Origin of the sequence: Novosphingobium album (ex Hu et al. 2023), from assembly GCF_022832385.1 — a bacterium.
GTDB lineage: Bacteria > Pseudomonadota > Alphaproteobacteria > Sphingomonadales > Sphingomonadaceae > Novosphingobium > Novosphingobium album.
On record NZ_JALHLE010000033.1, the window covers coordinates 1 to 56731 of the forward strand.

At 65.0% G+C, this 56731-nt stretch carries 52 protein-coding genes (1 of these 52 cut by a window edge); 23 read left to right on the forward strand and 29 right to left on the reverse strand.

Features of this window, described 5'->3' with window-relative positions:
• Positions 1–813: GAF domain-containing protein (locus tag MTR64_RS17525; protein ID WP_243995799.1), on the reverse strand; the 813-nt coding region annotated here is incomplete at its 3' end.
• 236 nt (positions 814–1049) lie between these two features.
• Here MTR64_RS17525 and bioF point away from each other — a divergent pair.
• The 5 genes from bioF to MTR64_RS17550 are packed head-to-tail and all read left to right on the forward strand — an operon-like array spanning position 1050 to position 5474.
• Positions 1050–2213, forward strand: a complete 1164-nt coding sequence (gene bioF / locus MTR64_RS17530) for an 8-amino-7-oxononanoate synthase (protein ID WP_243995800.1) — start codon at positions 1050–1052, stop codon at positions 2211–2213.
• Positions 2210–2830 carry an alpha/beta fold hydrolase gene (locus MTR64_RS17535; protein WP_243995801.1) on the forward strand — a complete coding sequence of 207 codons (621 nt, stop codon included), beginning with the start codon at positions 2210–2212 and terminating at the stop codon, positions 2828–2830. Before bioF ends, MTR64_RS17535 begins: the two co-directional genes overlap by 4 nt.
• Positions 2827–3582 carry a methyltransferase gene (locus MTR64_RS17540; protein WP_243995802.1) on the forward strand — a complete coding sequence of 252 codons (756 nt, stop codon included), beginning with the start codon at positions 2827–2829 and terminating at the stop codon, positions 3580–3582. Before MTR64_RS17535 ends, MTR64_RS17540 begins: the two co-directional genes overlap by 4 nt.
• A gap of 6 nt (positions 3583–3588) precedes the next feature.
• Positions 3589–4224, forward strand: a complete 636-nt coding sequence (gene bioD, locus MTR64_RS17545; RefSeq protein ID WP_243995803.1) for a dethiobiotin synthase — start codon at positions 3589–3591, stop codon at positions 4222–4224.
• Positions 4221–5474 carry an adenosylmethionine--8-amino-7-oxononanoate transaminase gene (locus MTR64_RS17550; protein ID WP_243995804.1) on the forward strand — a complete coding sequence of 418 codons (1254 nt, stop codon included), beginning with the start codon at positions 4221–4223 and terminating at the stop codon, positions 5472–5474. The genes bioD and MTR64_RS17550 overlap by 4 nt, the downstream gene beginning before the upstream one ends.
• A gap of 100 nt (positions 5475–5574) precedes the next feature.
• Here MTR64_RS17550 and MTR64_RS17555 read toward each other — a convergent pair whose 3' ends face one another.
• Positions 5575–6507 carry a homocysteine S-methyltransferase family protein gene (locus MTR64_RS17555; protein WP_243995805.1) on the reverse strand — a complete coding sequence of 311 codons (933 nt, stop codon included), beginning with the start codon at positions 6505–6507 and terminating at the stop codon, positions 5575–5577.
• Positions 6508–7036: 529 nt separating this feature from the next.
• Here MTR64_RS17555 and ahpC point away from each other — a divergent pair.
• The 3 genes from ahpC (at position 7037) to MTR64_RS17570 (ending at position 10239) form a co-directional block, all read left to right on the forward strand.
• Entirely contained in the window at positions 7037–7603 is a 567-nt protein-coding gene (gene ahpC / locus MTR64_RS17560) for an alkyl hydroperoxide reductase subunit C (RefSeq protein ID WP_243995806.1), read from the forward strand.
• 121 nt (positions 7604–7724) lie between these two features.
• A complete protein-coding gene (gene ahpF / locus MTR64_RS17565; RefSeq protein ID WP_243995807.1) occupies positions 7725–9314 on the forward strand; it encodes an alkyl hydroperoxide reductase subunit F in 1590 nt (529 codons plus the stop codon).
• Positions 9315–9792: 478 nt separating this feature from the next.
• Positions 9793–10239, forward strand: a complete 447-nt coding sequence (locus MTR64_RS17570) for a hypothetical protein (RefSeq protein ID WP_243995808.1) — start codon at positions 9793–9795, stop codon at positions 10237–10239.
• Here the strand turns inward: MTR64_RS17570 and MTR64_RS17575 are convergent.
• The 3 genes from MTR64_RS17575 to MTR64_RS17585 form a co-directional block, all read right to left on the reverse strand.
• A complete protein-coding gene (locus MTR64_RS17575) occupies positions 10126–10704 on the reverse strand; it encodes a Smr/MutS family protein (RefSeq protein WP_243995809.1) in 579 nt (192 codons plus the stop codon). The genes MTR64_RS17570 and MTR64_RS17575 overlap by 114 nt on opposite strands.
• Positions 10701–11837: a murein transglycosylase A gene (locus tag MTR64_RS17580; RefSeq protein ID WP_243995871.1), complete on the reverse strand. Its 1137-nt coding sequence runs from the start codon at positions 11835–11837 to the stop codon at positions 10701–10703. Before MTR64_RS17580 ends, MTR64_RS17575 begins: the two co-directional genes overlap by 4 nt.
• 121 nt (positions 11838–11958) lie before the next feature.
• A complete protein-coding gene (locus MTR64_RS17585) occupies positions 11959–12648 on the reverse strand; it encodes a Tim44/TimA family putative adaptor protein (protein ID WP_243995810.1) in 690 nt (229 codons plus the stop codon).
• 268 nt (positions 12649–12916) lie between these two features.
• On the opposite strand from MTR64_RS17585, the gene secB reads away from it, so the two are divergent.
• The 3 genes from secB to trpS all read left to right on the forward strand — a co-directional run bounded on the left by secB (position 12917) and on the right by trpS (position 16277).
• On the forward strand, positions 12917–13435 hold the full coding sequence (gene secB, locus MTR64_RS17590) for a protein-export chaperone SecB (protein WP_243995811.1): 519 nt from the start codon (positions 12917–12919) through the stop codon (positions 13433–13435).
• Positions 13436–13482: 47 nt separating this feature from the next.
• Positions 13483–15063 carry a murein biosynthesis integral membrane protein MurJ gene (gene murJ, locus MTR64_RS17595; RefSeq protein WP_243995812.1) on the forward strand — a complete coding sequence of 527 codons (1581 nt, stop codon included), beginning with the start codon at positions 13483–13485 and terminating at the stop codon, positions 15061–15063.
• Positions 15064–15257: 194 nt separating this feature from the next.
• Positions 15258–16277, forward strand: coding sequence for a tryptophan--tRNA ligase (gene trpS / locus MTR64_RS17600; RefSeq protein ID WP_243995872.1), 1020 nt, complete (start codon positions 15258–15260; stop codon positions 16275–16277).
• 154 nt (positions 16278–16431) lie between these two features.
• On the opposite strand, the gene MTR64_RS17605 is transcribed toward trpS, so the two are convergent.
• Positions 16432–17088: an MOSC domain-containing protein gene (locus tag MTR64_RS17605; protein WP_243995813.1), complete on the reverse strand. Its 657-nt coding sequence runs from the start codon at positions 17086–17088 to the stop codon at positions 16432–16434.
• Positions 17089–17290: 202 nt separating this feature from the next.
• Between MTR64_RS17605 and MTR64_RS17610 the strand changes: the two genes are divergently transcribed.
• Together MTR64_RS17610 and MTR64_RS17615 are read left to right on the forward strand one after the other, a co-directional pair.
• On the forward strand, positions 17291–17965 hold the full coding sequence (locus MTR64_RS17610) for a DUF4136 domain-containing protein (protein WP_419144959.1): 675 nt from the start codon (positions 17291–17293) through the stop codon (positions 17963–17965).
• 136 nt (positions 17966–18101) lie between these two features.
• Positions 18102–18263: a hypothetical protein gene (locus tag MTR64_RS17615; protein WP_243995814.1), complete on the forward strand. Its 162-nt coding sequence runs from the start codon at positions 18102–18104 to the stop codon at positions 18261–18263.
• A 9-nt stretch (positions 18264–18272) separates the two neighbouring features.
• Here MTR64_RS17615 and dut read toward each other — a convergent pair whose 3' ends face one another.
• From dut to MTR64_RS17640, 5 genes are read right to left on the reverse strand one after another with little or no spacing between them, the layout of a single operon-like run.
• Positions 18273–18743 carry a dUTP diphosphatase gene (dut, locus tag MTR64_RS17620; RefSeq protein ID WP_243995815.1) on the reverse strand — a complete coding sequence of 157 codons (471 nt, stop codon included), beginning with the start codon at positions 18741–18743 and terminating at the stop codon, positions 18273–18275.
• Positions 18727–20343: a phosphopantothenoylcysteine decarboxylase gene (locus tag MTR64_RS17625; RefSeq protein ID WP_243995816.1), complete on the reverse strand. Its 1617-nt coding sequence runs from the start codon at positions 20341–20343 to the stop codon at positions 18727–18729. The genes dut and MTR64_RS17625 overlap by 17 nt, the downstream gene beginning before the upstream one ends.
• A gap of 37 nt (positions 20344–20380) precedes the next feature.
• On the reverse strand, positions 20381–21592 hold the full coding sequence (locus tag MTR64_RS17630; protein WP_243995817.1) for a hypothetical protein: 1212 nt from the start codon (positions 21590–21592) through the stop codon (positions 20381–20383).
• Positions 21559–23124, reverse strand: a complete 1566-nt coding sequence (gene ubiB / locus MTR64_RS17635; protein ID WP_243995818.1) for a 2-polyprenylphenol 6-hydroxylase — start codon at positions 23122–23124, stop codon at positions 21559–21561. The genes MTR64_RS17630 and ubiB overlap by 34 nt, the downstream gene beginning before the upstream one ends.
• A gap of 10 nt (positions 23125–23134) precedes the next feature.
• On the reverse strand, positions 23135–23866 hold the full coding sequence (locus MTR64_RS17640; RefSeq protein ID WP_243995819.1) for a class I SAM-dependent methyltransferase: 732 nt from the start codon (positions 23864–23866) through the stop codon (positions 23135–23137).
• 107 nt (positions 23867–23973) lie between these two features.
• On the opposite strand from MTR64_RS17640, the gene MTR64_RS17645 reads away from it, so the two are divergent.
• The 3 genes from MTR64_RS17645 to MTR64_RS17655 all read left to right on the forward strand — a co-directional run bounded on the left by MTR64_RS17645 (position 23974) and on the right by MTR64_RS17655 (position 29122).
• Positions 23974–24537, forward strand: a complete 564-nt coding sequence (locus MTR64_RS17645; RefSeq protein ID WP_243995820.1) for a TetR/AcrR family transcriptional regulator — start codon at positions 23974–23976, stop codon at positions 24535–24537.
• A gap of 101 nt (positions 24538–24638) precedes the next feature.
• Positions 24639–26738 (forward strand): molybdopterin-containing oxidoreductase family protein, encoded by a 2100-nt coding sequence (locus MTR64_RS17650; RefSeq protein ID WP_243995821.1) that lies wholly within the window; start codon positions 24639–24641, stop codon positions 26736–26738.
• Between the two features lie 185 nt (positions 26739–26923).
• Positions 26924–29122: an EAL domain-containing protein gene (locus tag MTR64_RS17655; RefSeq protein WP_243995822.1), complete on the forward strand. Its 2199-nt coding sequence runs from the start codon at positions 26924–26926 to the stop codon at positions 29120–29122.
• Positions 29123–29137: 15 nt separating this feature from the next.
• Here the strand turns inward: MTR64_RS17655 and MTR64_RS17660 are convergent, their stop codons facing one another.
• The 4 genes from MTR64_RS17660 to rplJ all read right to left on the reverse strand — a co-directional run bounded on the left by MTR64_RS17660 (position 29138) and on the right by rplJ (position 31655).
• Positions 29138–29608, reverse strand: coding sequence for a CYTH domain-containing protein (locus MTR64_RS17660; protein ID WP_243995823.1), 471 nt, complete (start codon positions 29606–29608; stop codon positions 29138–29140).
• On the reverse strand, positions 29605–30513 hold the full coding sequence (locus tag MTR64_RS17665; RefSeq protein ID WP_243995824.1) for a CHAD domain-containing protein: 909 nt from the start codon (positions 30511–30513) through the stop codon (positions 29605–29607). Before MTR64_RS17665 ends, MTR64_RS17660 begins: the two co-directional genes overlap by 4 nt.
• A gap of 161 nt (positions 30514–30674) precedes the next feature.
• On the reverse strand, positions 30675–31052 hold the full coding sequence (rplL, locus tag MTR64_RS17670) for a 50S ribosomal protein L7/L12 (protein WP_243995825.1): 378 nt from the start codon (positions 31050–31052) through the stop codon (positions 30675–30677).
• Between the two features lie 87 nt (positions 31053–31139).
• Entirely contained in the window at positions 31140–31655 is a 516-nt protein-coding gene (gene rplJ, locus MTR64_RS17675) for a 50S ribosomal protein L10 (RefSeq protein WP_243995826.1), read from the reverse strand.
• A 521-nt stretch (positions 31656–32176) separates the two neighbouring features.
• Between rplJ and MTR64_RS17680 the strand changes: the two genes are divergently transcribed.
• Positions 32177–32461, forward strand: a complete 285-nt coding sequence (locus tag MTR64_RS17680; protein WP_243995827.1) for a hypothetical protein — start codon at positions 32177–32179, stop codon at positions 32459–32461.
• Between the two features lie 35 nt (positions 32462–32496).
• Here MTR64_RS17680 and MTR64_RS17685 read toward each other — a convergent pair whose 3' ends face one another.
• The 4 genes from MTR64_RS17685 to MTR64_RS17700 all read right to left on the reverse strand — a co-directional run bounded on the left by MTR64_RS17685 (position 32497) and on the right by MTR64_RS17700 (position 34997).
• On the reverse strand, positions 32497–32739 hold the full coding sequence (locus tag MTR64_RS17685; protein WP_243995828.1) for a helix-turn-helix domain-containing protein: 243 nt from the start codon (positions 32737–32739) through the stop codon (positions 32497–32499).
• Positions 32739–33296: a DUF2975 domain-containing protein gene (locus tag MTR64_RS17690; protein ID WP_243995829.1), complete on the reverse strand. Its 558-nt coding sequence runs from the start codon at positions 33294–33296 to the stop codon at positions 32739–32741. Before MTR64_RS17690 ends, MTR64_RS17685 begins: the two co-directional genes overlap by 1 nt.
• Before the next feature lie 14 nt (positions 33297–33310).
• Positions 33311–33487, reverse strand: coding sequence for a hypothetical protein (locus tag MTR64_RS17695; protein WP_243995830.1), 177 nt, complete (start codon positions 33485–33487; stop codon positions 33311–33313).
• 184 nt (positions 33488–33671) lie between these two features.
• A complete protein-coding gene (locus tag MTR64_RS17700) occupies positions 33672–34997 on the reverse strand; it encodes a hypothetical protein (RefSeq protein WP_243995831.1) in 1326 nt (441 codons plus the stop codon).
• A gap of 319 nt (positions 34998–35316) precedes the next feature.
• On the opposite strand from MTR64_RS17700, the gene rpoB reads away from it, so the two are divergent.
• The 3 genes from rpoB to MTR64_RS21405 all read left to right on the forward strand — a co-directional run bounded on the left by rpoB (position 35317) and on the right by MTR64_RS21405 (position 44180).
• Entirely contained in the window at positions 35317–39474 is a 4158-nt protein-coding gene (gene rpoB, locus MTR64_RS17705; protein ID WP_243995832.1) for a DNA-directed RNA polymerase subunit beta, read from the forward strand.
• An 80-nt stretch (positions 39475–39554) separates the two neighbouring features.
• Positions 39555–43841, forward strand: coding sequence for a DNA-directed RNA polymerase subunit beta' (gene rpoC / locus MTR64_RS17710; protein WP_243995833.1), 4287 nt, complete (start codon positions 39555–39557; stop codon positions 43839–43841).
• A gap of 213 nt (positions 43842–44054) precedes the next feature.
• Entirely contained in the window at positions 44055–44180 is a 126-nt protein-coding gene (locus MTR64_RS21405) for a hypothetical protein (protein WP_268740993.1), read from the forward strand.
• Between the two features lie 7 nt (positions 44181–44187).
• On the opposite strand, the gene MTR64_RS17715 is transcribed toward MTR64_RS21405, so the two are convergent.
• Positions 44188–44721, reverse strand: coding sequence for a retropepsin-like aspartic protease family protein (locus MTR64_RS17715; RefSeq protein WP_243995834.1), 534 nt, complete (start codon positions 44719–44721; stop codon positions 44188–44190).
• 47 nt (positions 44722–44768) lie between these two features.
• The gene (gene ispG, locus MTR64_RS17720; protein ID WP_243995835.1) at positions 44769–45899 is read right to left on the reverse strand and encodes a flavodoxin-dependent (E)-4-hydroxy-3-methylbut-2-enyl-diphosphate synthase; all 1131 of its coding nucleotides are present in this window, start codon (positions 45897–45899) and stop codon (positions 44769–44771) included.
• Between the two features lie 158 nt (positions 45900–46057).
• Between ispG and MTR64_RS17725 the strand changes: the two genes are divergently transcribed.
• The 3 genes from MTR64_RS17725 to MTR64_RS17735 all read left to right on the forward strand — a co-directional run bounded on the left by MTR64_RS17725 (position 46058) and on the right by MTR64_RS17735 (position 49605).
• Positions 46058–47176, forward strand: a complete 1119-nt coding sequence (locus tag MTR64_RS17725; protein ID WP_243995836.1) for a S41 family peptidase — start codon at positions 46058–46060, stop codon at positions 47174–47176.
• Positions 47177–47217: 41 nt separating this feature from the next.
• A complete protein-coding gene (locus MTR64_RS17730) occupies positions 47218–48240 on the forward strand; it encodes a zinc transporter ZntB (RefSeq protein WP_243995837.1) in 1023 nt (340 codons plus the stop codon).
• A gap of 75 nt (positions 48241–48315) precedes the next feature.
• The gene (locus MTR64_RS17735) at positions 48316–49605 is read left to right on the forward strand and encodes a cytochrome P450 (protein ID WP_243995838.1); all 1290 of its coding nucleotides are present in this window, start codon (positions 48316–48318) and stop codon (positions 49603–49605) included.
• A 63-nt stretch (positions 49606–49668) separates the two neighbouring features.
• Here MTR64_RS17735 and MTR64_RS17740 read toward each other — a convergent pair whose 3' ends face one another.
• The 8 genes from MTR64_RS17740 to MTR64_RS17775 form a co-directional block, all read right to left on the reverse strand.
• Complete coding sequence (locus tag MTR64_RS17740) at positions 49669–50097, reverse strand: Hsp20/alpha crystallin family protein (RefSeq protein ID WP_243995839.1); 429 nt, start codon at positions 50095–50097, stop codon at positions 49669–49671.
• A gap of 95 nt (positions 50098–50192) precedes the next feature.
• Complete coding sequence (locus tag MTR64_RS17745; protein ID WP_243995840.1) at positions 50193–50705, reverse strand: GNAT family N-acetyltransferase; 513 nt, start codon at positions 50703–50705, stop codon at positions 50193–50195.
• Positions 50705–51172, reverse strand: coding sequence for a GNAT family N-acetyltransferase (locus MTR64_RS17750; RefSeq protein ID WP_243995841.1), 468 nt, complete (start codon positions 51170–51172; stop codon positions 50705–50707). The genes MTR64_RS17745 and MTR64_RS17750 overlap by 1 nt, the downstream gene beginning before the upstream one ends.
• 5 nt (positions 51173–51177) lie before the next feature.
• Entirely contained in the window at positions 51178–52095 is a 918-nt protein-coding gene (locus MTR64_RS17755) for an RDD family protein (protein ID WP_243995842.1), read from the reverse strand.
• Positions 52092–53147, reverse strand: a complete 1056-nt coding sequence (locus tag MTR64_RS17760; protein ID WP_243995843.1) for a stage II sporulation protein M — start codon at positions 53145–53147, stop codon at positions 52092–52094. Before MTR64_RS17760 ends, MTR64_RS17755 begins: the two co-directional genes overlap by 4 nt.
• On the reverse strand, positions 53144–54472 hold the full coding sequence (locus MTR64_RS17765; RefSeq protein ID WP_243995844.1) for a DUF58 domain-containing protein: 1329 nt from the start codon (positions 54470–54472) through the stop codon (positions 53144–53146). The genes MTR64_RS17760 and MTR64_RS17765 overlap by 4 nt, the downstream gene beginning before the upstream one ends.
• A gap of 6 nt (positions 54473–54478) precedes the next feature.
• On the reverse strand, positions 54479–55435 hold the full coding sequence (locus MTR64_RS17770) for an AAA family ATPase (RefSeq protein WP_419144961.1): 957 nt from the start codon (positions 55433–55435) through the stop codon (positions 54479–54481).
• Positions 55436–55464: 29 nt separating this feature from the next.
• Positions 55465–56731 carry the 3' portion of a DUF4350 domain-containing protein gene (locus MTR64_RS17775; RefSeq protein ID WP_243995846.1) on the reverse strand. The gene runs 59 nt beyond the window's last position, so 1267 of the gene's 1326 nt are visible here — the last part of the coding sequence; the start codon falls outside the window, past its right edge; its stop codon occupies positions 55465–55467.

Sequence of the window (56731 nt, forward strand, 5' to 3'; positions counted from 1 at the left end):
AGCGCAGTCCTGCCCCAGCACATCGGCCAGCGGGCGCGGGGTGAGTGCGGCCTCGGCGCCGAGGCCGAGCTGTCGCCGGGCCGTACGGGTCGCGCCGATAACGAGATCGTCGCGGTCGACCGCCAGCAGCGAGGGGCCACCACCGTGCGCATCACCCGCCAGCACGATCCGCGCCTGCGCGAAGCGGCGGCAGAAGTAGTCGCGCTCGATCGCCCGCGCCGCGTCCTGCACCAGCGCGGCAATCATCGCCGCCATGGCATCGCCATGTTCTGGCCGCGCGCTGGATACATCGAGCGCGGCGACAAGCCGCCCGTCAGGATCGAAGACCGGCGCGTCCAGGCAGGAGACGCCGATGTTGCGGCTGGCGAAGTGCTCGCCGCGCAGGATCGCCACCGGGCGCTGCTCGACAAGGCAGGTGCCGATGCCGTTGGTGCCTTCGGCCGCCTCGCTCCAGACCGCGCCGCGCGCCAGCCCGACAGCATCGTAGAGCCCGGAGTCAGCGGCGGGCGAGCGCGCTTCGAGCACCACGCCGTCGACATCGGAGAGGATTACGCAAGCGCCAGTGCGGCCCACCGAACCGAACAAGCTGTCGAGCGCGGGGGCAGCAGCCGCGAGCAGTTCGCCATTGGCATTGCGCAGCGCGGCGATCTCGCCTTCGCTCAGCCGTTCGTTGCGCTGCGCGCCCGAGGGATCGAGGCCATGGCGCAGCGCCGAGCGGCACCACGATGCCGCCACCGACGACACGGCCGCCGCATTGCCGGACTGCACCGTATCGAGAACCCTGTCGCTGTGACTGGACCGTTTGTCCGTCATCGTCCATCTCCTCACCGCCCGGCTATCGCAAATGCGCCAGACCCCGTTTTCTTATGAACCCGACCATGCCGCCGCCTTGACACGGCACAAGCGAGGCTTGCATTAGCGCGTGGGCCGGTGTCCCGAAACTGAGACAATTGCGTGGGCGCTCCTTAGCACAGGCTGCACCGCGAAGCGACCAGGCAAAGCCGATCAACCATTGTGCCCGGGCCTGCCATGCCATACCGGCAGCGGCAATGAGCAGGCTCGATTCCCCCCTTGCCGCCGCACTGGCCCGGATAGACGGCGCCGGGCAGCGGCGGACCCTGCGCGCCAGCACCCTCGCGCCGGGCGGGCGGGTGCTGCGCGAGGGGCGCGAACTCATCGACTTTTCCAGCAACGACTACCTCGGCCTCGCGCGCCATCCGCTGCTGATCGAGCGCGCCTGCGCATGGACCGCCGCGCAAGGCACCGGCTCGGGCGCCTCGCGGCTGGTGACCGGCACCAGCGAGGCGCATCTGGCGCTCGAAGCAAAGATCGCCGCGTTCAAGGGCACCGAGGCGGCTTTGATCTTTGCCAGCGGCTGGCAGGCCAATGCCGCGGTGATCCCTGCGCTGCTCGCCGCGATGCCGGGCGCGGCGGTGTTCACCGACCGGCTGATCCACGCCAGCATGCACGCCGGGATCACCATGGCAGGCGTGCGCCAGCACCGCTTCCGCCACAACGATCTCGATCACCTCGAAACGCTGCTGGCGGAGAAGGGCAGGGACGCCCCGGCGCGCCTGATCCTGACCGAGAGCGTCTTCTCGATGGACGGCGACCGCGCCGACATGGCCCGCCTTGCCGCGCTGGCCGAGACCCATGACGCCGCGCTGTTTGTCGATGAAGCGCACGCCACCGGCGTGCTCGGGCCCGAAGGCCGGGGGCTGAGCGCCACGGTGCCAGGCCGGATCGACCTCATCATGGGCACCTTCAGCAAGGCGCTGGGCGGCTTTGGCGCCTATATCGCCGGGTCGCAGGTGCTGATCGACTATCTCGTCAATGCCGCCAGCGGCTTCGTCTTCACCACCGCGCCGCCGCCGGGCGTGCTGGGCGCGATCGACGTCGCGCTCGACCTCGTGCCCGGCATGGACGCCGAACGCGCGCATCTGGCCGCGCTGGGCGACCGCCTGCGCAAGGGCCTTGCCGCGCTGGGGCTGGACCATGGCGATTCCTCCACCCAGATCGTCCCTGCCATGATCGGCGCCGAAGCCGATGCCATGGCGCTTTCCGCACGGCTGGAAGAGGCCGGATTCCTCGCCTCGGCGATCCGCCCGCCGACAGTCCCGCCGGGCACCAGCCGGTTGCGCATCGCCCTGCGCGCAAGCCATAGCGAAGGCGACATCGACGCGCTGCTCGGCGCGATTGGGGAGGCGCTGTGAAGCTGCTCTTCGCGCATGGCTGGGGCTTCGACCGGCGTTTCTGGGACTCGCTCACCGCCCTGCTGCCGGATTGGGAATATGTGGCCGACGACCGTGGCTATTTCGGCGCGACGCTCACTCCCGAAATCGGCGGCCCCTGCCTCGCCGTGACGCACAGTTTCGGCACCATGCGCGTGCTCGCCGATCCGCCGCCGGGTCTCGCGGGACTGGTGGCGATCAACGGCTTCGAGCGCTTCACCGCGCTGCCCGGCAAGCCCGGTGCGGCAGTCCGGGTGGTCGACCGGATGCTGCGCCGCTTCGAGGCGGACCCGCGTGCGGTGCTGGCGGAATTCCGCAGGACCTGCGGGGCCGAGGAATCCTTTGGCGAGATCGACCCCGTCCCCCTGCAGGCCGACCTGCTGCGCCTGCGCGACGCCCGCCCGCCGCTGCCGCGCGTGCCGGTGGTCGTGCTGCAAGGCGGACGCGATCCCCTGCTGCCAGCGGATATGCGCGCGGCCACCTTTACAGGCTGCGATGTGCACCGGCTCGATCACCAGACGGCAGGCCACCTCCTCCCGCTCGAAAACCCCGGGCTTTGCGCGCAAGCCGTGCGCGGGGCCATGGCCGCACTCGTATGAATGGTCAGCGCGAACGGATCGCCCGGGCCTTCGCCGGGGCGCAGGACTATGACCGCAACGCCCGCGTCCAGCGCGATGCCGCGCGGGCGTTGGCCGAACGGATCGCCACGCTCGACCTGCCCGAGAACCCCCACGTGCTGGAGATCGGCTGCGGCACCGGCTTCCTGACGCAGGCGCTCGGCGAAGCGGGCGTGGGCGGCGAATGGCTGGTGACCGACCTCGCCCCGGACATGCTCGACCGCTGCCGCGCGCGGCTGGGCGGCACGCCGCGCCACCGCTTCGCCGTGCTCGACGGCGAGCATGGCACGCCCGAAGGCGGCCCGTTCGACCTCATCTGCTCCAGCCTCGCGCTGCAGTGGTTTGAGAACGCTCCTGCGGCCCTCGCCCGCATGGCCGGGTGGCTCGCGCCCGGCGGGCATTGCGTGGTCACCACGCTCGGCCCCGGCAGTTTCGCCGAATGGCGCGCCGCGCACGAGGCGCTGGGACTGGAACCCGGCACACCCGCCTTCGCCCCGGTCGAGGCCTTTGCCACGCTCGGTCCGGAAAGCCTCACCGTCGAAAACCGCATCGAGCATCACGAAAGCGCGCGCGCCTTCCTGCTCGCGGTCAAGGCGATCGGCGCGGGCACGGCACAGCCGGGACACAGGCCGCTGTCGCCACGGGAACTGCGCAATGTCATGGCCACTTTCGAACGCGGCGGCTGCAAAGTCACATACGAGGTCGTGACCTGTCACCTCCACCGCGCTAGGTGACGCGCCATGCAAGGTCCCACGATCATCGTTACCGGCACCGATACCGGCATCGGCAAGACCGTCTTCGCCGCCGCGCTCGCGGGCGCGCTGGGCGGCTGGTACTGGAAGCCGGTGCAGGCCGGAATCGAGGAGGACGGCACCGATGCGGACCGCGCCGCCCGCCTCTCGGGCCTGCCGCGCGAACGGGTGCTGCCCGAAGCCTACTGCCTCGAAACGCCCTGTTCCCCCCACCTCGCCGCCGAGATCGACGGCGTTGTGATCGACCCGGCCCGCCTTGCCCTGCCCCAAGTGGACGGCCCGCTCGTGGTCGAAGGCGCAGGCGGCGTGCTGGTCCCGATCAGCCGCAGCGAGACTTATGCCGACCAGTTCGCCCGCTGGGGCGAGCCGGTGGTGCTGGCCGCACGCACCAGCCTCGGCACCATCAACCACACGCTGCTCTCGATCGAGGCGCTGCGCGCGCGCGGCGTGCCGCTGCTCGGCGTGGCCTTCATCGGCGATCCGGTGGAGGACAGCGAAGCGACGATCTGCGCCATGGGGCAGGTGAAGCGCCTTGGCCGCCTGCCGCTGATCGATCCCCTGACGCCGGAAGCGCTGCGCAGCGCCTTTGCCGCGAATTTCCATCTGGAGGACTTCACCGCATGACCTCATCCGTCTGGCACCCCTTCACCCAGCACGGGCTCGGCGAGCCGGTCCCGCTGGTCGAGCGCGCCGGGGGCGCCCTGCTGCACATGGCGGACGGGCAGGCGGTGATCGATGCGATCTCGTCGTGGTGGGTGACGACGCACGGGCACTGCCACCCCCGGATCATGGCCGCGATTGCCGATCAGGCGCAGAAGCTCGACCAGATGATCTTCGCGGGCTGGACCCACCAGCCGGCCGAGGACGTCGCGGCCGGCCTGCGCGCGATCATGCCGGAGAGCCTGACGCGGGTGTTCTTCTCCGATTCCGGCTCCACTGCCGTCGAAGTCGCGCTGAAGATGGCGCTCGGCTACTGGCACGCGCGTGGAGAAACCCGCCACCGCATCGTGGTGATGGAGCACAGCTATCACGGCGACACCATCGGCGCGATGTCGGTGGGCGCGCGCGGTGTGTTCAACCAGCCCTACGAACCGCTGCTGTTCGACGTGGCGCGCATTCCCTTCCCGGCGGCAGGTGCGGAACAGGACACGCTCGACGCGCTGGAGGCCTTCTGCGGGGCGCCCGGCACCGCCGCGCTGATCGTCGAGCCGCTGGTGCTCGGCGCGGGCGGGATGCTGGTCTATGCCCCCGAAACGCTGGCCGCCATGCACGCGATCTGCGCACGGCACGGCGTGCTGTTCCTGGCCGACGAAGTGATGACCGGCTGGGGCCGCACCGGCACCCTGCTCGCCTGCGAACAGGCGGGCGTCACGCCCGACGTGCTGTGCCTCTCAAAGGGCCTGACCGGCGGCGCGGTGCCGCTCGCGGTCACCATGGCGAGCGAGCCCATTTTCGAGGCGCACTGGTCCACCGACCGCGCGAAGATGTTCTTCCACTCCTCCAGCTACACCGCCAACCCGATCGCCTGCGCTGCGGCCAACGCCAACCTCGCGATCTGGCGCGAGGAACCGGTGCGGGACCGCGTGGCCGCATTGGCAGGCAAGCAAGCCGCATGGCTGGAGAAGCTCGGCCAGTTCTGCCACTTCGACAATGCACGCACGCTGGGTACGATCGCCGCGCTGGACCTCAAGACCAGCGGCGAAGGCGGCTACCTCGACACCCTCGCCCCGCGCCTGATGGCATTCTTCCGCGAACGCGGCGTGCTGCTGCGCCCACTGGGGAACACGGTCTATGTGATGCCGCCCTACTGCATCACGGACGAGCAACTGGGTGATGTGTGGAACGCGATTGGCGAAGCGGTGATTTCGTTTTGAGGGGACGGCGGATGCGGCGGCTACACGCCCTTGCCGGCCCATGGCTCTGACCCGCTTGCAAACTCTCGGTGGGACCCGAAATAACGGCCCGAACGACTGCTCAATACGACAAGCATGACTCTGCGATGGCTGTTACATGCCTCAGATCGGTCCCGCAGCAACCGCCAAGGATTTTGATTTGAGGAAAGGCCTCCTGTAGCTGTCGATGTAGCTCTGCGAGTTCGACCGGATCACCCTTGTCCAGTTCAGTCATTGCATCAAGTTCAGCGTGGCTGCACCGCGAAGCGTTCGCGCGGACCCCCCGAACCCGCGCGGTCCAAGCAGCGCCTTCGTCAAGCGAGGAGGCAAAATGCGTCGGGTGGGCGCAGTTGATCATGTAGTATGCGGGGTATGCCTCGGTAGACTCGTCGACCGCAGCGATGGCATCCCGAAGCTCATCGCCCGTCGGGAGGCGCCCGTCAGTCTCGACTGTGAAGCTAATAGCCACTGACGCACCTAACTTCCGAGCGGTGCGGGCCAAGCCAATCGCTTCGGGGACGTTGGTCATGGTTATGGCTGACAGCATGTCCGCTCCGGCATCAACCAGAACCCTTGCTTGATGAAAATGATAGGCTTCCGCCTCTTCGGGCTTCATGATGCGGCCAGGATCGTAACCATCACCGCGCGGACCGATGCACCCGCTGATGATGATCGGGTACGCTGCGGAGGCATTCTCTCGTAAACAGATGAGCAGAGAGATGGCCTCGCGGTTGAGCGCATCGAGTTCCTCTGGTGACAATCCGAGCGGCTCCGCCCAATCGGGGCTTGCTCGCCACGTTGCACTTTCAAGGATAAGCCCGGTGTCCATTCGCCGAGCAAGCTCCATGAAACCAGAGAAGTAATCTTCAAGCGCCTGTCGCCCCTCATCGGTTTGAAGTAGCGTTATTGAAGCGAAGTGGGGCAGGTCGATCCCCCTGTTAAAGAGGATGTCGGTTTCAAGACCGGCGTCCGTAAGGAAGGGGCGGTCAAGCTGAGGAAGCATCGCAGCAGCCATCGTGGTTTCCTTTAGCGAGGATGGCGAGGCTACAACTGATTGGGCAACTTATCCACTCTGCGTGGAGCCTCCGCTAACGACCCACAGGCGATGCTAGCCGCTGCGGGGTGGGCCAGCGCTACGGCCGCGATCGGCCGAACACGCCGCACCGCTTTCCTACACGCGCCCGGCCTGTCACATTGGCTCCTGCTCTCAGCCATCGCTCCTTGAACTGTGCATTCCGCCGCCTCCACGGGCGCGCCGTAACCAACGGACGCGATCGCGGCGGGTAAAGTGACACTTTCGCCCATAAGGTGACGCTTTTTCCCTCTGGACCGTGTCAACCGTGTCAACCGAAGCGTCACCTTGCAGCCGGGGACGGCGCCGCTACCGCGAGTGAATCGCATCTTATCGATGAAATCGCACAATCGATCGCCAACTGATCGAGTTATTCGATCAAGCCAATCGATTCATCGCGCTACAAATCGTCACGCAGCGCGCCTATCTCCACTCCCGTCAGTTCAACACCCAATCGAGGGAGCATACGACAATGGGTATCATCGGCAGCAGCATCAAGCCGTTCAAGAACACCGCGTTCCAGGCGGGCAAGGATTTCTACGACGTCACCGAAGCCGACATCGCCGGCAAGTGGGCCGTCTTCTTCTTCTACCCGGCCGACTTCACTTTCGTCTGCCCGACCGAGCTCGAAGACCTCGCCGATCAGTACGCCACCCTGCAGGGCATGGGCGTGGAAGTGTTCGGCGTGTCGACCGACACCCATTTCTGCCACAAGGCCTGGCACGACACCTCGGAAAAGATCGCCAAGTGCACCTATGCGTTCCTCGGCGACCAGAACCACGACCTGTCGAACAACTTCGGCGTGCTGCGTGACGGCGTCGGCCTTGCTGACCGTGCCACCTTCGTCGTCGATCCGGACGGCGTGATCCAGGTCATGGAAATCACCCCCGAGGGCGTGGGCCGCAACGCTGCCGAACTCGTCCGCAAGATCAAGGCTGCCAAGTACTGGCGCGAGCACCCCGGCCAGGTCTGCCCGGCCAAGTGGGAAGAAGGCGCCGAGACGCTGGCTCCCTCGCTCGACCTCGTCGGCAAGCTCTAAGACCGCGCAGCGGCACCCACGGGTCGCGCGCGAAGGTGCGCGGCCCGGGGCCTCCCTCCCCTGGAGCCGCGCCCCGGGCCGCCCCCTTTCATCACACGCACATTTTCAAGGACCCTCTCCCATGCTCGACGCCACTCTGAAGCAACAGCTCTCGCAATACCTCGGCATGCTGCGCGAGCCGATCGAGCTCGTCGCCTCGCTTGGCGATGATGCAAAGTCGGCGCAGACCCGCGAACTGCTGGAAACGATCACCGGTCTTTCGGACAAGGTGAGCGCCCGGTTCGACGGCGACGCCGCACGCAAGCCCTCTTTCACGATCGCCGCGAAGGCCCGGCCCGAAGCCGAAGTGCGCTTTGCCGGCGTGCCTCTGGGCCACGAATTCACCTCGCTGGTGCTCGCCCTGCTGTGGGCCGGCGGCCACCCGCCCAAGGTCTCCGACGAGGCGCTGGAGCAGATCGCCGCGCTCGACGGAGAGATGACCTTCGAAATGTTCTTCTCGCTCTCGTGCCACAACTGCCCCGATGTGGTGCAGGCGCTGACGCTGATCGCTCTGAAGAACCCGAAGGCAAAGGTCACGCTGATCGAAGGCGGCACTTATCAGGCCGAAGTCGAAGAACGCGGCGTCATGGCCGTGCCCGCCACTTTCCTCAACGGCGAAATGTGGGCTTCGGGCAAGATCAGCCTCGAAGAGATCCTCGCCAAGCTCGACACCGGCGCCGCCGCCAAGGCCGCCGCGAAGCTGGCCGAAAAGAAGCCGTTCGAAGTGCTGGTGATCGGCGGCGGCCCCGCCGGTGCCTCGGCCGCGATCTACACCGCGCGAAAGGGCTTCTCCACCGGCATTGCGGCTGAACGCTTCGGCGGGCAGGTGCAGGACACCATGGGCATCGAGAACTTCATCTCGGTCCCCTATACCGAAGGCCCCAAGCTGGCCGCCGCGCTGGAAACCCACGTCGGCGAGTACGACATCGACGTGATGAACCTGCTGCGCGCTGAAAAGCTGATCCCGGCCGCTCAGCTCGGCGGCTATCACGAGGTGGTGTTCGAGAACGGCGCCTCGCTCAAGGCCCGCAGCCTCGTCCTGTCCACCGGCGCGCGCTGGCGCAACTTGGGCGTGCCCGGCGAAGCCGAGTACCAGACCAAGGGTGTGGCCTACTGCCCGCACTGCGACGGCCCGCTGTTCAAGGGCAAGCGCGTGGCGGTGATCGGCGGCGGCAACTCGGGCGTCGAGGCCGCGATCGACCTTGCGCTGATCGTCGGCCACGTCACGCTGATCGAGTTCGACAGCCAGCTGCGCGCCGACCAGGTGCTGCAGGACAAGCTGCGCTCGTTCGCGAACGTCGATATCATCGTCTCGGCCCAGACCACCGAAGTCACCGGCGACGGTGAGAAGGTCAACGGCCTGTCCTACAAAGACCGCGAGAGCGGCGAGGAAAAGCACGTCGAGCTGGAAGGCGTGTTCGTCCAGATCGGTCTGGTGCCCAACACCGAGTGGCTCAAGGACAGCGGCGTGGAACTTAGCCCGCGCGGCGAGATCGTGATCGATGCCAAGGGTGCGACCAACCTGCCCGGCGTGTTCGCCGCGGGCGATGCCACCACGGTGCCCTACAAGCAGATCATCATCTCGATGGGCGAAGGCGCCAAGGCCGCGCTGTCGGCCTTCGACTATCTGATCCGCAACGAAGCCCCGGCCGAAGTCACCGAATTCGGCTGATCGCCGACTTTCGGTCGCTGAAATCCGAGGCGGGCGGGGCCGGAAGGTTCCCGCCCGCCGTCAGGAAATAGCAGAGATCAAGAGATCTTCCCGCCGCGGTAGCATCATTACCGAGAGCCGGAAAAAGTCATATTCCGCTCTGGGTTGAAAATTTGAGATATTTGATATATATAACTCATCATGAGTAATAATATATCTGAATTTCATCGCTTCGCCTATAAGGAAGACAATTTTTTCGATCTTCGCAACTATTGTGAAGAAAAAGGCATATGGATTTGCCAATCCCTGCGTACATCAGGAAAAATGACTTTCGCACTTGCAAGAAACCGTGATGTTGCTTCAGATCTAAGCACCCGTTTCGGATAACCGACAAGGTCGGCGCAATGCGCACCTGCCCGGTGCATCGGTCCGGCGAGCACGCGATGCGTCCTGTCCCGATGCGCTCGACACTCTTGCTGCTCTCCGGCATACGGCGGCCATGAACTTCTTCCTGCGGTACGAACAGGCGATCAACTGGATCGTCGGGCTGTGCCCCCAGCCCGACAAGTTCGCGCATACTTACGCAGGCCTGCTGATCTGGCTCTTTGCCGGACTGGCCCTGCGCCGGCCGCTCCACTCGGTCTGGACGCTGGTCCCGGTGGTCGTGCTGGAACTGGCCAACGAAATGGTCGACCGGATCACGCACGGGTCATGGGCCTGGCACGACACCTTGCGCGACATGGCCGCAACCTGGTTCTGGCCGTTTGTCCTGCTCACCTGCTTCCGCCTGTTCCCCGTGCTGACCAGCTATCGCCCGCCCGGGAAGGCCGTTCTAGCGCCTTCTGCGCAGAACGAGATAGAGGGCGCCCTGCCCCCCATGGCGCCGATGCGCGCCCCTGACGGCCACGATGTCCGGGGCGTGCTCGCTGGCAGCGAGCCAGTCTGAAATCTTGGCGCGGATCGCGCCGCGCCGCTCGCTGCGGTCCATGGCATCGCCAGCGCGGGGCTTTCCGGTCACCACCAGCACGACCCGGGCACCCAGTGCCTTGGCCTGCGTGAGTCCGTGCATCAAGCGGCTATAGGCCTGTTCAAGGTTCGAACCGTGCAGGTCGAGACTGAAGTCTGGCACCAGCGCCCCCTTTGCGATCCGCTTTTCCCACGATCCGTCGAGGTGGAGTTGTGCCTCGCCCCTGGCCCTGAGTGGAGGCGCCGAGGGAACAAGCGGCGGTGGTACCCGCCCCTTGATCTTCTTCGGCGCGGGCGAAACCACCTTGCCCGCCGGCTGTCCCGCCGTAAGTTTCGGCGGCACCGGTGCGTCGGGCCTGTGCGGATGAAGAGGGGAAACGGTACGTGCGACTTGCGCCCACATTTCCGCTTCCTCTTTCGACAGCCTCCGGCCCGGCCTCCTCATTGCGCCACGCCCAGCCGCGCCAGTGTTCCCTTGGGCAGCAGCAACAGGGCCTGGCCGTGCGCACTCATGCCGCCCGCCGTCGTGCGCGCTGCATCGCCCGCACCCCAGAAGGTGTCGAAACGGTTCGGGCCCTTGATGGCGCCGCCCGTGTCCTGCGCAATCCACAACCCGCTGGCCTCGCGCCGGTCGAGATCGAGCCAGACCGGTGCGCCAAGCGGAACAAAGTGCGGGTCGGAAGCCAAGGAACTGTGAGGCCGAACCGGCACGTTCAGTGCCCCCAACGGCCCGTCTCCTGTCAGTTCCCGGAAGAATACATAGGACTTGTTCTCATCCATCAGTGCGCGTCCGTCGGCTGGACGCTCGCGGATGTACTGCATGATGCCCTGCATTGAGCCGGAATACTGCCCCGGCCCGTTACCGATCAGCCCGCGCTGGCGCATGATCCCGCCGATGCCGGTATAGGGCAGTCCGTTCTGCCCGGCATAGCCGATCCGCATGACCGTGCCGTCCGGCGCGCGCAGACGGCCCGAGCCCTGCACCTGCAGGAAGAACATCTCGACCGGATCGGCAGCCCACGCGATCTCCAGTCCGCGCCCCATTAACGCGCCCTGCTCGATCGCGGCGCGGTCGTAATAGGAAGTGAACGTGCCTCCTGTCCCGTACCGGCCGAGCGGCATCTTGCCGTTGCTCAGCGGCTCGGCATCGCCAGGCCTGGCCCGCACGAGATCCGGCGGCAGAGCATAGACCGGCACGTCGAACCCGGCCAGCCGCTTGCGCGAACCGGCAATTTCCGGTTCGTAGTAACCGGTGGCAAAGGCCTTGCCGTCACCAACCCGCGCCGTTTCGAAATAGCTGAGGAAGAACAGGACCGCAGAGCCCGCGCCCCAGTTGGCTGCGGCCGTGCAGGCCTGCCGCCAGTCGTCGGGCCTGGTGAGATCGCTGCCGTCGTCGCGCGACATCAGGCGCGGACAGCTCTCGCGAAACGATGCGAGCGCTGCCCGCGCGTCGGGTTCGGTCAGCGACAGGTCGGAAACTGATGGACCGGCCCGAACACCGAGCGCGACGGCGGTCTCCGCTGGCGGCAAACCCGGCTGCGGCGCATGGGGAATGACACTTGCGCAAGATGCCAGCATGGTCACAAACGAGAGCGCACCAAGCTGGCGAATCAGCCTGCCCGTGCTCTGCACTGCCAGCACGCGCCCTCCCCGCAAATTCCCTCTCCTGTGGAGCGGCACGCCCGGCGCCGGACAGGGCTCAGCCCTGGTCGGTCTCGTCGAGCAGCCAGTCAGGATCGGGCGAATTGAGCGCGCGGGCGAAGGTCCAGACATCGACCGCCTCGACCGCGTCGTCGAGCGAACCGGCAACCACTTCGCCTTCGGCGTTGCGGGTGACGGCGGCAATGTCAGCACGAAAGCGCAGGGTGATCCGGGCGAAACCGCCATCGACACCAGCGGACACCACCGAGCATTCCTCGATCCGCACCAGCCGGTTGTCCAGCGTCTCACCCGCTTCGTTGCGTGCGTCAATCGCACCGGCGAAGCTCGTATAAACGTCATCGTCGCACAAGTGGCGCAGTTCGGACTTGTCGCCCTTCCAGAAGGCTTCGAGAATCATGCGATAGGCGCCACGCGCCCCTTCAATGAAGGCAAAAGCGTCGAAGCGTCGGTCGGCATTGGCAATTTCGGCCAGCCCGCGCTCGGCACTCGGCGGGGCCAGCGGCATTTCACGCGGACGCGAAGCCTGTTCAGCGCGAGCGCGGTCTTCGGCCTTGGTATCAGCCTTGGGCTGGGCGGGAACACGCGCACTTCCGGGACGGTCCTGACGGCCTTCGAAGCGTCCCGGGATAGGCTCTTCCTCATGCTCGGCACGACGTCCCAGCACGGAGTAAAGCCGCAGCCCAAGGAATGCTGCAATCATGGCCAGGATCACTATTTCCGGTGTCACGTCCCTTTTTATCCCTTTCGTCTGCATGCACAGGCACTCGGATGAAGAGTCGTGCTGCAGCGTTTCAGCATAGCCTGAGATAGGTACAGTTTACAAATGAACAACGCGTGAGCGGGCAGATCAGGGCATTTTTTGGCAATACCTTGCCCCCGTGCCCCGCGAAGAGAGCCCCTCTGACTCATATTTTCCCCCGGTGGGTGTTCCACGCGGCCGCAAAATGTTCTAGGCGCGCCCGCTGACACAGAATTCTTTGCGGGAAAGCATACCAATGGCCGACGAAGGCAACGTCATCTCCGATCTCAACCTGGGCAATGGCGCCGACACCGGCCCGGCCGCCGGCATCGTCACCCAGTACGTCAAGGACCTCTCGGTCGAAAACCCGAACGCGCCGCAGAGCTTTTCCTGGCAGGACCAGCCGCAGATCGACGTGCAATTCAACATCGGCGCACGCGCGATCGACGCTGAGATGCACGAGGTGGAGCTGAAGATCACCTGTTCGTCGAAGTCCGAATCGGGCACCGCATTCGTCGTCGACCTGAGCTATTGCGCGCTGGTAGGCATGCGCAATCTCGATGAAAGCCAGAGCCACGCGTTCCTGTTCGCCGAAGCGCCGCGCATCCTGTTCCCGTTTGCTCGCCGGGTCATTGCCGACGCCGTGCGCGATGCAGGTTTCTCCCCGCTGATGCTCGAGCCGATCGACTTCAACGGCCTTTACGTTCAGCAGCTTCAGGCTCAGGCCCAGCAACAGGCTGATGCCGCGCAGGGCGAACCGGCCGGCAACGCCTGACCGCCCGCTGACACCAAAGCCACACCGGCCATGAAGGGCCTTCAGCGATGAGCCTGGTTCGCAACGTCGGCACGATCGGCGGGCTGACCGCGCTCAGCCGCGTGTTCGGTTTCGTGCGCGACATGCTTGTCGCGCGTGTGCTCGGTGCGGGGATGGCGGCGGATGCATTCCAGCTCGCCTTCGTGCTGCCCAACACCTTCCGGCGGCTGTTTGCCGAAGGCGCATTCTCGGTGGCCTTCGTGCCGATGTACACGCGCACGCTGGCGGGCGAAGGTGGCGAGAACGCCGCCGACAAGTTCGCCAGCGACGTGCTCGCTGTCTTCATCTGGGTCCTTCTGGGGTTTTCAGCGCTGGCCATGCTGGTGATGCCCGGCATCGTCTGGCTGCTCGCAAGCGAATACCAGTCGGTTCCCGGCAAGTTCGAACTGGCGGTCACGCTCTCCCGCATCACTTTCCCCTATCTGGGGCTCGTCAGCCTCGTCGCGATGCTCTCGGGCCTGCTCAACGCCCATTCAAAATTCGCGCCCGGCGCCTTTGTGCCAGTGCTGCTCAATGTGGTGCTGATTACCGGTATCGTGACCGGCTACTTCATGCGCGAAGCAGGTGGCACCGATGTGACCGTGGCCTGGGTCCAGGCCATCGCGGTGGCCGCTGCGGGCCTCACCCAGCTCCTTTACATGGCATGGGCAACGCGCAAGGCGGGGGTACGGTTGAAGATCACTGCCCCGCATTTCACACCCGAGGTGAAGCGGCTCGCCATGCTGATCCTGCCGGCCACCTTCGGCGCGGGCGTCTACCAGATCAGCCAGTTCGTCGACACCTTCTTCGCCACCTCGCTGGCGCAGGGTTCGTTGACGCTGCTGAAGTATGCGGACCGGCTCAACCAGATGCCGCTCGGCATTGTCGGCATTGCCCTGGGCACCGCGATCCTGCCGATGCTGGCGCGCCATATCCAGACCGGCGATGCCCGCGAGGCGCAGCGCCTGCAGACAAACGCCGTGGAGATGGCGACACTGCTCACCCTCCCCGCTGCCGCTGCTCTCGCGATCTGCGCGCCTGCCTTCGTCACCGCCTTCTTCGTCGGCGGCAAGATGACGCAGGCAAACGGCGCGATCATGGCGGACATCGTGATCGCGCTCGTAGCCGGCCTGCCCAGTTATGTGCTGGTCAAGGTGTTCCAGCCCGCCTTCTTCAGCCGCGAGGATACGCGCACCCCGGTATGGGTCTCGGCCGGGGCACTCATCGTGAACATCGGCGTGAACATCCTGGTCGTGCCGCGTTTCGGCATTGTCGGGCTCGCGGCGGCAACCGCGTTCACCTCGACGCTGAACGTGCTGACGCTCTACACGATCCTGCAGATCCGCGGGTGGTTTCACTTCACCGGCAAGCTCGGCGGACGGATCGGGCGCCAGTTGATCGCCACGGCTGCAATGAGTGCCGTGCTGATTTCGCTGATGCCGCTCATGGCAAGCCGCTACGGCGGCAACGTGATCGAGAAGATCTGGTCACTGGGGGCGCTGTGCGGTGCCGGGCTGTTCGTGTTCTTCGGCGTCGCCTATGTGACCGGCGCGCTCGACAAGGATCTGCTGGCCCAGCTGCGGCGGCGCCGTCCGAAGCAAGCCTCGTAAGGCTTCCAAACGCGCGGATTTATGCTAAGGGCCCGCCCCATGCAGGCTTTCTTGCCCCTCAGGAATCATGGCCGTTGTCCCGGCCGGGCGGCTTGGCGATGGCGCTGCGCCGCCCGCTGACCTGTCCCCTTTTCCGTTCGTTCTGACCGGTCGGTTCCCGTGATATTTTCCCAAGTTTCATGAAGGACGCACCCATGCGTATCGTTTCGGGCATTCAGCCCACCGGCAACCTGCACCTCGGCAACTATCTCGGTGCCATCCGCAACTGGGTGGCGATGCAGGAGGATGCCGCCGCCACGGGCGGTGAATGCCTGTACTTCCTTGCCGACCTCCACGCGATCTCGATGCCGCACGTCCCGGCAGATCTTGCCGCCAACACCCGCGAGATGGTGGCCGCACTGGTCGCCTGCGGCGTCGATCCGGACCGCTCGGTGCTGTTCAATCAGGCGCAGGTTCCCCAGCATTCCGAGATGCAATGGCTGCTCAACGGCACCGCCCGAATGGGCTGGCTGAACCGCATGACGCAGTGGAAGGACAAGGCCGGCAAGAACCGCGAGGGCCAGTCGGTCGCGCTGTTCACCTACCCGGTGCTCCAGGCCGCCGACGTGCTGATCTATCAGGCCACTCACGTGCCGGTGGGCGAGGACCAGAAGCAGCACCTCGAGCTGGCGCGCGACATCGCACAGAAGTTCAACAACGACTTCTGCCCCGAGGACGCGCCGCTGTTCACGTTGCCCGATCCCTTTATCCCGCCCGAAGCGGCACGCATCATGAGCCTGCGTGACGGTTCGTCGAAGATGAGCAAGTCCGATCCCTCGGACATGAGTCGCATCAACATGACCGACGATGCCGACACAATCATGCAGAAGATTAAGAAGGCCAGAACCGACCCCGAACCGCTCCCGGGCGACAAGGCCGGGCTGGAAGGCCGCCCCGAAGCCGCCAACCTCGTCGGTATCTACGCGGTTATGGCGGGCATGAGTATCGATGACGTGCTCGCACAGTTCGGCGGCGAAGGCTTCGGCAAGTTCAAGCCTGCGCTGGGCGAGCTGCTGGTCGAGCAGCTCGCGCCGATCAACGCGCGCTTCCTCGAACTGCGCCAGGACCGCGAGGCCCTCGATGCAATCCTGCGCAAGGGCGCGGAAAAGGCACGGGCGCTGGCGATCCCGACGCTGGAAAAGACCTACGACGCGCTGGGGCTGGTGCGGGGCTGAACGCCCCACCAAACGCCCGGTCCAAAACCCCGATCCGCTCGTCCTGAGCCTGTCGAAGGACGCTGGCACGGCGCTGGCTTCCCCCCCTTCGACAAGCTCAGGGTGAGCGGCTTTTGATCCGCGTACTGCGCAGATTCGATGGCACTTTGCCGGACTAGGTTCCCAGCAGCTGCTCGCGGCGTTTCGCCCAGGGTTCCGCCAGCATTGCGACTTCACCCAGCGCCTCCAGCCCCTCACGGTCGCGCTTGTGGTCTCCGGCGATCAGCAGGCCGAACGCGCGTGCAATCGTCCATTGTGCGTGGGGACGGTCGATCAGTGCGATCGTGTCTCCTGCTGCGACCGCGCCTTCTTCCAGCACGCGATAGTACCAGCCTGCGATGCGAGCCTTCACCATGCGCGCATTGACCGGCTGGCCGTCAAAGCGGTGATCGAGTTTCCAGCAGGGCTGGCGGCCCTGGCTGACCTCGACCAGCGCGCTGCCGAGCCGGTAGCGGTCGCCCAGGCACACGGTCTCTTCGGTCATGCCCTCAGTCGCAATGTTCTCACCGAAGGCGCCGTATTGCGCGAGCAGCGGATGCTCGCCGAGCACGCCGCGCCAGAACGCATAATGATCGTGCGGATAATGGTGTATCGCCTTGTCCGGGCCTCCGTGCACCCGCAGGTCCGCCTGCTCGTCGCCGTCGAGACCAAGACGATGCACGCGCACAGGCCCCTCTGCCGGGGATTTGGCAATTGCACTGGGGTTGTCAGGCCCCTGAAAGCTTCGGACCTTACCGCACTGCACGGATAGGATGGGGACAGGACTCGTCATGGCCTGCATGTTTCCTACATTGGAGGCAGCCGTTCAAGCCATGGCACCGTTCTGACTCGCGGGTGAACCGGCCCATCAGCCGATCGCACACTGTCCACCATTCAACCGCTATTCAGGACGTTGAAATTACGGCAGTATCGCCAGCAATCGAAGGTCAGCGCCGGGAGGGTGACGGGCCCCTTCAAGTTCGTGGAGCGAATTAATGAACAAAGACCATTCGAACGCGTATTTCGGCAGGCTCCGGCTTGCCGCCGCCGCCATGCTGCTCATGGCCCTCGCCGCATGCGCCGCGCCGTTCAAGGCCGACGTTTCGCGCTTCCAGTCTCAGCTTCCCGCCCCGGCCGGCCAGACTTTCGCCGTGGTCGCCGAAGATCCCAAGCTCTCGGGCGGACTTGAGTTCGCGCAATATGCCGGCCTTGTGCAGGACCGTCTGGCAAAGCTTGGCTACACCCCTGTCGAAGACCCGGCCAAGGCCAGCCTGATCGTGCGGTTCGACTACGGCGTCGACAATGGCCGCGAGCGCGTGCGCACCACCAGCGCCATGTCGCCTTACTGGGGCCCATGGTACGGTTACAACCCCTATGGCTTCTACCGCCCGAGCCGTTTCGGGCCTTGGGGTGGTCCCTGGAACTACGGCTGGTACGATCCGTTCTTCGACAACGGCATCGATAGCTACACTGTCTACACCAGCGGCATTTCGCTCAAGATCGACCGCGCGGCAGACGGCGAGCGCGTCTTCGAAGGCAAGGCCGAGGCGGTCTCCACCTCAAACCGCCTGCAGTATCTGGTTCCCAACCTTGTCGAATCGATGTTCACCGGATTCCCCGGGAACTCGGGTGAGACCGTGCGCATTACCGTGGCACCGGAAAAGAAGTGACGTGACTGGCTCCCCTCCTGCGAAAGAGAGGGAGACACCGAGGGGCGGGTCCGGCGAGAGATCGCACGGGCCCGCCCTTTCTCGTACCGCCCCTTCTTACGCCGGTAACGGGGGCTAGCCGCTTTTGAACACCTTCATGGCCATCCTGTCACAGCTCTTCTGGGGCGTGACCGTAGGGGCGCTCTCTTCCACATTCTCACTGCTGGCGAAGGCCGTGATGGTCGTGGGCGGACTGGGGGGTGCAGGATGGTGGGGCCTGCGGCGGCGCAAGCACCGAAAAGGCAAGCACGACGACTGAGACGCAGGCTCAGCTCCCGAGCGAAACCACGCCGCCGGTCGAACCGAAGCCACCCTCGCCACGCGCCGTCTCGTCCAGTTCCTCGACCGGCAGCCAGCTGGCGCGCGTCACCGGCGCCAGCACAAGCTGCGCCACGCGATCCCCCCGGCGGATATCGAAGGCCTCCGCTCCGTGGTTGATGAGGATGACTTTCAACTCGCCGCGATAGTCCGAATCGATCGTTCCCGGCGTATTGGGCACGGTGATGCCGTGCTTGAGCGCAAGGCCCGAACGTGGGCGGACCTGGATTTCGAAACCATAGGGAATCGCCACGGCCAGCCCGGTCGCCACGGCATGACGCGCGCCGGGGGCAATCGTCACATCCTCGGCCGAGACCACGTCCATGCCCGCCGCGCCTTCGGTCGCATAGACAGGTAGGGCAAGCCCCTCGCCGTGGGGCAGGACCTTGATCGGGACCGGGACTTCAACGGGCGAATGCATCGGCCATCCTTTCGACGAGGATGCGCGCGACATCCTCCTTGGGCATTTCGGGAAGTGAGATCACGTCGTCGCCGCGCACGATGTGGACCGCATTGGCATCGCCGCCCATGACATCACCCGAAACATCGTTGGCAATGATCCAGTCGGCGCCCTTGCGCTTGCGCTTTTCCTTGGCATGGGCGACCACGTGCTCGGTCTCGGCGGCAAAGCCGATCAGCAGCGGTGGCCGGTCGGGCCGGGACGCGACCGTGGCGAGAATGTCGGGATTCTCGGTAAGCAAAAGCGCGGGCGGAGCCGAGCCGCGCTTCTTGATTTTTTCCCTGGCGATGCTGGCCGTGCGCCAGTCGGCCACGGCCGCCACCATCACGGCGATATCCGCCGGCAATGCGCGCTTCACCGCCTCCGCCATCTGGAGCGCACTTTCGACGTCGACCCGTTCCACGCCCGGAGGCGTCGGCAGGTGGACCGGCCCGGCCACCAAGGTGACCCGCGCGCCAGCCTGCGCAGCGGCTGCGGCAATCGCGAAACCCTGCTTGCCGGATGAGCGATTGGCGATGTAGCGCACCGGATCGATCGGCTCCCAGGTAGGACCGGCGGTCACCAGCACATGGCGCCCGGCCAGCGGTCCATCCACGGGCACGGTACCGGCCGGGACATGTCCATATGGTTCCGGCGTGACCGCCTCGGCGTGGCGCGAGACCTGATGGTTGATCGCGGCCGGATCGGTGGGCGGCGCACCACGGGCCCCCCCCTTTTTCGCAATCAGCAGCGATCCCGCGGGAGCAGGCGCATCCTGCTGCTGAGACAGGGCAGCCGGATCGTCATGCCCGAACGTGATCGCCTTCTTCGCGCGTTGCAGCCCGCGCGAGATCATCGAGCCGGAAAGACCGCCCATTCCCATGCCTTCGGGCGCGGCCGGTTCGGGATCCGGCTCCTGGAACTGCGGCTGCCACGCCTCCGGACGGGGCTCTGGTTCCGGCAGACGGCGGGTGTGCGGAAGCCCCGGATACGGTTCGGGCTCCGGCGCGCTCCCCGGAAGCGGTGCCACTTCTACCGGCCCGATGCCCAGCACCCAGGCAATGCGCTGCCAGATGGCGACGGGATCGGGCAGGCGGCCGGGACCGAACTCGCCGCAGGCCATGGTGCCCTCGTCGGGTTCAATCACGTCGACACCGGCATCGCGCAGCACCTGCACGTTGCGCATGGTCGCTGCGTGCTGCCACATACGCACGTTCATCGCCGGCACGGCCATCACCGGCTTGTCGGTCGCCAGCAGCATCGTCGTCGCCAGATCGTCGGCAATGCCCGACGCCATCTTGGCCAGAAGATCCGCCGTTGCCGGGCAGACCACCACCAGATCTGCCTGACGGCTGAGCTGGATATGGCCCATCTCGGCCTCGTTCTTGAGGTCCCACAGGGTGGTATAGACAGGATTTTCGGACAGCGCGGCAAGCGCCATGGGGGTGACGAACCTGGTGCCCCCCTCGGTCACCACGCACGTGACCTCCCCCCCTTCCTTGCGGATGGTCCGGACGAGTTCACAGGCCTTGTAGGCAGCAATGCCGCCACCCACGACCAGAAGAATGCGAGGTCCACTCATGTTCGAGGCTTGTGCAACAGCAGGCATGGTCACGCAATTAATTTACGGCAGCAACCGGCGAGCGAACCGGCAATCGTACCGCAAACGCCAGTTCCGAAAGCGCGCGAGGCGCAAATACGATGCCCGCGAACATGGCCGGGGCTATCATCGCGCCCCAGTAGAAATTGTCCCAGCGCCCGGCGAGCATGAAGGCCACGCCATAGCCCGCGCTCAGCAGGAACCCGAACAGACCGCCCGGCCCCTTCATCCCGAGCCAGCCGAACGTTATCAGCACCACGGCGGGACCGGCGAGAAAATGGGGCAGCCAGCGCAAGTTGCTCGATTGGACGACATTAGCGAGCCAGCCCGGCAGGCCGCGCAACACCAGCCAGGACGCGGAATGCGGATCGGAGGGCAGCACATCACGCGCAATCAGCGAGAGATGCACCGCCATCGCCGCAAAGAACACAGCCACCAGCGCCGACCACGCCGCCGCTTCGCGCCAGTTGCGATACCATAGCGCCGTGGCCGCCATGAGCAGCACGAAGGGCAGGGTATGCTCGCGAATGGCCAGCGCCAGCGCTGCCGCGCAGAACGCGCCCGCCCAGCGCCCGTCCTGTCCGTTCGAGCCGATACGGTGCAGGCCGAACGAAAGCGCGATCAGCCCGCCCGCCCACAACTCATGCAAGGGAAAATAATGACGGTTGAGTCCCAGCGACGCTGCGACGAAGACCATTGCCGTCGCGACGCGGCGCAGGCGCGGAGCGACACCCTCCTCCCCGAACCGTCGCCACCAGGCCGCGACAATGCCCAGCATCAGCGCCAGCGCCGCCGCGATCTGGCCGGGAGTGCCAAGCCAGGCGTCGAGATAGGCCAGCGTTGGAAGGCGCACGGCAAGCCCGGGGTTGACCGGATAATCGCGCGCGCGCTGCGCGGGCACGATGAAATCGTAATAGTTCGCCCCATGCGCGATGCGGTCGATCGCCTCTTCGTAGAGCGCGATGTCCTCGTCATAGGGCTTGGCCGGAATCCCGGCATTGGCTGCGGTGGAAACAGGTCCTTCGACAGGCCCTTGCCAAGGTGAGCGGCTGCCGGATTTGGCGACCGGAACAACCGCCGATGCCAGCAACAGCAGTACAAGCGCGGCCAGCACAGCGCGGGCGAGACCGGGAGTCCAGTGAGCGAACCGTCCGGTTTCCACCTCGGCGGCAGGCGCGGTTGCCGCGCCCCCTTCCGCTAACTCAGGAAACTCCAGTACGTGAACGCCCATGCGACAGCACCCCCCAGGATTGCTGCTGCACCATAACCCACCCAGTGGTTACTTTGACGTTTACGCGGACCGCCGAGACCGAGAATCAGGTCAATATCGGGCAACGGCGCCTGCTCCGGCGCGCCGCCCTTCGGCGGGAACTTCTCCTCGATCCGCCGCACCAGCGCGGGCAGGCGAGCCAGCGTGCCGATATCCTCGCGCAGCCGGTCGACGATCATCGCTTCCGGGCCGAGTTCGTCGCGGATCCAGTCCTTCACGAAGGGGCTCGCGACATCCCACATGTTGATGTCCGGATCGAGCGCGGTCGCCAGCCCTTCGACCATGACCATGGTCTTCTGCAGCAGCAGCAGGTGCGGCTGCACCTGCATGTCGAAATCGCGGGTGATCGCGAACAGCCCGTCGAGCATCTGGCCGACCGACAGTTCCGACACCGGCTTGCCCCGCATCGGTTCGCCCACCGCGCGCAACGCCGTCGCGAACTCGTCGAGGTTGTGATAGCTCGGCACGTACTGCGCCTCGAAATGGATCTCGGCCACGCGGCGGTAGTTGCCCGTGGTAAGGCCATAGAGGATCTCAGCCAGCCACAGCCGCGCCTGCCGGTTGATCCGGCCCATGATGCCGAAATCGATGGCGACGATGGTGCCGTCGGCCTGCACGAACAGGTTGCCCTGGTGCATGTCGGCATGAAAGAAGCCGCTCGAGATCGCCTGTGTCAGGAACGTCAGCACCAGCTTGCGGGCGAGCGCCGACAGGTCGTGCCCCGCCGCGCGCAGGGCATCGAGGTCGCTCATCTTGACCCCGTCGACCCATTCGACGGTGAGCACGGAGCCGGTAGTGCGGTCCCAGTCGATGCCGGGAACGTGGTAACCGTGAATGCCCTTCATCGCCTCGGCCAGTTCCGAAGCGGAAGCGGCCTCGCGCCGCAGATCGAGCTCGCGCAAGGTCCAGCGCTTAAGATTGTCGACCACCGCGCGCGGGCGCAGGCGCTGCGCCTCGCCGCCCAGCACTTCGAGGTGAGCCGCCGCCCACTCGTAGGTCTCGACATCGCGCGCGAACGTCTCGCGAATGCGCGGTCGCAGCACCTTGACGGCGACCTGCTTTCCGTCCGTCGTCACCGCGCGGTGGACCTGGGCGATCGAGGCCGCGCCGATGGGCTGCTCCTCGATGCTTTCGAACAGCGCTTCGATCGGCTTGCCGAAGCTGTCCTCGATCACGGCGCGGATCTGCGCAAAAGGAACCGGCGGCAGGCTGTCCTGCAAGGTCAGCAAGTTGCGCGCAGGGCCTTCGCCGACAAGGTCGGGCCGGGTCGCCAGCGCCTGCCCAAGCTTGATCGCCGCCGGGCCGATCTCCTGAAACGCGCCGGCATAATCGGGTTCCGCCCCCTGCCGCGCGCCGAACCGGGCGATCCGGCACAGCCGCTTGACCGGTGCCGGTGCATTACGGTCATTCTCGATGCCGCGCAGGGCGCCGTGCCGCGCCAGCACACGGCCCCATTTCACGAGCCGGGCGATATGAGTGATGGGCCGCGTCACGACGAGTAGCTCAGACCTTCCAGCCCGAGTGAATCGCCACCAGTCCGCCCATGATCGGCTCGACTTTCGTGTGCCTGAACCCGGCATTGCGGATCATCGCCTCGAATTCGGGCATCGGCGGAAAGCGGCGGATCGATTCGATCAGGTAGCGATAGGAGTCCGCGTCGCCGGCGATCATCTGGCCGATCTTCGGCACCAGCTTGTGCGAATAGCTGTCGTAGACTTCCTTGAAGCCCGGCCATTCAGTGGTCGAAAATTCGAGGCAGAAGAAGCGCCCGCCATACTTCAGCACGCGAAACGCCTCGGCCAGCGCCTTGTCGATATGCGTGACGTTACGGATGCCGAAAGCGATCGTATAGGCATCGAAGAAACGGGCCGGAAAGCTCAGCTCCTCGGCATTCTGGCGCGACCAGACGAGACCATCGATGCCCCGCTCCATCGCGCGTTCGATGCCGACGTCGAGCATGTCCTGATTGATGTCCGACACCGTGATCGATGCGCCGTGCTTTTCCATGCGAAAAGCGATGTCACCGGTCCCGCCCGCCATGTCGAGGATCTGCTCGCCCTCGCGCGGCTTCACCCGGCGCACGAACTTGTCCTTCCACAGACGGTGCATGCCGGCCGACATGGCATCGTTCATCACGTCGTACTTGCGCGCGACGGAGGAGAAGACCGCGCCGACGCGCTGCTCCTTTTCGCCGGCGTCGACCTCTTCATAGCCGAAGGAAACGGTTTCGCTCATGCGCGGGGCTTTAGGCGGATTCGCGCCCGGCGCAAAGGGAGATACGGCAGTTGATCCGCCACCCATGCGAACTTGCCGGGGTGGGCACGGCCTCTTAAGCCTTGGCCATGGACGAAAAGCGCGAACCCAGGCGGCGGAACCCCGCAAAGACGCAGGCGCGAATACTCGAGGCCGCGTTCGAGCTGTACTCCTCGCAGGGATACGCAAAGACCGGCATTCGCGAGGTGGCGGAGCGCGCTGGCGTGGCCACCTCTCTCGTGGTGCGCTACTTCGGCACCAAGGCCACACTGTTCGAGGAATCATTGGTCCGCGCGCTCTATGCGCAAGGGTTCTTTGTGCGGTCCAAGGAAAATTTCGGCGAGGAAATGGCCCGTCTGGTAATCGGCGACGAGGAAGCCCGCATCCCGGCAATGATGGTGCTGGCGATCGCCGACCCGGAGTCGCGCGCCATCGCACAGAAAGTGACGCAGCAGATCGTTTTGCGCTCGCTCGCGGAATGGCTCGGCCCGCCCGAAGCGGAAACGCGGGCACTCGCGATGCTCGCCCTGATGAACGGCTTCACCATCCAGACCCGGCACTTACGCACCGGCGACGTGCCATCCGAGACGGTGCGCTGGTTCGCCCGGTCGCTGCAGGCGATTGTCGATGAGGGTGACGCGCCCGCAGGATAAGCCCCGCTTGCCTCGCGCCCGGCCCTCGTGATAATTGGTACAAGTGTACACTTATGGTCCGGCCACGATCCGGACCGGGGTGCAGAGGAGAGGCAAGGACCATGGCAACCCGGTCGAGCGAATTTGGCAGCATTGAAGCGCAGCCCGTTCCGATCCCACTCGAAGAGGGCGACCGCGTCGAGCTGAAGCGAACATACTGCAAGGTCTGTATGACCAGCTGCGGCCTCGTCGCCGAAGTCGCCAACGACGAGAAGATCCTCAAGGTCAAGGCCGACACCCGGCACCCGATCACGCAGGGCTACAGCTGCCCCAAGGGCCGCGCCACCGGCCAGCTCCATCACCTCGACAACGCCATCACGAACCCGCTCATGCGCAAGAACGGCAAGCTCGTCGAAGTCTCGTGGGACGAGGCGCTAGACGATATCGGCGCGCGACTGCGCAAGGTGATCGACGCGCATGGGCCGGATTCGGTGGGCATGTATTTCGGCAGCGGGCTCGGGCTCGATTCGGCCGGCTATTCCATGGAAGAGGCGTTCTACGCCGCGTTGGGAACCCCACCCAAGTTCACTCCGCTGACCAACGACACCACTGCCAAGGTGATGATCGCTGGCGCCATGGCGAAGTTCTACGGCATCAATCCCAAGACCGATTACGACAACTGCCAGATGGTGCTTTACGTCGGCACAAACCCGATGGTCAGCCACGCGCACAACACCGGCATGTTCAAGCCGGGCAACTGGCTGAAGGCGATCAACAAGCGCGGGGGTGAAGTCTGGGTGATCGACCCGGTCCGCACCGAGACCGCCGATTTCGCGAAAGGCCACATCGCCGCCTATCCCGGCCGCGACTATGCGGTGCTCGCCTGGGTCGTGCGCGAGATCCTCGCCGACGGCCCCCTCGATCCGCGCCAGCCGGTGAAGAACCTCGACCGGCTGCGCGGTCTGCTGGCGGACTATGACCGCGCAAAGGCCGCAGAAATCGCAGGCGTGCCCGAGGAACAGCTGCAGGACCTGCTCGATGCGATCCGCCGCCGCAAAATCGTGGCGATCGAGACCGGCACCGGAACCGGCATGTCACCCGGCGGCAACCTGACAGTCTGGTTCGCCTGGCTGATCATGATCCTGACCGGATCGATGAACGTGAAGGGCGGCTTGTGGATCCATCCCGGCGCGATTTTCCCGTTCGACCAGTTCGTGGACCACTTGCCCTTGCTGGAAAGCGCCTTCACCCCCGGCTCACACGTACGGCCGGACGTGAAGGGCATCCTTGGTGACTGGCCCTGCGCGGTGCTGCCGCAGGAGATCGAGCAGGGCTACATGCACGCGCTGTTCAATTTCGGCGGCCACCTGTTCCGCTCATTCCCCGATACGAACGCGTTGCACGCCGCGCTCCCCAAGCTCGACCTGCTGGTCAGCACTGAGATCACCCACAACGAGCTCAGCGAATACTGCACGCACATCCTGCCCACCAAGAACACCGTGGAGCGCAACGAGTTCACCCGCTGGGACACGCTCAACTGGAGCGTGAACCTCCAGTACGCTCCGGCGCTGGTCAAACCGCAGGGCGAGCGGCGCTCCGCCTGGTGGGTAATTTCGCAGTTCATGCGCCGCGCCGATCTGCCGCTGCCCAACCACGTGCCCACCGAACACAGCGACGAAAACGACGAGCTGATGCAGTCGATGCTGCTCACCCATGCCCGCTGTTCGTGGGAGGAACTCAAGGAAAAGCGCGTGGTCGAATTCCCGCGCGAACTGCCCGCGCCGTGGGTCGACCGGTTCTTCGAACGCAATGGCGGCTGGGAACTCGTGCCGGACGAGCTGGAAGCACAATGGCGGCAGTTCCGCACGGAGGACGAGGCGCAACTCGGCAAGCCGAAGCCACTGGTCTACACCTCGCGCCGCCAGCGCAGGAAGTTCAACGGCCAGATGGGCTTCCTCGGCGAGATAGCCGATTGCCTGATCCACCCCGACACCGCTGCTGAACACGGCATCGCCGACGGGCAACAGGTCCGCGTATCCAACAAGTCTGGCGAAATCACGGTGACCGCGAAACTCGATCCGACGATGCGGCCGGGCGTCTGCTCGATCCCGCACGGCCACCGCGACGCCAACGTCAACAACCTGACCAGCACGCACGACATGGACCCGCTGGGCGGCATGGCGCTCTACAGCGCCGTGCCCATCGAGATCGAACCCGCCTGATTCTGGACGTTTCGTTACCTCCAGAACCGTGTTCGTCCGTTGCAGACCTTAGCGTTTCCTTAGCCACATCCCGCTAGACCGGAAGGCTACCGCAGTCTGCCTGCAGACTGGGATAAAAGCAGGGTCCGGTCCTTTTGAACGTCAAGCCTGACATTGCAGGGAGGACACACCGCCGCCGCTTGCTGGTGCCCGTCGCCAGCATGACGTTCGGTACACTTGTTCTGCTCATCCTGCTCGCCGCGTTCCTTATCGTATGCTTCGACTGGACCGCTTCGCAGCGCGAAGAGAACATGGTGGAACAAGGCTTCCAGCGGCTGGTCGAACAGTACGAAAAAGCTCTCGTGCCCCAGTCAGACTGGGATGACGCGATCGAAAAGCTGGACCACCGCTTTGACACCAAATTCGCCGATGCCAATTTCGGCTCGCAGTTGTACACCTTCAACGGCGTCACACACACCTTCTTCGTCGATGGTGCGAACCGCGTCATATATGCTTCCGTGAACGGCAAACATGCCAGCACGCGGGCATTCCGGCCATTCGCAGGCATCACCGCCGGGCTGCTTGTGCCGGTCCGCAAGGCCGAAGCCGCCCGCCCGCCGATCACACGGGTGGCTGTCGCCGGAGAGACCGTTACCAAACCCATCCAGTCCAGCGGACTCGTCCGGATCGGGGACACGGTCTACATCATGATCGCAACCCTGATCCAGCCGGACTTCGGGCGAATTCTGCCCAAAGGCCCCCGGGCGCCAGTAGCCGTTACGGCAATGCCGATTGACCAGCCGATGCTGCGCACGTTCGCGTCGCGCTATCTTGTCGACGATCTGGAAATCGTGCCAACCGATTTAAGCGTCCATGATGGGCAGGCTTTCAGCCTGTTGTCGGGCAAAGCCCATTTCCGGCTGAGGTCTTCTTCCGGCACCGAAATCGCGGCACTGGCCTGGACACCGCGGCGGCCGGGCGTTCTGCTGCTTGAACAGCTCAAGTGGCCCTTGCTGGCGGCGCTTGTGCTTCTGGCCTTTGCCGGGTGGGTCCTCATCCGGCGTTGCGGGATGATCGTCGATGAACTGATCCTCAGCGAGGAGCAGGCCAAGCATCTGGGTTACCATGATCAGCTCACTGGTGTGCCCAACCGCGCGCTGTTGTTCGAACGGCTGCCCCGGCTGCTGGCCTCGGCCGGCGGCAGCGAACCCAGACTGGCCGTGCTGGCCGTCGATCTGGATCGCTTCAAGGAAGTGAACGACACTCTGGGCCATCCGGCGGGCGACCGCCTGCTGAAAACGCTGGCCGAGCGCCTGCAGGCTGCATCTGCGGCAACCGGCAACGCGCTCATAGCCAGGCTCGGCGGCGACGAGTTCATTCTGGCCTGTCCGGTGGAGGACCGCCAGGCAGCCGAGGAACTGGCCTGCCGCTGCCTGGACACGATCATGCAGCCCGTACAGGGCGAATATGGCAAGATCGATGTCGGCTGTTCGATCGGTGGCGTACTGGTCGAGGAGAGCGGGACCGACCCATCCGTCATCCTGCGACGAGCCGACCTGGCGCTGTACCAGTCAAAGGCCAGCGGCAAAGGCCGCGTGACTTTCTTCGAACCCGGAATGGAGGACGCCTTCCGGACCCGCCGGGCTCTCGAGCATAGCCTTCGCGCATCGCTGACGAACGACACCTTCCACATGGTCTATCAGCCCCAGGTCACTGCGGAAGGAAATGTCCCCGCGGTGGAAGCGTTGCTGCGCTGGTCTCATCCGGAGCTCGGCGAAATCTCACCGGCGACATTCATTCCACTGGCGGAGGAAGCCGGGCTGATCATGGCGATCGGCAAATTGGTGATGCGCCGCGTCTTTGAGGAAACCGCAGATTGGCAACACGTGCGCGTGGCGATCAACGTCTCGGCCATACAGATGCGCACACCGGGCTATGCAGCGCAGGTCATGCAGCTGGCGGCGAGAACCGGAATCGATCCCTCCCGCTACGAAATAGAACTGACTGAAACCGCGCTGCTGGGCGACGGGCCAGCAACAGCGGAAAACTTCGACATTTTGCGGCGGCTTGGCTTTTCCATCGTTCTTGACGATTTCGGAACCGGGTATTCCAGCCTCAGCCTGCTCCACCGCTTCCGCGTCGACAAGATCAAGATCGACCGCAGCTTCGTATGCGACCTTGGCAAGAGCGAAGAAGTCAACGCCCTTGTGAGTGCGATCGTAAGGCTGGCCAAGTCCTTCAATCTCGGCGTCATTGCCGAAGGTGTGGAGACAGAGGAACAACGACAACTGCTGACAAGGGCCGGTTGCACCAAATTCCAGGGGTTTCTGACCGGCGCCCCGATGCCGGCCAGCCAGATTGCCGCGCTGGTCGAAACCGGGGCACCGCAACGCCGCCTCGCCTGATGCCGGCCGGGCTGGTCAGGCCTCCAGAGCGAGCGCCATATTGCCGTACCGCGGATCGCCGGTCACTTCCCGACCCAGCCAATCGGGCAGCGCAACCTCCTCATCCGGACGTTCCAGTTCGATCTCCGCGAGGACAAGGCCTTCCAGAGCGCCGGTAAAGACGTCCACTTCCCAGGTCCGCCCGGCTCCTGCGGGCACCAGATAGCGAGTCTTCTCGACGATCCGGCCGTTGCGCATCTCCATCATCGCCAGCGCATCCGCGACGGGAATGGCATATTCGAATTCAGGACGTGACAGCGCCGGTCCGTCGGCCCGCGCTGCACCCTTGACGGTGAGCTTCGCACTGCTCCCGTCGATCACCCGGACGCGCACGCTCGTTGTGCCGCCGTTCGCAAGATAGGCCTGCCGTATGCGCCGGGCACCGGACACCTGCGAACGCCAGGCGTCGCCGGAAACAAGAAACTTGCGCTCGATCTCCAAAATCATGCCGAATGCCGTCCCTGCGTCCGCCAGATGTCCCACAGCCTGTGCCAGTGATCCACCAGGGCGTCCGCTTCCTGCGCCAGAAGCCGTCCGACAAGGGGAGCGGTGTCCCGCTCCATCTGCTTGCGCCGGTCCGCCGCGAGCCCGCGCAGGGTGGCCGCCGACTTGTCATACCGCGTGCCCGGCACAAACCCGCCCAGCCGCTCTTCCAGCACACAGAGATCGTGATGCAGGCCCAGCAGATCGGCAAGGCGGCCCAGTTCCGCCGCACGCGGCTGCATCATCACGGGCCAGACCGGCACCAGCAATCGGGTATGATACCAATGATATTTCATGCGCTTGCGAAGTTCATGAAAATGCATGGCATCCGGCTCGCGCGCAGCCGCACGCCAGGCCTTGTCCGCTTGCCGGAGAACCCGGCCCAGTCCGGGGCCAAGCGCGTCCCAGTCCTCTTCGTCGAGCGTCCAGCCGGGTATCCGTTCCCGCACCATCGCCAGCAACGCCCGCGCCTGCTCGAGCCGCGCCTCGGCAGCTTCGCCCATCGCGACCTGCGCCATTTCGTCCGCGAATTGCTCACGCAGACCGAGTATGCTGGCACGGTCGACGTCTTCCGGCACACTGGCCAGCAGCACGTCACACGTATCCAGCAGCACCCGGGCATCGCGCGTGAAGGCCAGCAGGCGTGCAATGTCGCGGAACGCCGCGTTCTCGTAAGTATAGTCCGGGAAACCGGAGCGCACGATCCGGAGCAGCGCGCGCAGCTTCTTGCAGGCCTTCCGCACCTCGTGAATGGCCTTGTCGCGAGGCCTGCCGGCGATGGCCGAAAGAGCACCGTCGATCTGTTCGCGGGCAATCCGGTGCAGCCCCAGCTTCACTGTACGGTCACTGTTTCTGAAACGGTAGGCCATCGGTGCCCCAAGAAGGCGATCTGGTTACACGGTCAGGACCATGGCCCAGCTTGTCACGTCATTGCAATGCCTCTGACGAGGTGGAACACTTGCAACGAAAAAGGGCGGCCCCGGTGGAGCCGCCCTTTCCCTTTTTCGTCCGGTGAAGAACCGGAAAAAGATTACTTGAGCTCGACGGTGCCGCCGGCTTCCTCGATCTTCTTCTTGATTTCTTCGGCTTCAGCCTTGTTGACGCCTTCCTTGACGGCCTTCGGGGCGCCTTCAACGAGAGCCTTGGCTTCAGCGAGGCCCAGGCCGGTGATGGCGCGGACTTCCTTGATGACCTGGATCTTCTTGCCGCCGTCACCGGTCAGGATGACGTCGAATTCGGTCTTCTCTTCAGCAGCGGCAGCGGCTTCACCGCCACCGGCGGGAGCGGCAACGGCCACGGCAGCAGCGGCGGAAACGCCCCATGCTTCTTCCAGGGCCTTGGCGAGGTCAGCGGCCTCGAGGACGGTCAGCTGCGACAGTTCTTCAACAAGCTTGGCGATATCGGCCATGATACTTTACTCCTGATCTGTGGTCCCGGCGGGCCTCATGCCGCAAACCGGGATAAATCGTTTCGAAACGTGTTACCGAGCTGCGGCTCAGGCAGCGTCCTTCGCGGCGTAGGCGCCGAAGACACGGGCCAGCTTGGCCGCCGGAGCGGTCGACAGCTGGGCGATCTTCGTGGCCGGAGCCTGGACGAGGCCGATAAGCTTGGCGCGCAGTTCGTCGAGCGAGGGCATCGTGGCGAGAGCCTTGACACCTTCGGGGGTCAGAACGTTTGCGCCCATCGCGCCGCCGACGATCTCGATCTTGTCGGTCGTCTTGGCGAATTCGACGACAGCCTTGGCGGCAGCGACGGGGTCCACCGAAGTGGCGATGGCCGTCGGGCCGGTCAGGAAGTCGCCGATACCGGCATAGTCGGTATCCGCGATGGCAATCTTGGCAAGACGGTTCTTCGCAACCTTGTAAGTCGCGCCGGCTTCACGGATCTTCGTGCGCAGGGCAGTGGACTGAGCCACCGTCATGCCGAGGTTGCGGGTGACGACCACCACGCCGACCTCGTTGAAGACCGCGTTGAGCTGGGCGACCGAATCGGCTTTCTGCGAACGATCCATGCCTTACTCCTTCACATGTGACCGCTTGGGACAGATGCCCCGCACGGCCGGCTACGTTTGTCCATGGCACCAACCTGCAATCAGGCCGTGCACCACGGGCGAGTCCGTTCGAAGGGGAAGGAGTTTCGCGCCGGAACGCGAGGTTGGCACCACGCTTCATCAGGAGCGAGGGGCCGGAAAATTTCCTGTTCCCCGTCTAGGCTGCAAATTAAGAGGGAAACCCCCAGCAGCTGTCTCGGACGGATGATCGGCAAGGCTGCGATTGCTCGGGCCTGCCGGTCGGAGCGGGCCATTGGCGGAAACCGTGCAAAGAGTCAAGCCGCGAGGCGTGGGCAAAGCGTGCTTTCAGCGCGGTTTCCAGGCGCAAAGACGCTGGCGGATTGCCGTGCGGCGGCATTATGCCGTTCACGCCCATGATTTGATTGCGTGATTTTACGTATCATTACCCTCATATTGCGTTAACGCGGCTGTGTCAGCTTGCTTGTCTTACGGGGGGCATGGACAGCCAGGAGGCGGTTCGTATGCAGTCGGTCAGATACCAGCCCGTTCCCTTTTCCATCGGCGGCGTGGCGTATCCCAGGGCGATACCCGTAGCGGGCAATCGCGCTGCGTCCTCCAAGCGTTTCGGACCCGAAGATTCCAAAGGCTTCAAGCCGATGTTCTTCGCCCGCAACACTGTCACCGATCACGATGCTGAAGCGCAGTTGCGGCTGGACTGGGAACAGGCGGCAGCGCAGATCATCGCAAGGGCCTATTCCGACGACCCGCTCGACGAGAAAGGGGCGCTCTTCGACTTCACAGTCTGAAAGCCCTTGTTCTGCCCCGGCCGGATGCTGCTGCGCTATTCGGCGGCAGCCTGATAACCGAGCAGATCACCGGGCTGGCAATCGAGTTCGCGGCAGATCGCCTCCAGCGTCGAAAAACGGATCGCCTTGGCCTTGCCGGTCTTGAGGATCGAGAGATTGGCCAGTGTGATGCCGATGCGCTCGGCCAGTTCGGTAAGCGTCATGCGGCGGGCATAGAGCAGGTCATCGAGCTTCACCACGATCCTGGTTCCTTCTGTTTCTGCAGAGTCCGCGCTCATCAAACGGTTCCTTCGAGTTCGGCGCGCATCTCGGCCCCCTTGCGGAACACGCGGGCGAGGATGAACAGAATGAGCATGAGCAGCAGGCCGTTGCCATTGAAGCCGCCATCGACTTCGACGCGAACGTCAATCGCGCTGTCGCGAACGCCTTCGGTCAGCTTGTGAATCCAGGTGGCGATGCCGGTAATCGGCAGCGCGATGATCTGCACCGCCAGCGTCAGCCATGCCATCCGGGTCAGCCGCCGCGCATTTTCCGGTACGAAGGGATCACCCTCCCCGACCGTGCCCACGATCTGCTTGAGCAGCTGGAAGATCCGGAACAGTAACACCAGTAAGCCGGCACCCAGCAGGCAAAGCGCGACAATGGCCATGTAGAACTGGCCAAACACCAGTCCGGGGGCCTGGGTGGCAAGCTCTGCCATGATCTTTCCGCGCAGGACGAGCATGATCGGGATGCCTGCGAGGCAGGCAGTTGCACCGACTACCATGACCCCCATCAGGAACCACAGAATGCCCTTGGCTGCGGCCAGCAACGGGTCACGCGTGATAGACGTCATGCGCTGTCCTCCCGTCACATCAGGACCGGGGCATAGGCACCCGGCGCAGCCACGACCACGACTGCCGATGCGGCAGGAGCCTGGCTGTGAGCGGGCGTGGTCACGGTGGGGATCCAGAAGGTCATCACAGCCGCGACGGCCAGGACGACCGCGAAGGGGCGGAAGGTGCGTTGGGTCTCTTGATGGGTCATTTCACGTTCTCCGATATACGTCATATCGAAATTCAATAAAACCGAACCGGCTTATTGTCAAACGATAATATCGTAAAACGATATACTCCTGATCGTTTTGCGATCAGGACGCCTGCCAACGAAGCAGGACGGGAGTGGAAGCACCGCCAAACCCGGCTGAATTACGCACGAACCTGCCGCGCCGTCAGCCAAGCCGGGCGACGCGCTCCCCCAGCCCGCGCCCTTCCCAGAGCTTGAGAAAGACGGTGAGCACATGAAGGCAGTTGCGCGCAGGCTCGATCGCCAGCACCGCCGGATCGCGCGGCCCGCTCGCCTCGAAAATGCCCGGCAGCCGGAAGGCGATGATTTCCGGGAAGGCCAGAACGCGCGCCACACCCATGGCGGCAATATGAACCATCAGGTGGTTTTCCAGTTCGGCCGCCGTGATCGTGGGGCCCCCGCCGGACCGGTATTCCTCCACGAACAGGCCGAGCAGATCATCGAGGTGATCGTCCCATATGGCGTGGTGAGCCGCCGAGAGGCCGCCCCATAACGCGGCTCCCAGCGTGATCTGCCCAACCCGACCCCAGTCGATGAACCCGCAACGCAGCACGGCGGCGCCCTCACGCCAGAAAAAGGCGTTGTCGATATGCGCGTTCCAGTGGTTGAGCGCGATCATGCCGGGATTGCCGGTCAGATAGGCCTGCACCGCCTGCTGGCGGTCCAGCACCATCATGGCCTCGCTGTGCAGCCGGTCCAAAAACGCCGGCGCGCGAACAGGCGCGGGGAAATGCTGCGGTGCCCGTTCCACGAAGCTGCGGGCATAGGCCAATTCCGCCTGCAGCCCGGCCTTGCCCTGACGGATCGCATCGGCGCTGCCCGTCGTCGGGTTCCAGGGAAAACACGCGTCGATGTCCGGCGAGAGGCGGCCCGCCCTGTGCGCCCCGGCCAGCCGCGCCAGCGCCGTGACGGTCGCGCGGTAATAGGGGAGCGGATCGTCCATTGTCTGAAAATCGAGTGTCTTGGCCCGGTGCTGCTCGATGGTGCGACCGTCCACCGTCTGCCCGAAGGCGATGCGCTCGGTGATGACGATCCCGGTGCCGGTCGCCTGCTCGTAGTCCGCAAAGAGCGGTTCGGCCACCGCCACCGGAAATCCGGGCTGGCGCGCAAGGGCCATGAACGGGGCCTCGCTGGCCATTTCATAGCGCCCCGGATGATCGCGCCGCCGGTCGGCGAAATCGCGCGAGAACTTCACGAACAGGGCCGTGTGCAATCCCGGGGCGGACCGCGCATATTCGACATCGAGCAGGAACTTGGCGCCGGTGCTGCCCCCGGGGCAGCGCTCGAACCGGTCGATGCGCGCGACATGGTTGTCCTCGCCCAGCGACCCGAAGCGCCGGAAGGCGGCGGTCAGCCAGGCCGCCCCATCCTCGCGCAGAGCGTCCCCATGCGCCGGGATAATAACGCCGGTCGCATCGCCCGGGGCACGGTCAAGGAAGACGGGTTCGGGTAAGGGTTGCGGAATGGTCATGGCGCAGGCTTATCCCATGCCACACCGGTTTGACACGCCGCGGGTGCGATCCTATATGGCCCGTTCGCTCGGCGCTTCGAGCAAGGCGGGTCCATGCGCGGGGACACGCCCGGGAAGGAAGCGATCCGGGTATTCATCTGACGCATCAGGCTGCAGGCCGCATCGAACCTTTCCCAAGGGTTTCCGTGCATGCCGGCGGCCTTTTGGTGTTTCCGGTGATCCGCTTCACGGCGGAGGAATCGTCCTCGCGAAGACGAAATTTTTCGGACCATTCATCGCGAATCGGTCCATTTGAGAAGCGAAGAGGCAACAGACCCACATGGCGACCAAGCCCCTCGAAAACGGACGCTCTGCCAAGAAGCGCATCCGCAAGATTTTCGGCGACATCCACGAAGTCGTCCAGATGCCCAACCTCATCGAAGTGCAGCGCGAGAGCTACGAGCAGTTCCTGCGCTCGGATCCTTCGGTGGGCTATGTTTCGGGCCTCGAAAAGACGCTGCGCTCGGTGTTCCCGATCCGCGACTTCGCCGGCACCAGCGAACTGGACTTCGTCCACTACGAGCTGGAAGACCCGAAGTACGACGTGACCGAATGCCGCCAGCGCGGCATCACTTACGCCGCCCCGATGAAGGTCACGCTGCGCCTGATCGTGTTCGAGGTCGATGCCGAGACCGAGACCCGCTCGGTCCTCGATATCAAGGAGCAGGACGTCTACATGGGCGACATGCCGCTCATGACCGAGAACGGCACCTTCTTCATCAACGGCACCGAACGCGTGATCGTCTCGCAGATGCACCGTTCGCCGGGCGTGCTGTTCGACCATGACCGCGGCAAGACGCACTCCTCGGGCAAGTTCCTCTTCGCGGCCCGCGTGATTCCGTACCGCGGTTCCTGGCTGGACTTCGAGTTCGACGCCAAGGACATCGTCAACGTGCGTATCGACCGCAAGCGCAAGCTGCCGGTCACCTCGCTGCTCTATGCCCTCGGCCTCGATAGCGAGCAGATCCTCGACTACTTCTACGAGACCGTGACCTGGCAGCGCGGTGAAGGCGGCTGGCGCCTTCCCTATGTGCCGGAAGCATGGCGCGGCGCGAAGCCCGCGTTCGACATCGTCGATGCCAAGTCGGGCGAAGTCGTGTTCGGCGCCGGTCACAAGATCAGCCCCCGCGCCGCCAACAAGGCCCAGAAGGACGGCCTTGAGGAACTCCTCATCCCGACCGAGGAAATCTTCGGCCGCTACTCTGCGCGCGACCTGATCGACGAATCGACCGGCCGCATCTGGATCGAGGCCGGCGACGAAGTGACGCCGGAAAACCTCGAGGCGCTGGATCACGCCGGTATCGACCAGCTCGACCTGCTCGACATCGACGACATCAACACTGGTCCGTGGATCCGCAACACCATGAAGGCCGACAAGGCCGAAAACCGCGAGATGGGCCTCGAGTCCATCTACAAGGTGATGCGTCCCGGCGAACCGCCGACGAAGGAAACCGCCGAAGCCCTGTTCGACGGCCTGTTCTTCGACGGTGACCGCTACGACCTTTCGGCCGTCGGCCGCGTCAAGCTCAACATGCGCCTGGGCCTTGATGCCGAGGACACCGTCACCACCCTGCGCGTCGAGGACATCCTCGCCGTGGTCAAGGAGCTGGTGAACCTCAAGGACGGCAAGGGCGAAATCGACGACATCGACAACCTCGGCAACCGCCGCGTTCGTTCGGTGGGCGAGCTGCTCGAGAACCAGTACCGTGTCGGCCTGCTGCGCATGGAGCGCGCCGTCAAGGAACGCATGAGCTCGGTCGACGTCTCGACCGTGATGCCGAACGACCTCATCAACGCCAAGCCCGCCGTGGCCGCCGTTCGCGAGTTCTTCGGTTCCTCGCAGCTCTCGCAGTTCATGGACCAGACCAACCCGCTTTCGGAAGTCACCCACAAGCGCCGCGTTTCGGCGCTTGGCCCGGGCGGTCTGACCCGTGAGCGCGCCGGCTTCGAAGTCCGCGACGTTCACCCGACCCACTACGGCCGCATCTGCCCGATTGAAACGCCGGAAGGCCCGAACATCGGTCTGATCAACTCGCTGTCAACCTTCGCCCGCGTCAACAAGTACGGCTTCATCGAAACCCCGTACCGCAAGGTGATCGACGGCACCGTGACCGGCGAGGTGATCTACCTCTCGGCCATGGAAGAGCAGAAGCACACCGTCGCTCAGGCGTCGGCCATGCTCAACTCGGACGGCAAGTTCGTGGAAGACCTCATCTCGGCTCGCCAGAACGGCGAATTCGTGATGAGCCCCAGCGACCAGATCACGCTGATGGACGTTTCGCCCAAGCAGCTCGTCTCGGTCGCCGCCTCGCTCATTCCGTTCCTGGAAAACGACGACGCCAACCGCGCTCTCATGGGCTCGAATATGCAGCGTCAGGCCGTGCCGCTGGTCAAGGCCGACGCTCCGCTGGTCGGCACCGGCATGGAAGAGACCGTGGCCCGCGATTCCGGCGCCGCCATCTCGGCCCTCCGCGCCGGCGTGGTTGACCAGGTCGACGCGACCCGTATCGTCATCCGCGCCTCGGGCGACATCGAGCCGGGCAAGTCGGGCGTCGACATCTATCGCCTGCAGAAGTTCGAGCGTTCGAACCAGTCGACCTGCATCAACCAGCGCCCGCTGGTGAAGGTGGGCGACGTGGTGCGCCAGGGCGACACCATCGCCGACGGCCCTTCGACCGAACTGGGCGAGCTGGCGCTGGGCCGCAACGTGCTCGTCGCGTTCATGCCCTGGAACGGCTACAACTACGAGGACTCCATCCTCATCTCCGAGCGGATCGTGAAGGACGACGTCTTCACCTCGATCCACATCGACGAGTTCGAGGTCATGGCCCGCGATACCAAGCTGGGTCCGGAAGACATCACCCGCGACATCCCGAACGTCGGCGAGGAAGCCCTGCGCAACCTCGACGAGGCGGGCATCGTCTACATCGGCGCCGAAGTGCACCCGGGTGACATCCTGGTCGGCAAGATCACGCCCAAGGGCGAAAGCCCGATGACGCCGGAAGAAAAGCTCCTGCGCGCCATCTTCGGCGAAAAGGCCAGTGACGTGCGCGACACCTCGCTCCGCCTGCCCCCGGGCGTTTCGGGCACCATCGTCGACGTGCGCGTGTTCAACCGCCACGGTATCGAAATCGACGACCGTACCCGCGCAATCCAGAACGAGGAAATCGAACGCCTCGCCAAGGACCGTGAGGACGAACGCGCGATCCTCAACCGTGCGACCTACAACCGTCTGCAGGAAATGCTGCTCGGCCAGGTCGCCGCTTCGGCCCCCAAGGGCATCAAGAAGGGCGTGGAGATCACCGACGAGGTGCTCGCCGAAGCCGAGAAGCACGAATGGTGGAAGTTCGCCGTCGCGGACGACCACATGCAGGGCCAGCTCGAAGCGGTGAAGTCGCAGTACGACCTTACCGTCAAGGCGATCCAGGAGAAGTTCGAGGACCGCAAGGAAAAGCTGGAGCGCGGCGACGAGCTGGCACCCGGCGTGCTCAAGATGGTCAAGGTCTTCGTCGCGGTGAAGCGCAAGCTGCAGCCGGGCGACAAGATGGCCGGCCGTCACGGCAACAAGGGTATCATCAGCCGCATCCTGCCGCAGGAAGACATGCCCTTCCTCGCGGACGGTACCCCGGTCGACTTCGTGCTCAACCCGCTGGGCGTGCCTTCGCGCATGAACGTCGGGCAGATCTTCGAAACCCACCTGGGCTGGGCCGCGCGCGGTCTGGGCCGCAAGGTCGGTGACGCGCTCGACGCATGGCGCGCCGCCAACCCCGATCCGGTCGCGGGCGAGCCGCCCGAAGCGGTCAAGGAAGTGCTGCAGGAGATCTACGGCGAGAACTACGCCGAAGATATCGCCGCTCGCACGCCCGAGCAGATCGTCGAACTCGCCCAGAACGTGCGCAAGGGCGTGCCGATGGGCACTCCGGTGTTCGACGGCGCGGTGGAAGCCGACGTTTCGGCCATGCTGCGTCTCGCCGGGCTCGACGAATCGGGCCAGGTGGACCTCTTCGACGGCCGCACCGGCGACCGCTTCGACCGCAAGGTGACGGTCGGCTACAAGTACGTGCTCAAGCTGCACCACCTTGTCGACGACAAGATCCACGCCCGTTCGATCGGCCCCTACTCGCTCGTCACCCAGCAGCCGCTGGGCGGTAAGGCGCAGTTCGGCGGCCAGCGCTTCGGTGAAATGGAGGTCTGGGCGCTCCAGGCCTACGGCGCAGCCTACACCCTGCAGGAAATGCTGACGGTGAAATCGGACGACGTGGTCGGCCGCACCAAGGTCTACGAAGCGATCGTCAAGGGCGACGACACCTTCGAGGCCGGCATTCCCGAGAGCTTCAACGTTCTCGTCAAGGAAATGCGCTCGCTGGGCCTCAACGTCGAGCTCAAGAGCCTCGACGACGACGAGGACGGCGACATGCTGCCCGAGGCTGCGGAGTAACAGGGAACGGGCGGTCCGCCGCAGCGCGGCCGCCCTCCCTTTCCGCTCCGACGAATTCACCCTTCAATGGGAATTGAACTATGAACGACCTGACCAAGTTCACGAACCAGATGGCGAAGCCCGAAACCTTCGACCAGATCCAGATCGGCCTCGCGAGCCCCGAGCGTATCCGTTCGTGGTCCTTCGGCGAGATCAAGAAGCCGGAAACGATCAACTACCGCACGTTCAAGCCCGAGCGTGACGGCCTGTTCTGCGCACGCATCTTCGGCCCGGTGAAGGACTACGAGTGCCTTTGCGGCAAGTACAAGCGCATGAAGTACAAGGGCGTCGTCTGCGAAAAGTGCGGCGTCGAAGTTACCGTCACCAAGGTGCGCCGCGAGCGCATGGGCCACATCGAGCTGGCCGCACCGGTCGCGCACATCTGGTTCCTCAAGTCGCTGCCCTCGCGCATCGGCCTGCTGCTCGACATGCAGCTCAAGCAGCTTGAGCGCGTGCTCTACTTCGAAAGCTACATCGTCATCGAGCCGGGCCTGACCCCGCTCGAGAAGTACCAGCTGCTCACCGAAGACGAACTGCTCGACGCGCAGGACGAATACGGCGAGGATGCCTTCTCGGCCGGGATCGGCGCCGAGGCGGTCAAGCAGATGCTGATCGCGCTCGACCTCGAACAGGAACGCGCCGACCTTCTGCAGGAGCTCGAGACGACCAAGTCGGAGCTCAAGCCCAAGAAGATCATCAAGCGCCTCAAGGTCGTCGAATCGTTCATCGATTCGGGCAACCGCCCCGAATGGATGATCCTCGAAGTCGTGCCGGTCATTCCGCCCGAACTGCGCCCGCTGGTGCCGCTGGACGGCGGCCGCTTCGCGACGTCGGATCTCAACGACCTTTACCGCCGCGTCATCAACCGCAACAACCGCCTGAAGCGCCTGATCGAGCTGCGCGCGCCGGACATCATCGTCCGCAACGAAAAGCGCATGCTGCAGGAAGCCGTTGACGCGCTGTTCGACAACGGCCGCCGCGGCCGCGTCATCACCGGCGCCAACAAGCGTCCGCTGAAGTCGCTGTCCGACATGCTCAAGGGCAAGCAGGGCCGCTTCCGTCAGAACCTGCTCGGCAAGCGCGTCGACTACTCGGGCCGTTCGGTCATCGTGACCGGTCCGGAACTCAAGCTGCACCAGTGCGGCCTTCCGAAGAAGATGGCGCTCGAACTGTTCAAGCCGTTCATCTACGCCCGCCTCGATGCCAAGGGTCTCTCTATGACCCTGAAGCAGGCCAAGAAGTGGGTCGAGAAGGAACGCAAGGAAGTCTGGGACATCCTCGACGAAGTCATTCGCGAGCACCCGGTCATGCTGAACCGCGCGCCGACGCTGCACCGTCTGGGCATCCAGGCGTTCGAGCCGGTCCTCATCGAAGGCAAGGCGATCCAGCTGCACCCGCTCGTCTGCTCGGCCTTCAACGCCGACTTCGACGGTGACCAGATGGCCGTCCACGTGCCGCTTTCGCTGGAAGCCCAGCTCGAAGCGCGCGTGCTGATGATGTCGACCAACAACATCCTTTCGCCCGCCAACGGCAAGCCGATCATCGTGCCTTCGCAGGACATGGTGCTGGGCCTCTACTACCTGTCGATGGACCGCACCGGCGATCCGGGCGAGGGCATGAAGTTCGGCGACATGGCTGAAGTGCATCAGGCGCTCGAAGTCGGCGCCGTCACGCTGCACTCGCAGATCGAGGCCCGCGTGCCGCAGACCGACGAAAACGGCCAGCAGTACATGAAGCGGTTCCAGACCACTCCGGGCCGCATGCTGATCGGCGAATGCCTGCCCAAGAGCCACACGGTGCCCTTCGACGTCGTCAACCGTCTTCTCACCAAGAAGGAAATCGGCGACGTCATCGACCAAGTCTACCGTCACACCGGCCAGAAGGACACGGTGCTGTTCGCCGACGCCATCATGAGCCTCGGCTTCCGCCACGCGTTCAAGGCCGGCATCTCCTTCGGCAAGGATGACATGATCATTCCGGAATCGAAGGAAGCCCTGGTGGGCGAGACCAAGGAACTGGTTGCCGACTACGAGCAGCAGTACCAGGACGGCCTCATCACCCAGCAGGAAAAGTACAACAAGGTGATCGACGCCTGGAGCCGTTGCGGTGACCAGGTCGCGAACGCCATGATGGAAGAGCTGAAGGCCCAGCCGATCGACCCCGAAACCGGCCGCATGGCGCAGATCAACTCGATCTACATGATGAGCCACTCGGGTGCTCGTGGTAGCCCGGCACAGATGAAGCAGCTGGGCGGCATGCGCGGCCTCATGGCCAAGCCGTCGGGCGAGATCATCGAAACGCCGATCATCTCGAACTTCAAGGAAGGTCTGACCGTTCTTGAATACTTCAACTCGACCCACGGCGCCCGCAAGGGTCTGGCCGACACCGCGCTCAAGACGGCGAACTCGGGTTACCTGACCCGCCGTCTCGTCGACGTGTCGCAGGACTGCGTGGTCGTCATCGACGACTGCGGCACCGACCGTGCGCTGGAAATGCGCGCGATCGTGCAGGGCGGTTCGGTGATCGCCTCGCTGGCCGAACGTATTCTTGGCCGCACACTGGCCGAGGACATCGCGGACAAGGAAGGCAATATCGTGGCTGCCAACGGGCAGCTTCTCGACGAGCCGGCCGTGGCCGCGATCGAGGCAACCGGCACCCAGGCCGCGCGCATCCGTTCGCCGCTGGTCTGCGAGGCGGAACAGGGCGTCTGCGCGAAGTGCTACGGACGTGACCTTGCCCGCGGTACGCCGGTGAACATCGGCGAAGCCGTCGGCGTCATCGCCGCGCAGTCGATCGGTGAACCGGGCACGCAGCTGACCATGCGTACCTTCCACATCGGCGGCGCCGCGCAGCTCAACGAAACCAGCCACCTGGAATCGATCTGCGACGGTACCGTCCACTACCGCGACATCCCGACCATCGTCGACAAGCGGGGCCGCCGCCTGTCGCTCGCCCGCAACGGCGAAGTGGTGGTGATGGACACCGAAGGCCGCGAGCGCGCCATGCACCGCGTGCCTTACGGTACGGTGCTGCTGCACACCGACGGTGCCACGGTGAAGGAAGGCGAACGCCTGGCCGAGTGGGACCCGTTTACCCTGCCGATCATCACCGAAACCTCGGGTACGGTGAAGTATCAGGACCTGATCGACACCCGCACGCTGACCGAGCAGGTCGACGAAGCGACCGGCATGACCAGCCGCGTCGTGACCGAGGACCGTTCGTCCAGCCGCTCGAAGAAGAAGGAAGACCTGCGTCCGCGCATCACCCTGCTCGACGAAAGCTCGGGCGAGGCGGCGCGCTACATGATGGCGCCGGGTGCGACCCTCTCGGTCGAGGACGGCCAGATGGTCGAGGCCGGCGACATCATCGCCCGTGCTTCGCGCGAAGCCGCCAAGACCCGCGACATCACCGGCGGTCTGCCGCGCGTTGCCGAACTGTTCGAGGCCCGCAAGCCGAAGGACAATTCGATCATCGCCAAGGTCTCCGGCCGCATCGAGTTCGTGCGTGACTACAAGGCCAAGCGCAAGATCGCGATCATCCCGGAAGAAGGCGATCCGATCGAGTACCTGATCCCGAAGAGCCGCGTGATCGACGTGCAGGAAGGCGACTTCGTCAAGAAGGGCGACAACCTGATCTCGGGTTCGCCCGATCCGCACGACATCCTCGAAGTCCTCGGTGTCGAGGCGCTTGCGGAATACCTCGTGGCGGAAATCCAGGAAGTCTACCGCTTGCAGGGCGTGAAGATCAACGACAAGCACATCGAGGTGATCGTTCGCCAGATGCTGCAGAAGGTCGAGATCACCGACGGCGGCGACACCACGCTGCTGGCGGGCGAGCAGGTCGACTACGAGGAAATGAACGAGTACAACGCGAAGCTGAAGCCGGGCCAGAAGCCCGCCGAAGGCAAGCCGGTGCTGCTGGGCATCACCAAGGCCTCGCTGCAGACCCGTTCGTTCATCTCGGCCGCTTCGTTCCAGGAAACCACCCGCGTGCTCACGCAGGCGGCGGTCGAAGGAAAGAAGGACTCGCTGATCGGCCTGAAGGAAAACGTCATCGTCGGCCGCCTGATCCCGGCGGGCACCGGCGCGGGCATGAACCGCGTGCGCGTGGCGGCCTCCAGCCGCGACGCCGCGCTCCGCGCTTCCTACCGCAAGATGCAGGACGCGATCGTCGCCGCCAATTCGGCGGAAGAAGAGCGCGCAGCCGAACTGCGCCGCGATCCGCTCGACGATCTGGGTGATGATCCGCTGGCGGCGGTCGAGGGTGAGACCCACGGCACCGACGCCGATGCGGGCGATTACCTGCTGAAAGGCGACGAGGCCGAGTAATCAGCCCCAGCCTACCAAACGGACAAAAAGCCCCGCCGGAGTAATCCGGCGGGGCTTTTTGCAGGATCGACTCAGGCTGGCGAACCCGTTGTCCCGACGCGACCGCGAGCAGGTCGACCAATGCCCGACACCGGTCGACGAGCTTCATGGGCTTTTAACGGAAAGGCGCTTATCTGCGCTGTACCCCCCGCTCCCCGCAAGGTCCGGACCGAAATGATTGCCCCTGAATCGGAAACAGCCCCGTCGAAAGTCACGCAGGCCGCCATGGCCTCGGTCATCGGCATGAGCGCTTTCGTAATCTGGTCCGGCCTTGCGGGACTTGCGGGCTGCTTCGCCTGAACAGGCGTCAGCTATCACCGCCCAGAATCATCCGGTCACCTTCGATACGCACACCGGACAGCCGGGTCAGGAACGACTGGCCCAGCAGCGACACATCGAGCCCCTGCGGAATGATCGCCGCGTCGACATCATGAACCTCGATCCCGCCCAGTTCGACCCGCTCCAGCCGGACCCGCACACCATAGACCGTGCCGCCCGCACCTCGCCCGATGGGCGCCAGGTCTGAATCGTTCCAGTCGAGGCCGATCGCCCGGGCATCGCTGCCCGTAAGCACGATGATGCTGGCCCCGGTATCGACGAGGAAACGGGTAGACCGGTATTCGACCGAGGCATCCACATAGAAATGTCCGTCTCCGGCGCGCTCTAGAACGGTGCCATCACCCGCCCAGCCCGGTTCCTTCTGCCGTGCCTGCGGTGCGGAATCAGCGGCCGGTCCTGCCGTCACGGGCGCAGGACTCCCCTCCGGAACCGGAAGGTGCGGCGCGATCCACGCCACGAACGCCAGGGTTCCGGCAAGCAGGATGAGAGGCCCCATGCGCATGACGCCATCCTATGCGGCAATGGCTTAGGCCGGGTTAAAGCCGCGGGTTATTCCGCTGCGACCGCTTGTGTCGCGGCCTCTGCTGCGTCAATCTCCGCAGCCTTCGCTTCGACCAGCGCGACGATGTGGTCGAGCATGTCCTCGCTTTGCACGTGGTGATCGGTCACGCCCGAGAGGTAGACCATGTGCTTGCCGTTACCACCGCCAGTCACGCCGATATCGGTCTCGCGCGCTTCGCCCGGGCCGTTGACGACGCAGCCGAGGACCGAGAGCGAGAGCGGGGTCTTGATATGCTGCAGGCGTGCTTCAAGCGCCTCTACGGTGCGGATCACGTCGAAGCCCTGCCGCGCACACGAGGGACACGAAACGACGCGCACACCGCGCGTGCGCAGGCCCAGCGCCTTGAGGATCTCGAAGCCGACGCGCACTTCCTCTTCCGGCTCCGCCGAGAGCGAGACACGCAGGGTATCGCCGATGCCGGCCCAGAGCAGATTGCCGATGCCGATCGCCGACTTCACGGTGCCGCCGATCAGCCCTCCCGCCTCGGTAATGCCGAGATGGAGGGGGCAGTCCACTGCATCGGCCAGCCCCTGATAGGCTGCGACCGCCAGGAACACGTCGGAAGCCTTCACTGCCACCTTGTATTCGTGGAAATCGTGGTCCTGCAGTAGCTTGATGTGATCGAGCGCCGATTCCACCAAGGCTTCGGGGCACGGCTCGCCGTACTTTTCGAGCAGGTCTTTCTCGAGGCTTCCGGCGTTCACGCCGATGCGGATCGCGCAGCCATTGGCCTTGGCCGCACGCACCACTTCGGCGACGCGCTCGCTGGATCCGATATTGCCGGGGTTGATGCGCAGGCAGGCCGCGCCCGCATCCGCCGCCTCGAGTGCACGCTTGTAGTGGAAATGGATGTCGGCGATCAGCGGTACCTGCGCCGCCTTCACGATCTCGCGGAACGCAGCGGTGCTCTCCACGTCGGGGCAGGAGACACGGATCAGGTCCGCCCCGGCCTCCTCACAGCGGCGGATCTGGTCGATCGTCGCCTTCGCGTCGGACGTGGGGGTGTTGGTCATGGTCTGCACCGTGATCGGGGCATCGCCGCCGACGGGCACGCTGCCGACCATGATCTGCCGGCTCTTGCGGCGCTCGATATCGCGCCAGGGTCTGATCGAGGACATGGCGCCCCTATAGGCGCTTGGCGCGACGGTTTGAAGCCGGTTTCACCGACGAACGTCTTTCGTCCTCGACGAAGACGGCCAATCGCTCGGCAGGCGCATTTCCCGTTCGCCCGCAAACACGGCACAATCCCTGCAGAAAAGGAAACCCCGGAAACCTCATGCGCAAGATCATGCAAAACGCCATCAGCCCCCTGTCGATCATCGCCGCCCTGGCGGCCGGAACGGCTTTCGTCGCCACGGCAGCCCGCGCCGCGGAGTCCGGTTCTGCCTGCACCACGCCGGCCGAGGATTCGGCCGACGCTGCCGCCTGCAAGCTCGCAGGGATGCTCGAACGCATGTTCATCTACCCCGAGACGGGCGCCCGCTATGCGGCCGTGCTGCGCGAGGGCGTGGCGCAGGGCCGCTACGTCGGGCCGGACCGCGAGGCCGCGGCAAGAGCCATGACACGCGATCTTCAGGCGACCTCTCCCGATGGTCATCTGCGCGTGTTCGTTCCGAAGGAACAACCGCCCGCACCCGCTGCGCAGCCCCGCCCCGATCCCGCGCCGGACTTCCCGATCATCGAGCAACCGGGCTGGATCGCGCCCGGCATCGCCTACATCCGCTTCAACGAGTTCCCATACGACCCCGCAGTGACGCAGCAGGCCAACGATTTCATGGCCCAGCACGCCACGGCGCGGGCATTGATCTTCGACATTCGCACGCACCATGGCGGCGGCGTGGAACAGATGGACGCCATCCTGCCCTGGCTCTTCGCCAAGCCCACAAGGCTGCTGACAATGGAAACCAGTCAGGCGACCGAGGATGAGTTCGGCTCCCCCGTTGCCGGGCTTGCCTCGATGCGGGTCATTCCCGACAAGACCATGGCCCGGCGCGAACACTGGGTGACACCAAACGACCGTACAGCGCTGCGCGGGGCCAAGGTCTATTTACTCACCGGTCCGCGAACGGCATCGGCAGCAGAGCACTTCGCCCTCGCCATGAAAGCAACGCACCGCGCCACGCTGGTGGGAGAGCCGACCGCCGGCGCCAACCATTTTGGCGGTCAGGTCGATCTGCCCGGCGGGCTCGTCGCGTTCCTGCCGGTGGGCCGCACTTACGATCCGGCGACCGGCAAGGACTGGGAAGGAGACGGTGTCGCTCCCGACGTCGCTGTGCCAAAGGAGCATGCGCTCGAATGGGTGCTGAAGGATCTCGGCATCGATGCCGCAAAGGCCCGTGCCTTGTCCGCGACCCATGCCCCGACCCTGCCGATGGAACGCCGCAAGCGCTCCTGAGCCATACCGGCACACCCTTTTGCCCGGCCGGGATTTCGGGCATGCAGGGCACCATGAAGACCGAGGTGCTGACAGACGAGAGCAACGAGGCACTGCCCATGCTGTTCGGGCGCGTGCTCGACGGCGAAGGTGGCGGACGGCCGATCCCTTGGGAAGACGTGCAGCAATGGCTGCCCGCCCGTGAGGGCGAAGTGCTCTGGATTCACCTGCTGCGCACGCACGACGGCGTCCAGCAATGGTTGCAGGACTGGCTGGAAATCCCGGAGTCGACCGCCGAACTGCTGACCAGTGACGCCACCCGCCCGCGCGCCTTCCGCGACGGGGACACGCTCGTCGCCACACTGCGCGGGATCAACTTCAACCCCGGCGCCGAACCCGAGGATATGCTCTCGATGCAGCTGTGGAGCGACGGCACGCGCATCGTCACGCTGCGCCGCATGCCGCTGCAGACCCCGCGCATGACCTGTAACGAGGTGGATGCTGGCACCGGGCCGGTTGATGTCGGTTCGCTCATCACCTCGCTCACCGAGCACCTGATCGACCGCATGAGCCACTCCATCATCGACATGAACGAGGCGATCGACGATCTCGAAGAACGCGATCCCGATTCCGATACAGACGCGGTGCTGGGCAAGATCGCGACGATCCGCCGCAACTGCCTTGGCCTGAAGCGGCACATGTCGCCGCAGCACGAAGCCCTGCAGGCGATCTGCAACAATGCGCCTTCGTGGTTCGAAGACCACGACCGGCGCGAAATCGCCGAGACCATCGACCGGCTGCGCCGCTATCTCGACGATCTCGACATCAGCAAGGAAAGCGCGCTGGTGCTGCAGGACGACATCCGCGCCCGAGCCGCCGCCAGCACAGAGCGCACGCAGAACATGCTGACGATCGTTGCGGGCATCTTCCTGCCGCTGAGCTTCATCACCGGCCTGCTGGGCATCAACGTCGGAGATATCCCGCTGGCTACTCCCGGCAGCCACGGGTTCTGGATCATCGTTGGCCTGTGCTTCGGCATCTTCGCGGTGGAACTGCTCATCGCCCGAAAGCTCAAGTGGATTTGACACGTGTCAACCTTTGCGGTTGACTCACACAGCCACCGTCAACAGTCTGCCAAAAACGCCCGGGGGAGAGCAGGCGTGCCGCAGACAGCAAACGACAATATGCCGGGCTATCCGGATTTCTATTCCGATCCGCGCGTGATTGACTGCCCGCGCGAATATTTCGCGCAGATGCGATCAGCCGCGCCGGTCCAGCGCGAGCACTATCACGGCTCGATGATCGTCTCGGGCTTCGATGAAGCCGTCGAGGTCCTGACCAGCCGCGACGGCACGTTCTCCTCCGCCGTATCGGTGCTCGGGCCACTGCCCCCGCTGCCCTTCACGCCCGAGGGCGACGACATCGGCGAACAACTCGAAGCGCATCGCGGGCACATGCCGTGGACCGCGCACCTCGTCTGCTTCGATGGCGAGGATCACACAAAGCATCGCGCGCTGCTGACCACGCTGCTCACCTTCAAGCGGCTCAAGGCGAATGAGGAATACCTGCGCGGCCTCGTCAACCGGCTGATCGACGGGTTCGAGAGCGAAAGCGGCTGCGAGGTCGTGACGCAGTTCGCGCACGCCACCTCGACCTACGCCATCAGCGACATCATGGGCATCCCCATGGCTGACCGGGCCGAATTGCTCGAGATGCTCGGCGCACCGCCCAGCCAGCTCGACGGCGATGCCGTGCACAAGATCGGACCCGACCCGCTCGTCTTCCTAAAGGAGCGCTTCGACAATTACATCCTGTCCCGGCAGGCCGAGCCGCAGGACGACCTGATGAGCGATCTCGCGGCGGCGCGTTTCAAGGACGGAAGCGCCCCGCCTTACGAGCGGCTGGCGGAGATGGCACGGTTCCTGTTCGGCGCCGGGCAGGACACCACATCACGGCTGATCGCCATGGCCATCCGCGTGCTGGGCGACCGCCCCGACATTCAGGCGCGGCTGCGCGCAGAGCCGGAAAAGATCGGCGACTTCATCGAGGAAACGCTGCGGATCGATCCGCCGGTCAAGGTCGTCTATCGGCTCACCCGGCAATCAACGGAGATCGCCGGGGTGCCGACGCCCGCAGGCACGGTGGTGAACGTCAGCCTCACCGGCGCGAGCAACGACCCGCGCCGGTTCGCCGATCCCGACAGCTTCGATCTCGACCGCGAAGGCGTGCGCGACCATCTCGCGTTCAGCCGTGGCGGTCACGCCTGCATGGGAGCGCCGCTGGCCCGGCTGGAAGCCCGCGTGGCGATCGAGGAACTGCTCAAGCGCACCAGCGCCATCCGCATATCCGAAGCCCACCACGGCCCGCGCGATGTGCGCCGCTACGAATTCGAACCGACCTACAGCTTCCGCAACATCGCGCGGCTGCACATCGAATTCGATCCGGCGTAACGCGGCCCGGCCCCCGTCTGGCGAACCACCTGCGGCAGGTCCCGGATGAGCCGCCGGTTCTGCTTACCCGACGCTGATCCTGGTCTTGGCTTCCTTGGAGGCCTTTGGCAGCGTGAGCGTCAGTATCCCGTCTTCGTACTTTGCGGAGGCCTGATCGATCGCCACTTCGGCGGGCAAGGCAATGCTGCGCGAGATGGCACCATAGTAGCGCTCCGAGTGGATGACCTTGTCGTTTTCCTCGTCGGCATCGTACTGCGCGACTTCGGCGCTGATTGTCAGGACATTGTTATCGACCGAAACGTCGATCGCGTCCTTGCTGACACCGGGCATTTCAGCGTGAACGACGAGGTTGTCGCCTTTCTCCTTCACGTCGATCTTGATCTTGCCAGGGTTTGGCAAGGGATCGCCGTGCAGCGGCGCGATGGAATAACCCAACGGGAAATCACGGAACAGGTCGTCAAAAAGACTGCGGCGAGCAGGAAACTTGGCCATTGTCGCTCTCCCTTCCTCAATTGAAGACCCGGCCTGTGTAGGACTCTCCCGAAAGGTTGTCGTTGCTCCAGCGCAAATCCGGACGACCTTCTGCGTCAGAGCACTTTCGCGAACAGGAACTCCTCGTCGCGCTGTTCGCCAACCATGAAGTAGATGTCTGCGGTCTTCTCGAACCCGTAGCGGCTGTAGAACTTCTGCGCCCCGGGGTTGTCCGAATAAACCGAGAGCTGGATTTCATCAGCCCCGAACCCTGCGGCTTCCTCCAGCGCCCAGTCCATCAGCCGCGCGCCGATGCCCTGCCCGGTCGCCTCGGGATCGGTGTAGAGCTGCTTGAGTTCGATCACCCTTGCCCCGCGCGCATGTTCAGGCCAGCCGCAGGCCATCACCAGCTTGCAATAGCCGAGCAGCTTGCCGTCATTCTCTGCCAGCATCACCCGCATCTGTGGATCTGCGATCTCTTTCGCGGCCTTGGCTTCGGTGTGCGATCCGGCGAGGAAGGTCTCCAGATCCTCCGGCCGGTAAAGGTGCCCGAACTTCACCACGAAGCTCCGCGTGCCCAATTCGGCAAGCGCCGCGGCATCGGCGGGTGTTGCATTGCGTAAATTCATTACAGGGCCTTCGTCATGCATAGCGAGAAATCGTCCGAAACGTAGTCGCCGAAAGGCGGGCACTCGGCAAAGCCGTGCGACAGGTAGAGGTTCTGCGCCGCCCGGAACGGTTCGGGGCGGCCCGTTTCGAGGCTGACGCGGGTATAGCCACGTGCGCGGGCTACCTCCAGCAGCCGCAGCAGGATCGCCTTGCCCACGCCCTTGCCGCGATAATCCGGCGCGGCGCGCATGGACTTCAGTTCGCCGTGCGCCTCATCGAGATGCTTGATGGCGCCGCAGCCCGCGAGCGTGTCGCCGTCCCAGGCGGCAAAGAACAGCACATCGGGCTGGCGCAGGCGTTCGGCGGGCATGGCGTGGACACTGCACGCAGGCGACCACTGGTGCATCTCGCCGAGATGGAATTGCAGAAGGGCCAGCACCGGCCCGCCCGTCAGATCATCGGGCGCGATCCTGAGATTTTCGATCATCACTGTTACTCGGCAAACTTGTCGGCCTTGCGGCGGCCCATCCGCATGCCGCTTTCCAGCCGCGCCCGCAACTGGGTGTAGTAAGCTTCGAGGAACGCCTTCTCGTCGTTCCAGCCATCGTTGCGGCCGATCTTACCGGCGATCGTCTGGTACACCGTCTCGATCGAGGCCACCCGGTTCTCGCGCAGCACGCGTTCGAGCGCCTGCAGTTCGAATTCGCCGTAAACGGCAAGCTCCGTGTCCTCGAACTGGTACGTCTGGCGCTGCACCAACTGCGTACCCTCGTCCTCACGTGCCACGGACATCGCAGCTTCCAGCTTCTGGCGCGGGCGTTCCAGCACCCAGGATCCGGCGATCACGTCGCCCGCGCGCAACCCGTCGCGGTTGAACAGCGGAAAGAGCATGAAGATGAGCAACCAGCCGGTTGCCGCCAGCCATGCCCAGCCGCTCTCTACCCCGCCCGACATCAGGAACACGATCGGTAGGAACAGCTCGATATCACGCAGCAGATTGCGGGCGATGACCATGTCCGCTGTCAGCCGTCCCCCGTCGCGCGCGGCGATGCGGATGCCGGTGAGCCGCTTGCCCGGCGTCGCACCGCGCGCGCCCAGTTCGAAGAACAGGAAATAGGCGTTGCGGAACAAGAACATGATCACGATCCATACGATCAGCAGGAACTGCAGCGCATGCCCGGCCGCAGACCCGCTATTCATCACCTTCCCAGCCGAAACCGCACCACCCGCGATCGAGAACAGCGCAATCGTGGACCCGATCATCAGCACCACGATGATCAGCAGATCGAGCATCAGCGCCCCCAGCCGTGCGCCTCGGCTGGCGACTGCGACCGGCAGCGCGATGCCTTCCGGCGTCACCAGCATGCGGTCCCGGCCGGACCGGCGCAGACGTGTGGGCATGGCGCTCATGCGCTTGCATCCCGGTGCTTCACCGGACGAGGCCCGGCATTGCCGCGAAATGCGAAGAAATAGGTGCTCCACAGCAGGAGCATGAACCCGCCGATAGCGAAGCGCCCGAAGGTCTCGTTGACGAGCTGGCGCGCAAAGCCTTCGAGCAGCGCGGCCACCACCAGCATCAGCACCACCCCCGTCATCACCAGCGCCGCCCGCCGTCCCGCTTCGGCCGTCGCCTGCAGGACCGGACGGTTGCCGGGAAAGGCGACCGCACGGCCGATATGCAGGCCTGCTGCGCCCGCCAGCAGGATCGCGAAGAGCTCGGTCGTGCCGTGCACCGCGATCCAGCCCGCGAAGTCCAGCGTGAGGCCGACCTGATGATAGACCCAGGCCATTGCCCCGAGCACCGCCAGGTTGTGCACCAGCAACAGCAGCGAGGGCACGCCAAAGGCAAACCCCAGCGCAAAGGCCAGGATCGAGACCTGCGCGTTGTTGCTGAACAACTGCGCAGCAAAAATGCTGAGGCCATCCTTCTCCGGAGCCCCGAACAGGGTATCGTGCAGAGCCTTGGCGCTGGCGCCGGGCACGCGATCTCCCGCCATCTCCTTGCCGACCAGCGCGAAGTACCATTCGGGATCGTGGCTCACCAGCAACCAGCCGACCACGGCGCCCGCCGTCATCACCGCCAACGCAATCAGCACATCGAGCCAGATCGCCCGCACCGCCGCGCTCCAGCCGCCACCGAGGAAGCCACGCAGCCATTCCCACAACGACGAGCGCGGTCCGTAGACGACGAACCAGGCGCGCTGCACCAGCGCTTCCAGATAGGCCAAGGTCGCGGCATCGAGCGATGTCTCGCGCGCAATCGAGAGGCTGGAGGCCACCGTGCGGTAGAGCCCCGGCAGGGCCAGCAGATCCTCGTCGGAAATACCGCGCAGACGGCCCTTTTCCATGCGGGTGACAATCGTCTCCAGCCGCTTCCAGTCTTCCTCGCGCTCCAGACGGAAACGGTCGGAACGCAGCGCGGCGGTCTCGATGGCGGACGGGGTGACAACGGCGGCGTTCATCCGATCGCTCCCGATCGCTTGATTTCGAGGTAGGCGTCGAGCAGGCGCGTCCCGATCCGGTCATGCGGCGCCTCGATCACATCGACGCCCAGCTGCCGCAGCCGCCCGGTCACCAGCGCGCGCTGGCGCAACAGCAGGTCAGCCGAGACGGCTTCAGAAAGCACGTCGAGATCGTCGGGCGCAACAGCGGACAGCGTTTCCAGCTCATCGTCGGCCATGGTGGCAAACAGCACGACATGGCGCTTCACCAGCCTGCCGATGCTCTCGATCATCAAATCGGCGCTGGTAAGGTCCGTGAAATCCGAGAAAACCACGATCAGCGATCGGCGCTGCAACCGGCCCGCCAGTGTCGCCAGCGCAAGCGTGAAGTTGGGCTCCTCGGCGCGGTATTCCAGTTCGGCGGCGGCACGCTGCAGGCGGTGAAACTGGCTCGAGGCGGCCACGAATGGCGTCGAGACTTCGGGCCGCGCGGCAAAGCCGAACAGCGAGACCTTGTCCCCGCCCTTGAGCGCGACATAGGCGGTCGCCAGCGCCGCCGAGACCGCACGGTCCATCCGCGGCATGCCCCCGATCGGCTCGCACATGGCGCGGCCACAGTCGAAGGCGAAGACGATCTGGTTGTTGCGCTCGGTCTCGTATTCCTTGGCGTAGAGGTGAACGTGGCGGGCCGAAGCCTTCCAGTCAATGCGGCGCCGGTCCATGCCGGGCTGGTATTCGGCGAGCGATTCGAACTGCGTGCCCTCGCCCCGCATCCGCCGGGCGATCAGGCCGAACTGCGCATCCTTCAGGAACGCCTGCAAGGCGGGCGAGCGAGTGGCGGCCATGTTCGGCCAGACGCGCACCTCTTCATCGAGATCGCCCTGCAGCTGCCGCGCGCCCAGCCCCAGCGGGCCGGTCCAGCGCAGCCAGGTGTGGCTGACCCGTCCGGTTCCGCGGCGCGAGGCGCTGAAGGCCCCTTCGCCGCGCCATTCGCGGTTCTGCGGCGCAAGGTCGAACAGCATCCGCCCACCCGGCACCAGACGCGGATCGCAGGCCAGCGCGGCTTGCATCGCGGATGGACGGCCACCGGCCAGCCGCACCTGCGCGCCCATGACATGATCCGCCCCAACTTCGACATCGTTCGGTACGAGGACGTGCAAATCCTCCAGCCGCCCCGCCAGCAGCGCATCGACGAGGATCAGCGCGAACATCGCAATCCCCGCCAATGGGGCGATCAGCCAGGCGTCCGGCCGCATCGCCCCGATCACCAGCGCCACCGGTGCCGCCAGCGCAAGCAGCGTGGCAGCCCGGGCAGTGGGGACAATCGGGGCGAAGCGCAGGCTCATCAACGCTTACCGGGGCGCCTCGGTCTGTTCGACCAGTTGCTCAACCAGTTGCTCGACCTGCTTGCCTTCGATCTCGGCCGCAGGGCTGAGCAGCAGGCGATGGCGCAGCACGCTGCCCGCCAGCGCCTTGACGTCGTCGGGCACGACATAGTCGCGACCATCGAGCGCGGCGCGCGCCCTGGCCGCGCCGGCAAGCAGCACCGCGGCGCGGGGGCTGGCACCGTTCGACAGGTCCGGGCTTTCGCGCGTCGCACGTACCAGCCGCACGATGTAGTCGGTGACGCTGTCAGCCAGCGTCACCCCGGCCACGGCACGGGTCACGGCTTCGAGTTGCTCCGCACTGGTCACCGCCTCAATTCCGAGGTCCGCCGGGCGCGGCGCACCACGGTTCTCGCCATAGCGGGCGACGATCCGGCATTCCTCCTCGAGGCTGGGGTAGCCCACCAGCAGCTTGAACAGGAAGCGGTCGAGCTGGGCCTCGGGCAGCGGATAAACGCCCTGACTCTCGATCGGGTTCTGCGTCGCCACCACGGTGAAATGCGCAGGGAGCGCGTGCGCGCTGCCATCGAGCGTGACGCGGCGCTCCTGCATGGCTTCCAGCAAGGCTGCCTGCGTCTTGGGCGGGGTGCGGTTGATCTCATCCGCCAGCAGCAGGTCGCAGAAGATGGGCCCGTGCGTCAACGTGAACTGGCTGGTCTGGAAGTTGAACAGGTTGGAGCCCAGGATATCGCCCGGCATCAGGTCGGGGGTAAACTGGATGCGCCCGAAATCGAGCCCCAGCGTGGCGGCAAAGCACTGCGCGAGGAAAGTCTTGGCCGTGCCCGGAGGCCCTTCGAGCAGCACGTGCCCGCGCGCCATCAGCGCGATCAGCAGATGGTCGAGCGTCTCCGCCTGACCGACCACGGCCTTGGCAATCTGCCCCCGGATCGCATCGGCAAGGCCCGCCACTTCGGCAAGGCTCATTTCGGCAAGATTGGGAACTTCGGACTCGGTCATCGAATCAGCATCCTTTCGAGCGCATGAAGATCGCGCGCGGCTTTCAGGAGATCGTGCGGCCGCCGCGCTGCTTTCAGGCGCGCGGTGACCGCGGTAAACGGTTCGGCATCGGGATGGCGCGAGGCCAGTGCCCGATCAATGGCTGCAGCGGCCTGATCGGGATCGAGCGTGCGCGGCAGCGCCAGAGCCTGCCCCAGCCGCTCGCGCGCGCGCTCCAAATAGGGGCCTGATAACAGGTGCAAGCGGCCCGACCGGCGCACCAGCCCGGCCGAATTGGCCACCAGCGCGCGCTTGCCGAAAGCGATGGCACGGTCCGGCGCGAAGGGTGGTCCGAAGCGCAGGAAGGCGCGCCAGCCGATGATGACGGCCGCCATCAGCAGGCACAGCGTCGCGGCGAGAAAGGGCGGGGTGAAGGCAAGGGTCAGCAGGCTGTCCGAGCGGCCAAGGCCATTGAGCGTGAGGTCGAACAGCACCGGCCCGCCCTTGTCCACTTCCATTGCCGGAATCAGGACATCGAGCAGCCGCGCGCTGCTAAGGCTGGCCATGCCGTAATTGTCGAGCAAATCGGGCTCGAACACCACCACGAGCGGGTAGAGATCCTCGTCCTCCACCTCGCTTTGGCGGAACCCCCGGGCCAGCCGCTCCAGCTTCGGATAGTTTCCACCGTCATCGATCAGCGCGGCAAGGATGCGACCGTCCTGTTCGGTGATCAGCGGCATCAGCCGCCTGCCCTTGCCCCAGAGCAGGGCATCGGAGCCGGGTAGCGTTCCGGACAGACCCATCCCGCCCCATTTCGCGGACTGGCCGTTGGCATCGACCTTGCCCACCTCTACTCCCACGTCGTCGAGAAAGCCCTCCCAGTGAGGGGGCATCGTGCCGTTCAGGCGAACCCAGCCCTCTTTCGCATCCTTCTCCTGATCCTGCGTGGGCTTGGCCGAAATCCATTTGGGCGTGATGACCAGCGTCGGCCCTTCATATCGGCGCGCCGAGACGATCTTCTCGATCTCCTTGCCATCGGCAAACGCGGGCGGGGTCAGGACCAACAGGCCGGATTCAGCCAGCGCCCCCTCATTGCGCACCTTGCGCACGGCATAGCCCCGCCGCTCCAGATAGTCCGCCATCGCGGCATAACCAGTCAGCCCCTTGCCGGCGGCATGGGCCTCGCCGTTATTGGCTGAGCCCATGCCCGAGCCGGTGCCGATCATCCACAGCAGCGCCAGGAACAGCACGCTTCCGATCAGCACGATGGCCAGAACCGCACGC

Coding starts and splice junctions, on each gene's coding strand:
- bioF (WP_243995800.1), top strand. CDS start 1,050: ATGAGCAGGCTCGATTCCCCCCTTGCCGCCGCACTGGCCCGGATAGAC.
- MTR64_RS17540 (WP_243995802.1), top strand. CDS start 2,827: ATGAATGGTCAGCGCGAACGGATCGCCCGGGCCTTCGCCGGGGCGCAG.
- bioD (WP_243995803.1), top strand. CDS start 3,589: ATGCAAGGTCCCACGATCATCGTTACCGGCACCGATACCGGCATCGGC.
- MTR64_RS17550 (WP_243995804.1), top strand. CDS start 4,221: ATGACCTCATCCGTCTGGCACCCCTTCACCCAGCACGGGCTCGGCGAG.
- MTR64_RS17555 (WP_243995805.1), bottom strand. CDS start 6,507: ATGGCTGCTGCGATGCTTCCTCAGCTTGACCGCCCCTTCCTTACGGAC.
- ahpC (WP_243995806.1), top strand. CDS start 7,037: ATGGGTATCATCGGCAGCAGCATCAAGCCGTTCAAGAACACCGCGTTC.
- ahpF (WP_243995807.1), top strand. CDS start 7,725: ATGCTCGACGCCACTCTGAAGCAACAGCTCTCGCAATACCTCGGCATG.
- MTR64_RS17570 (WP_243995808.1), top strand. CDS start 9,793: ATGAACTTCTTCCTGCGGTACGAACAGGCGATCAACTGGATCGTCGGG.
- MTR64_RS17575 (WP_243995809.1), bottom strand. CDS start 10,704: ATGAGGAGGCCGGGCCGGAGGCTGTCGAAAGAGGAAGCGGAAATGTGG.
- MTR64_RS17580 (WP_243995871.1), bottom strand. CDS start 11,837: ATGCTGGCATCTTGCGCAAGTGTCATTCCCCATGCGCCGCAGCCGGGT.
- secB (WP_243995811.1), top strand. CDS start 12,917: ATGGCCGACGAAGGCAACGTCATCTCCGATCTCAACCTGGGCAATGGC.
- murJ (WP_243995812.1), top strand. CDS start 13,483: ATGAGCCTGGTTCGCAACGTCGGCACGATCGGCGGGCTGACCGCGCTC.
- trpS (WP_243995872.1), top strand. CDS start 15,258: ATGCGTATCGTTTCGGGCATTCAGCCCACCGGCAACCTGCACCTCGGC.
- MTR64_RS17605 (WP_243995813.1), bottom strand. CDS start 17,088: ATGACGAGTCCTGTCCCCATCCTATCCGTGCAGTGCGGTAAGGTCCGA.
- MTR64_RS17610 (WP_419144959.1), top strand. CDS start 17,291: ATGAACAAAGACCATTCGAACGCGTATTTCGGCAGGCTCCGGCTTGCC.
- MTR64_RS17615 (WP_243995814.1), top strand. CDS start 18,102: ATGGCCATCCTGTCACAGCTCTTCTGGGGCGTGACCGTAGGGGCGCTC.
- dut (WP_243995815.1), bottom strand. CDS start 18,743: ATGCATTCGCCCGTTGAAGTCCCGGTCCCGATCAAGGTCCTGCCCCAC.
- MTR64_RS17625 (WP_243995816.1), bottom strand. CDS start 20,343: ATGAGTGGACCTCGCATTCTTCTGGTCGTGGGTGGCGGCATTGCTGCC.
- MTR64_RS17630 (WP_243995817.1), bottom strand. CDS start 21,592: ATGGGCGTTCACGTACTGGAGTTTCCTGAGTTAGCGGAAGGGGGCGCG.
- MTR64_RS17640 (WP_243995819.1), bottom strand. CDS start 23,866: ATGAGCGAAACCGTTTCCTTCGGCTATGAAGAGGTCGACGCCGGCGAA.
- MTR64_RS17645 (WP_243995820.1), top strand. CDS start 23,974: ATGGACGAAAAGCGCGAACCCAGGCGGCGGAACCCCGCAAAGACGCAG.
- MTR64_RS17650 (WP_243995821.1), top strand. CDS start 24,639: ATGGCAACCCGGTCGAGCGAATTTGGCAGCATTGAAGCGCAGCCCGTT.
- MTR64_RS17660 (WP_243995823.1), bottom strand. CDS start 29,608: ATGATTTTGGAGATCGAGCGCAAGTTTCTTGTTTCCGGCGACGCCTGG.
- MTR64_RS17665 (WP_243995824.1), bottom strand. CDS start 30,513: ATGGCCTACCGTTTCAGAAACAGTGACCGTACAGTGAAGCTGGGGCTG.
- rplL (WP_243995825.1), bottom strand. CDS start 31,052: ATGGCCGATATCGCCAAGCTTGTTGAAGAACTGTCGCAGCTGACCGTC.
- rplJ (WP_243995826.1), bottom strand. CDS start 31,655: ATGGATCGTTCGCAGAAAGCCGATTCGGTCGCCCAGCTCAACGCGGTC.
- MTR64_RS17680 (WP_243995827.1), top strand. CDS start 32,177: ATGCAGTCGGTCAGATACCAGCCCGTTCCCTTTTCCATCGGCGGCGTG.
- MTR64_RS17685 (WP_243995828.1), bottom strand. CDS start 32,739: ATGAGCGCGGACTCTGCAGAAACAGAAGGAACCAGGATCGTGGTGAAG.
- MTR64_RS17690 (WP_243995829.1), bottom strand. CDS start 33,296: ATGACGTCTATCACGCGTGACCCGTTGCTGGCCGCAGCCAAGGGCATT.
- MTR64_RS17695 (WP_243995830.1), bottom strand. CDS start 33,487: ATGACCCATCAAGAGACCCAACGCACCTTCCGCCCCTTCGCGGTCGTC.
- MTR64_RS17700 (WP_243995831.1), bottom strand. CDS start 34,997: ATGACCATTCCGCAACCCTTACCCGAACCCGTCTTCCTTGACCGTGCC.
- rpoB (WP_243995832.1), top strand. CDS start 35,317: ATGGCGACCAAGCCCCTCGAAAACGGACGCTCTGCCAAGAAGCGCATC.
- rpoC (WP_243995833.1), top strand. CDS start 39,555: ATGAACGACCTGACCAAGTTCACGAACCAGATGGCGAAGCCCGAAACC.
- MTR64_RS21405 (WP_268740993.1), top strand. CDS start 44,055: ATGATTGCCCCTGAATCGGAAACAGCCCCGTCGAAAGTCACGCAGGCC.
- MTR64_RS17715 (WP_243995834.1), bottom strand. CDS start 44,721: ATGCGCATGGGGCCTCTCATCCTGCTTGCCGGAACCCTGGCGTTCGTG.
- ispG (WP_243995835.1), bottom strand. CDS start 45,899: ATGTCCTCGATCAGACCCTGGCGCGATATCGAGCGCCGCAAGAGCCGG.
- MTR64_RS17725 (WP_243995836.1), top strand. CDS start 46,058: ATGCGCAAGATCATGCAAAACGCCATCAGCCCCCTGTCGATCATCGCC.
- MTR64_RS17730 (WP_243995837.1), top strand. CDS start 47,218: ATGCAGGGCACCATGAAGACCGAGGTGCTGACAGACGAGAGCAACGAG.
- MTR64_RS17740 (WP_243995839.1), bottom strand. CDS start 50,097: ATGGCCAAGTTTCCTGCTCGCCGCAGTCTTTTTGACGACCTGTTCCGT.
- MTR64_RS17745 (WP_243995840.1), bottom strand. CDS start 50,705: ATGAATTTACGCAATGCAACACCCGCCGATGCCGCGGCGCTTGCCGAA.
- MTR64_RS17750 (WP_243995841.1), bottom strand. CDS start 51,172: ATGATCGAAAATCTCAGGATCGCGCCCGATGATCTGACGGGCGGGCCG.
- MTR64_RS17755 (WP_243995842.1), bottom strand. CDS start 52,095: ATGAGCGCCATGCCCACACGTCTGCGCCGGTCCGGCCGGGACCGCATG.
- MTR64_RS17760 (WP_243995843.1), bottom strand. CDS start 53,147: ATGAACGCCGCCGTTGTCACCCCGTCCGCCATCGAGACCGCCGCGCTG.
- MTR64_RS17765 (WP_243995844.1), bottom strand. CDS start 54,472: ATGAGCCTGCGCTTCGCCCCGATTGTCCCCACTGCCCGGGCTGCCACG.
- MTR64_RS17770 (WP_419144961.1), bottom strand. CDS start 55,435: ATGAGCCTTGCCGAAGTGGCGGGCCTTGCCGATGCGATCCGGGGGCAG.